This is a genomic window from Rhodoferax sp. LB1P47, assembly GCF_056521445.1.
Genome location: NZ_JBWMAU010000008.1, coordinates 1 through 56,774, shown reverse-complemented (window position 1 = coordinate 56,774; position 56,774 = coordinate 1). Strand labels below are relative to the sequence as shown.

The window sequence follows — 56,774 nt, the reverse complement described above, 5'->3', positions numbered from 1 at the left end:
CGCTGAAAAACATCAGCATCGCCGAAGCTGCCATGCTCGCAGGCCTGCCCAAAGCCCCCTCGGCCTACAACCCGATCAGCAACCCGGCCCGCGCCAAGATACGGCAGCAATACATCATCAGCCGCATGGAGGAGAACGGGTTCATCACCGAAGACCAAGCCACGGCTGCGCGGCAGGAAGAACTCCACATTCGCTCGGGCCCCGGCACCGGCCGTATCCATGCCGAATATGTGACGGAAACCGTGCGCCAGTTGATGTTTGCCCAGTACGGCGAAGAAACCTACACCCGGGGCCTGAACGTCTACACCACGCTCAAAGCCAGCGACCAGGACGCGGCCTACAAATCGCTGCGCCGGGGTCTGATGGACTTTGAACGCCGCCAGATCTACCGGGGGCCTGAAAAGTTTGCCACCCTGCCCACCGCTGCGGCCGACCTGGACGAAGCGATTGACGATGCATTGGCCGACCACCCGGACAACGGCGATGTGATGTCGGCCATGGTGCTGGAGGCCAACCCCAAGAAAATCACCGCCGTGCGCCAAAACGGCGATGCGGTAGACATCACTGGCGACGGCCTGAAACCCGCCCAGTCGGGCCTGGCCGACAAGGCCCCACCCAACATCAAGATCCGGCGCGGGGCCGTCATCCGGGTAATGAAAACTGCCAAAGGCAGCTGGGAAATCACCCAATTGCCCGAGGTGGAAGGCGCATTTGTGGCACTGGATCCGCGCGATGGGGCTATCCGGGCGCTGGTCGGAGGTTTCGACTTCCAGAAAAACAAATTCAACCATGTGACCCAGGCATGGCGGCAACCGGGCTCCAGTTTCAAGCCCTTTATTTATTCAGCGGCACTGGAAAACGGCTTTACCCCGGCCACCATCGTCAACGATGCCCCGCTGTTTTTTGACGCTGGTGTGACCGGCGGCCAACCCTGGGAGCCGAAGAACTACGACGGCAAATTTGAAGGCCCCATGACCATGCGCACCGCGCTGGCCAAGTCGAAAAACATGGTCTCCATCCGCCTGCTGCAAGCCATTGGCCCCAAAAAAGAACAGGAGTGGATCACGCACTTCGGCTTTGACCCGGAAAAACACCCCGCCTATCTGACGATGGCACTGGGTGCAGGCTCGGTCACGCCCATGCAAATGGCTTCGGCTTACGCTGTGTTTGCCAACGGCGGCTACCGCGTCAACCCCTGGTTGGTGGCCAAGGTCACCGACCAAAAAGGCCGGGTGCTGGTCTCCACCAAAGCCCCCGTGCTAGACGAATCGGTACGCACCATCAGCCCGCGCAATGCCTTCATGATGACCAATTTGTTGGGCGAAGTCACCCTGCGCGGCACCGCCGCATCGGCCCAGCGCATCCTCAAACGCCCCGACGTGTACGGCAAAACCGGCACTACCAACGACTCCATTGATGCCTGGTTTGCGGGCTACCAGCCCACACTTGCGGCCATTACCTGGATCGGCTTTGATACCCCGCGCAACCTGGGCGCACGCGAAACGGGTGGCGGCCTGGCCCTGCCGGTGTGGATCAATTTCATGGAAACCGCCTTGAATGGTGTGCCGGTAGTGGTGCCCGTGCCCCCGGAAGGTGTTACCAACGCAGGCGGCGACTGGTTCTACACCGAATATGGCCGCAGCACCGGCGTGACCAGCCTGGGCGTGGACGACAAGCCCGGAGCCCCCGGCACCGAATCCACCACACCCGCCCCCCCTGCCGCCGAGGAGCGCAACCGCATCATTGACCTGTTTAAAAACTGATCAGGGCTTGAACTCCAGCGGCTCGCCCGCCTGGGCCGTGGCATCGCGGGTCAAACTGGCAAAAAATTCGCCCTGGCCCTTGGTATCCATCCACTGGGTGCTATCAAACCTGTAGTGATACCCACCGGACTTGGCGGCCAGCCACACCTCTTGCAGTGGTTTTTGCAGATTGATGATGATCTGGCTGCGGTTGGGGAAGGTCAAAGTCACCATGCCGCCGGTGCGCTGGTTATCGATATCGGCATCGGTGCTGTCGTTAAGCCGGTCGCAGCTGGCCTCCACGGCTTGGAGCAAAATTTCCGCGCGGTCCATGAATTCAGGGTCGGTCATACAATTTCGCCATGTTGAAAAACCATCAAATTTTAGTCAGCCGCGCGCTGCTCGCCGCTACCGTGGTAATTCTGGGCGGTTGTGGCCAAAAGGGCGACCTCTACCACCCCACCGAAGCCGCCGCCCAACGCCGCGCCACCCTGCCCCAAACCCTGACCCCCGATGTACTGGGCACTCCAGCGCCTGCGGGCCCAGCCTCGGCCCCCTGAATCTGTTCCACGCCCCAGGCCTCGGCCTGTATTGCCACCCTTTTTCTGGTTTCATCCGCCCATGACATCCCCCCTGCCCGGCCATCCGCACATCGCCTACCAACATAACGCCCTGTGCATCGAAGGCCAATCCCTTGCCGCCCTGGCCCAGATCCACGGCACGCCCCTGTTCGTCTACTCCAAAGCCTCCATGCTGGACGCCCTGGCCGCCTACCAGCGCGGCTTTGCGGGCCGCAAGGCACAAATTTGCTACGCCATGAAGGCCAACTCGTCGCTCGGCGTGCTGCAAGTGTTTGCGCAAGCGGGCTGCGGCTTTGACATCGTCTCCAGTGGTGAACTGGCACGCGTGCTGGCGGCGGGCGCTATCCCCTCCAAAGTGATTTTTTCCGGCGTGGGCAAAACCCGCGCTGAGATGCACCACGCGCTGGAAGTCGGCATTGGCTGCTTCAACGTGGAGAGCACGGCCGAACTGGAGGTGCTGAACGAGGTTGCCCTGGCGATGGGCCTGCGCGCACCCATCAGCATCCGCGTCAACCCGAACGTCGATCCCAAAACCCACCCCTACATCTCCACCGGGCTCAAGGGCAACAAGTTTGGCATCGCCCATGAAGAAACCCTGGCCACTTACCAGCGCGCCGCCAGCCTGCCCGGCCTGCGCGTGATGGGCATCGACTGCCACATCGGCTCGCAAATCACCGAGGAAACCCCCTACCTGGACGCGATGGACCGCGTACTGGACCTGGTGGACGCGATCGAGGCCGCAGGCATCACCCTGCACCACATCGACTTCGGTGGCGGCCTGGGCATCAACTACCAGGATGACACGCCCCCCGAAGCCGACGTGCTGTGGCAAAAGCTGCTGGCCAAGCTGGACGCGCGCGGCTACGGCCAGCGCCAGTTGATGATCGAGCCCGGCCGCTCGCTGGTCGGCAATGCAGGCGTGTGCGTCACCGAAGTGCTGTACCTCAAGCCCGGTGAACAAAAAAACTTCGCCATCATCGACGCGGCCATGAACGACCTGCCCCGCCCCGCCATGTACCAGGCCTACCACCACATCGCCCCACTCAGCCCCCGTGCCGATGCAACGGTGGTGTATGACGTGGTCGGCCCGGTATGTGAAAGCGGCGACTGGATTGGCCGCGACCGCGACCTGGCGGTGCAGCCCGGCGACCTGCTGGCGGTGCTGTCGGCCGGGGCCTACTGTATGAGCATGGCCAGCAACTACAACAGCCGGGGCCGCGCCGCCGAAGTGCTGGTCGATGGCACAGCAGCCCACCTCATCCGTGTGCGGGAGACGATTGCGGAGCAGTTACGTGGCGAATCGCTCGTCAATTAAGAACGGGTTCCGGGCGCACCTGCTGCGCCCTGTTTCAAAAAGTTTTTTCGAGTGCCACGGCGGCCGACCAAGGGGTTTTTTGCTCCACCGTATCGCGCTGTGTAGTGCCATTGGCATCGGTGACCAGGTGGGCCACGCTGGCATTGCGGCCACCGCCCAGCCGGGCCGCACTCAGGCGCAGGCGGGTTTTCGGGTCGAACGCCCATTGGGCATACAAATCAAGCGACCGCGTGGCGCGGATGTCCAGCGTTTGTTGCTCACTCACCCGCACGCTGTAGCCCGGTGACGCATTGAAGTTGCCGCCCCAGGTGAGCGGCCAGCGGCTGCTGCGCACATCAAAACCCAGGTTCAGTACGGCGCGGGGCTGGCCCACCAGGCCGTTGGGGGACTCCACGCCCACCAATCGGGATTTGTACAGGCCCAGGTTGCTGCGCAGCGTCAGCGGCAGGGCCACGGCCGTGTGGGCCAGCTCCCAGCGGCCATCCAGTTCCATGCCCTGCATCCGCGCATCCCCCATATTCACTGGCGCCAGCAGCCAGCGCCCGTTGGCAAGCGCCAACTGGTACTGGATGTGCTGTTGGATGCGGCGTTGCAGCACCGTGATGCCGACCGCACCCGCTGCGCCGTCTGCGCCCAGCGTCTGCTCCAGCCCCAGCTCGATGCCGGTGGCGCGCTCGGGCTGCAATAGCGGATTGCCACGGGTATCCGGGTTGTCGGCCGCGTTCTGATTGGTCAAGACGGTGGTTGGCGACACATCTTTCAGGCGCGGCGAGCGGTAGGTACGGCCCGCGTTCAGGCGCAGTCGGCGTTGCTCGGTCATATCCCACAGCAGGGTTGCGGAGGGGAGCCAGATGCCGCTATCGGTATGGCGGTTGGTGGCATCGTCGGCCACATCCAGCTGGGTGCGTTCGTGGCGCAGACCCGCCTCCAGCCGCCAGTCGGTAGCGAGTGCCGCCTTGGCCTGCACGAAAGCGGCGCTTTGGCTACGCTGCACGCGGCTGTGGGCTATTTCTGCACCACCTGCTCCCCATGTCATGCTGGCTTCCCGCTGGGTTTCGGTTTCTACGCGGGCCCCCAGCACCCAGCGCAAACTGGGGTTGGCGGCAACATCCCAGCGCAGATCCAGATGGTGGCCACTGTTGCGGGTATCCCATTGCTGCGCATAGGCCGCCACCTCGTAGCCGTCGGCATTTTGGTATTGCCGGGCATAGCTGCCCTGCTCATGGTCTCGGATGCCGCCTACGCCAAGCACCAAACGGTCGCCGTTGTCCCAGCGGTGCTTCCATTGCAATTGGGGCCGCACCCCCCAGAACTGGACCCGCGTTTGCTGGTCGATGGTGCCATACCAGGCGGGCCAGGGCGCTTGCTGGTCAAAGCGTTCTGCCGTATTCAGGTGGACGCTATTGGTCTCCACCATGCTGCCCAGGGTAAAGCTGTCGTGCGGACTGGCGTGCCAGACGATTTGCGGCACCAGTGCCGTGCCACCGGTCTGGTTATTGCGCCGAGTCGCCGTCTGGCTGGTGGCATAGCGATAGCCGTCCACGCGGGTGCTCTCCCCGGTGGCCTGGCTCGAAGGCGAAGCGCGGCGCTGGCTGCCGCCGACGCTGAGCTGGTAATCCACCGCCCCCGTCTTGCCGCTCCACTCCAGCCCGATGGCCGCACTGGGGTGGCCCGCATCGCTGCCCAACTGGGCCTTGAGGCGCAGCAACTCTTGCCCGCTGGCGCGGCGGGTGGTGATGCGCAGAATACCCGCCACTGCTTCGCCACTGCTGCTGGCCGAGACACCGCGCACAATTTCCACGCTCTCCACCGTGTCTACGTTGAAGCCCTCCAGCGTGGCCCCGGCACCCAGGCCGCCCACGGCCACACCGTTGATTTCGATCCGGGTATAGCCATTGCCCATGCCGCGCAATTGCACCCGGCCCTCCGCGTTGATCTGCACACCGGGCAGGCGGCGCAGCGCATCGCGGATGTCGCCACTATCGCCGAACTGCTCCAGCGCGGCACGGTCATACCACTGGCTATTGGCATCCTGCTCCAGCGGGGCATGGACAGTCACGGCAGGTAGCTCGGCCGCTGTAGCGGCGGTACAGGCACCCCACAGTGCGGCGGCAACGGTGCGGCGCATTAGGCCGAAATTTTCAGGATATACATACCTGAAAATTTTACATACATATAGTTACAACCGTAACTATAAACCAACAGAAATATTTATTTCTATAGCTACTAACGTACTATTCGTGGGCGTTACAGGCATTTTTTCTAAATTTCAGCGTGGCTTATAGGCAGTTACATCCATCTCCACCTTCGCGTCGATCATCAGGCGCGACTCCACGGTGGAGCGGGCCGGGCGGTGCGCGCCAAAGCACTCCATATAGACCCGGTTAAAGCTGCCGAAATCACGCGCATCCTCCAGCCACACGCTGACCTTGGCCACATCGGCCAGGGTGCATCCGGCCAAGGCCAAGGCCTCCTCCAGCCGCTGGAACACCCGGCGGGTTTGCGCCTCGATGCCGCCCACGATGACCTGGCCCTGCTCGTCGGTGGGCACCTGGCCCGAGACAAACACAAAGTCACCACAGCGGGTCGCCGGGGACAGCGGGCGCACCTGGCGGTCCGACGCAAGCAAGGGTTGACCCAACATTTCTACCTGAGACATAGCAACTCCAAAAATGTAATTAATTTACAAAAAAGAAAGAATAATACCGTTTGACTTTTAAAAAGTCTTACTTTACGATCAAAAAATGTAATGTTATTACTTATGGAGCCACTATGCAACCTACGACCCTTGCGCCCTTCTCCTCCGTCCCATCGGCCCCATCGTCCTCCTCGGTCGCTGCCCCCTCGCGCCGCCGCTGGCTTGGCGCATTGGCCGTCACCGGTTCACTGGTTGGCCTAGGCGGCTTGCCCATGGGGGAGGCCCTGGCAGCCCCCGCCAAGGGCGGCGCGGCCAACCTGGCCATGGTGGGCGAACCGCAGGGGCTGGACCCGATGACCAGCACCGCCGATTTGGTGGGCACCATCATGCAGCACGTGTACGAGCCGCTCTTCACCTTTGATGCCAACTGGGCCATCGCACCCATGCTGGCCGAGAGCCTGCCCAGCGTGTCCAAAGACGGGCTGACCTACACCATCGCGCTGCGCAAGGGTGTCAAGTTCCACAACGGGCGCGACATGGCCGCCGACGATGTGGTCGCCTCGCTGGAACGCTGGATGGCCGTGTCGCCACGCGGCAAGGCAGTGGGCAAAGAAGTCGCAACGCTTGTGGCCAAAGGCCCCAATAGCATTGAGCTGAAGCTGAAAAACCCCTACGCCCCGCTGCTGGCCCAGCTGGCCCTGCCCAGCGGCATGGCCGCCATCATGGCCAAGGAAAGCATTGCACCGCAAATCAAAGATTTCATCGGCACCGGCCCTTACCAGTTCAAAGAGCGCCGCCCCGACCAGTTCACCGTGCTGACACGCTTTGATGGCTACGCCGCCCGCAAAGAAGCCCCCAGCGGCTACGCTGGCCGCCGCGAGGCCCTGCTGGACGAGCTGCGTTTTGTGCCCGTGCCCAACGCCAACACCCGCGTCGAAGGGGCCTTGTCTGGCCAGTTCCAGTACGCCGATTTGCTGCCCGTAGAAGCCATCAGCCGGGTAGAGAAAGCCGGTGCCACCGTGGTGGTGCCCATCGTCACCAAAAACTTTGGCTTCCCCTACATCGTGTTCAACACCAAGGAAGGCGTTTTGTCCGCACAGCCCCTGCGTCGTGCCGTGCAAACCGCCGTGGGCGAAGGCGAAATGCTGGCCGCAGGCTTTGGCGACAACCGCTTCTTCGTGGTCGAACCCAACTTCTTCCCCAAGGGCACGCCCTACTTTTCCACGGCAGGCGACAAGCTCTACAACGAGCGCAATCCCCAGGCCGCCAAAGACCAGGCCGCCAAGGCGGGCTACAACGGCCAGCCGATCCGCATCATGGCCAGCCGCCAGTACGAATTCCACTACAACATGGCGCTGGTGATGTCCGAGCAGCTGAAAAAAGCCGGTTTCAAAACCGACCTGCAGGTGGTGGACTGGGCCACGCTGGTGCAGCGCCGCAGCGACAGCAAGCTGTGGGACGTGTACTTCACCCACTCCGGCCTGTTCCCCGAACCCATGCTGTCGCCACCCCAACTGGGTGACGGTGCGCCCGGCTGGTGGGACAGCGCGGCCAAAAAGTCCACGCTCGCCGCCTTCAACCAGGAAAACAACCCCGCCAAGCGCGGCCCGCTGTGGGGCGCGGTACAGCAAACCGTGTACGACGAAGTGCCGTTCATCGAGGTGGGCAAATTCAACGCGCTGTCGGTTCGGTCGGCCAAGCTGGAGGGCTACACGCCTGCGGTGTGGCCGTTCTTTTGGAATACGAGCCTAGCCAAGTAGCCGGGTTTTCCTCCCTCCCCCGCCGGGGGAGGGTCGGGGTGGGGGCTCTGCGGGTTAGACCCAGGCCCCCATCCCGGCCTTCCCCCGGAGGGGGAAGGAGCGAAGCCCGTCGCGCCACCACATCCGTCCATCCTTTTCAAAACCCATGCGCTTTTTACTCAACCGTCTTGCCGGTGCCGCCGTGGTGCTGGCCATCGTCGCCGTACTGGTGTTCCTGCTGACCCGGCTGGCCTCGGGCGACCCAGTGGCACTGCTGCTGGGCGACCAAGCCACGGCGGAAGACATCGCCCTGGCACGGGTCCAGTACGGGCTGGACAAGCCCCTGCCCACGCAGTTTGTGCTGTGGGTGGGCGAGCTGCTACACGGCAACCTGGGGCAGTCGCTGTTTTTGCAGCGCCCCGTGGCGCAGGCGCTGCTGGAGCGGGCCGAGCCCACGCTGTTTTTGGCCCTGTTTGCCGTGGCGATTGCGGCGCTGATCGGCGTGCCCTGCGGCATGGCGGCAGCGATCTGGCGCGGTAGCTGGGCCGACCAGGGTTTGAGCGGTATCGCCATGCTGGGGGCCAGTGTGCCCAGCTTCTGGATGGGGTTGATCCTGATCCAGTTTTTTGCTGTGCATTTGGGTTGGTTTCCGGCCTCGGGCTATGGCGACCCCGGCATGCCGCTAGGCCAACGGCTGGTCCACCTGGTGCTGCCCGCGATGGTGCTGGGGCTGCTGAATTCGGCGCTCATCATCCGCTTCACCCGCGCATCGATGCTCGACATCTTGGGTGAAGACTTTGTGCGCACCGCCCGCGCCAAGGGCCTGCCCGAGCGGGTCATCATGGTCAAGCACGTACTGCGCAACGCGTTGGTGCCCATCATCACCGTGCTGGGGCTGACGGTGGCGCTGATGATTGGCGGCACGGTCGTGACTGAGACCGTCTTCAACCTGCCCGGCGTGGGCAACTTGGTGGTGCGCGCGGTGCTGCGGCGCGACTACCCCGTCATCCAGGGCACGTTGCTGGTGATTGCGGGGATCTACGTTTTTATCAATTTGGCGGTGGACTTGCTGTACACGCTGGTCGATCCGCGCATCCGCCTACAAAAACCATGATGCTATTCTTTTCAGAGCTACTCGCGCAGATAGCACCTGCGCTACAACGTCTTTTTGCTCGAAAAATTGTGCTAGTGGCGGCGGTGGTGCTGGTGGCCATTGTGCTGATCGCCACCGTCTTCCCCTGGCTGTCGGATGCCGACCCCAACGCGATTGCGGTGACCGAGCGCCTGCTGGCCCCCAGCGGCGTGCACTGGGCGGGCACCGACGAGCTGGGCCGCGACGTGCTGCTGCGCATCGTCCACGGCGCACGCTACTCGCTGCTGATTGGCGGTGTCACCGCCTTTTGCGCCGTGGTGCTGGGCACGCTGCTGGGCATTTTGGCGGGCTTCTTCCAGCGGCTGGACGCACCGCTGATGCGCCTGGTGGACGCGATGATGTCCTTCCCCGACATCCTGCTGGGCATTGCCCTGGTGGCCATCCTGGGCGGCTCGCTGTGGAACGTGGTGCTGGCGCTGTCCATCGTCTACACCCCGCGTGTGGCCCGTGTGGTGCGCGCCGCCACCCTGGTGCTGCGCGAGCTGTTGTTTGTGGATGCCGCCCGCGCCCTGGGCGTGCGCACGCCGCGCATTCTGTGGTCGCACATCTTGCCGAACCTGATGTCGCCGATCCTGGTGCAGGTCACCTTCATCTTTGCCTATGCCATTTTGGCGGAGGCCGGTTTGTCCTTCTTGGGCGTGGGCGTGCCGCCCGACATCCCCACCTGGGGCACCATGATTGCGGGCAGCCTGGAGCATGCCGACCGCGCCTTCTGGACGATTTTGTGCCCCGGCCTGGCGATTGTGTTGACGGCCTTGTCGCTGCAAATGCTGGGCGATGGCGTGCGTGATTTGCTCGACCCGAAACTGAAGAAAACAACATGATGAATATTGCCCCCACGCTTGTCACTGCCCCGGGATCGGCGGTAGCCGATAACGCAGGTACTGCGCTGCCCCCCGAGGGGGCCGTGCCTTGCTTGGGGCGGCCCGGCGCGGCGGCGCTTCGACTCGAAGTCAAAGGTTTATCCACCTCGTTCGCCACCGATGCCGGGCGCATCCAGAGCGTGGCCGACGTGTCCTTCAGCATCGCCCCCGGCGAAACCCTGGCGCTGGTGGGCGAATCCGGCTCGGGCAAGTCGGTCACCAGCCTGTCGCTGATGGGCTTGCACGCCAAAACCTCGCAAGCCCGCATGCAGGGCGAAGCCTGGTTTGTGCAACGCAACGGCCAACGCGTCAACCTGCTGGCGCTGGACGAGGCGGGCAAACGGGCCCTGCGCGGTAATGAGATGGCGATGGTGTTCCAGGAACCCATGACCAGCCTGAACCCGGTGCTCACCGTGGGCGAGCAGATTGCCGAATCCGCCCGCCTGCACCTGCGGCTAGACCACCGCGCGGCCCTGGCCCACGCCCTGCGCATGCTGGAGCTGGTAGAGATACCCGCCGCTGCCCGCCGCCTGCATGAATACCCGCACCAACTCTCGGGCGGCATGCGCCAGCGCGTGATGATCGCCCTGGCCATGGCCTGTAGCCCCACGCTGCTGATCGCCGACGAGCCCACCACCGCACTCGACGTGACCATCCAGGCGCAAATTCTGGCGCTGATGGGGCGGCTGCAAAAAGAAACCGGTATGAGCATTTTGTTCATCACCCACAACCTGGGCGTGGTGGCGCAGTACGCCGACACCGTGGCCGTGATGTACGCGGGCCGCATCGTCGAAGCCGCGCCGGTACACAGCCTATTCGCGGACCCCGAGCACCCCTACACACGCGGCCTGCTGGCCTGCCTACCCGGTGTGGCACGGCAGCGGGCCGGGGGCATGGTGGCTGGGCAGCAGCGCCCCAAGCTGGTCGCCATTCCGGGCCAGGTATCCAGCCCCTTATCGCCCCCGCCCGGCTGCGCATTTGCGCCCCGCTGCGCCCAGCGCATGGCCGGGTGCGACAGCCGCATGCCCCCATTGCTAGACCACGGTGAGCGTCGCCGCGTGCGCTGCATTGCCGTCACGGGCACGCTCCAGGAGGCCGCATGACCGCCGCCAACAACCTGGTTGAAATCCAAGGTCTCAGCAAATATTTCGGCAACGGCAGCCACCCGGTCAAGGCCGTGGACAGCGTGAGCTTTGCCATCCGCCGAGGCGAAACCTTGGGGCTAGTGGGCGAGTCCGGCTCGGGCAAAAGCACCATTGGCCGCCTGCTGACGCGCCTGGTCGAGCCCACGGCGGGCCAGATGCTGTACAGCGGCCATGAAAAAACAGGCACTGCGCCCATCGACCTGGCCCGCCTGTCGCAAGCCCAGTACCGCCCACTGCGCTCGCAGATCCAGATCATCTTCCAGGACCCCTACGCCAGCCTGAACCCGCGCATGCGCATCCGCCAGGTGCTGGCCGAGGCACTGGACACGCATGGCCTGGCCAGAGGCGCCGCCCGCCTGCCGCGCATCCACGCCCTGCTGGAGCAAGTAGGGCTGCGGCCCGAGCACGCCGAGCGCTTTCCGCACGAATTCTCTGGCGGCCAGCGCCAGCGCATCGGCATTGCCCGCGCCCTGGCGGTGGAGCCGAACTTCATCGTCGCCGACGAGCCGCTGTCGGCGCTGGACGTGTCCATCCAGGCCCAGGTGGTGAACCTGCTGGGCGAACTGAAAGAGCAACTCGGCCTGACCCTGCTGTTCATCTCACACGACCTGGACGTGGTGGAATATTTGTGCGACCGCGTGGTGGTGCTGTACCTGGGCCGGGTGATGGAAATCGCCCCCACCCACGCGCTGTACGCCCACGCCCAGCACCCCTACACCCAGGCGCTGCTGGCAGCGGCCCCGATTCCCGACCCGGCCCAGCGGCGTAGCATTCCGCTGCTCACCGGCGACCTGCCCAGTCCGACGAATCCGCCCTCGGGCTGCGTGTTCCGCACCCGCTGCCCGCAAGCGATAGAGGCCTGTGCGAGCCATGAAACACCGCTGCGAGAGGTGGGTGTGGACCACTTCACGGCCTGCTGGCGCACCTAATATGCACGCCGTGGATGTACGCCCGCCCCCACCCCAACCCTCCCCCGAGGGGGGAGGGAGCCATACCTGGCCCCGCATGACTCCCTCCCCTCCGGGGGAGGGTTGGGGTGGGGGCCGGATGTCCTGCCTTAATTTTGCAATCCCCTATGACCTTCACCCTAGACCCCCGCTTTAAAAGCTTCCCGCCCACCGCCGCCCCGCTGCAAAGCGACGCCCTGGCCCTCCAAGGCTGGAACCTGTTCGCCAACGACCTGGCATTCCCGCTGGCCGTCATCAACCGTACCGCCCTGGCCCACAACATCGCCTGGATGCAGGCCTACGCCGAGCGCAAAGGCGTGGCGCTGGCGCCACACGGCAAGACCAGCATGTCGCCCGAGCTGTTTGCCCAGCAACTGGCGGCCGGGGCCTGGGGCCTGAGCTTTGCCACGGTGTACCAGGCCCGCGTGGGCATTGCCGCTGGCGCGCGCCGCATCATCATCTGCAACCAGGTGGTGTGCGATGCCGACTTTGATGCGCTGGCCGCCGTGCTGGCTCAGCACGCGGATCTGAAAGTGTGGTTTCTGGTGGACTCGCTGGCGCAACTGGGTTTGATTGAAAGCTGGGCCCACAAACGCCAAGCCACCCAAGCCTTCGACGTGCTGCTGGAAATGGGCATTCTGGGCCAGCGCACCGGTTGCCGCACACATGACGAGGCGATGGCGCTGGCCCGGGCACTCGCCGCGTCCCCCGCCGTGCGGCTAGGCGGCATCGAGTGCTACGAAGGCGGCTTGGCCCAGTGCAACAGTGCGCACGACACCACGGAGGTGACCGCCTTCATACGCCGGGTCACAGAGATGGTGCGCGACTGCGATGCCCGCAACATCTTTGAAACCGAGGAAGTACTGGTCACCGCAGGCGGCTCGGCCGTGTTCGACCTGGTGCTGCCGCTGCTGCGCACACAGGGTTTGTCACGGCCCTTGGTCGGCGTGCTGCGCTCGGGCTGCTACATCACCCACGACCACGGCAACTACGCCCGGTTTTTACGCCTGCTGGAGCAGCGCGAAGGGCTCACCAGCTCCCTGCGCGCCGCCTTGTCGGTGTGGACGATGGTGCAGTCGGTGCCCGAGCCCGGCCTGGCCCTGCTGACCTGTGGCCGCCGCGACATATCTTATGACCTGGAAATGCCGCTACCGCAGATGTACGCTGCACAAGCAGCTACTGAAACCATAGCAACCCCCACCGACTGGAAGATCAGCGCCCTGAACGACCAGCACGCCTACCTGCGCTTTGACCCGGCCGGCCTGGTGCCCCAGGTGGGCGACCGCGTGGTGCTGGGCATTTCGCACCCCTGCACCACCTTCGACAAATGGCGCTGGCTGGCCGTGGTGGAAGACGATGGGGCCGTCACGGGCGCAATTCACACCCAGTTTTGACATCCAATTTTGAGACCCTGCCCATGAACGAATCCACCTCCACCAACGCCCTCTCCCAAGGCCTGCTGCTGCAACTGCGCGAGCGCCTGCCCGGCTTGGCCACCGCCCAGCGCAAGGTGGTCGAATGCATGCTGCAAGACCCGCGCGCCGCCGCCGGGGCCACGGTCGAGCTGCTGGCGCAGACCGCGCAGGTGTCCATGCCCACGGTGGTGCGCACCTGCCGCAGCTTTGGTTTTGAGACAGTGCGCGAATTCATGCTGGCGCTGGCGCAAGACCTGGCCATATCCGGTTCGCCCCTGCACCGCAGCGTGCTGACCGACGATACCGCCCAGCAGGTGTCGGCCAAGATCATCCAGGCCGCCGTGGCATCCCTCACCGACCTGGGCCGCCGCATGGACACCGACATGGTGGAGCGCGTGGCCACCCGGCTGGCCCAGGCACGGCGCATCGACTGCTATGCCGTGGGGGCCGCGTCCAGCTTCATGGCCAGCGAGCTGCAAAGCCGCTTGTTCCGCCTGGGCCGCACGGCGAACGCCATCTTTGATGCCCACCAGCAGCTGGTGTCCGCCAGCACGCTGGGGCCGGACGGCGTGGCCTTCGTCATCTCGCACGTGGGCCGCATGCCCTACACGCTGGAGGCCGCCAAGTTCGCCCGTGCGCAAGGCGCGACGGTGGTGGCGCTGACCCAGCCAGACACCCCGCTGGCCAAAATCGCCGACCTGGTACTGGCCGTATCCGTGCCGCCCGACGCGGTGATGCGCGTCGGCACCGAAGCCTATCTGGCGCACCTGCTCATGATTGAAATCGTGATGGTGCGGCTGGCCCAGCAGCTCGGGCCGCAGGTGGCCCACGGCCTGCAACAGTTCAAACAATTGCTGCACAAACATGGCTTTGACAGCGACGAATACGCGGGCTTCACCGAATCAGCCGAATCCACCGACTCTGCCGACCCGGAGCAAGACCTCTGATATGCACCCCACCACTCTGCTGACAAACGGCCTGGTCGTCGATGGCCGCAACACCCCCGGCTGGCATGGCGACGTGCTGCTGGCGGACGACCGCATCATCGCCATCGGCCAACCCGGCACGCTGAGCGCCATGGCCCTGGGCGCGGTGGTGTTCGATTGCAGCGGCAAAGTCATTGCCCCCGGTTTTATCGACGTGCACACCCACGACGACGCCGCCGCGCTCGACCACCCGGCCATGTTGCCGAAGCTGTCGCAAGGCATCACCACCGTGGTCACCGGCAACTGCGGCATCTCGCTGGTGCCCATCGTGTCCCGCACGCCTGACGCGCCTTTGTCGCTGCTGGGCCAGCACCAGTTTCGCTTCGGCAGCATGGCCGCCTACGCCGCCGCCATAGATGCCACCCCGCCCGCTGTCAACGTGGCGGCGCTGCTGGGCCACACCGCCCTGCGTATGCGCCACATGGCCCAACTCGACCGCCCGGCCCTGCCGCACGAGCTGGCCGCGATGGCGCACGACATGCAAGAGGCGATGGACGCGGGCGGCCTGGGCCTGTCCAGCGGGGTGTTCTACCGCGAGGCTTTTGCGGCCGATACCGCCGAGCTGATCGCCCTGGCCAGCGTGGCGGCGCGCGCGGGTGGCATCTACGCCACCCACATCCGCGACGAGCTGGCCGGCATCCTGCCCGCCCTGCAAGAGGCCGCGCTCACAGCCCGCCAGGCCGGGTTGCCGCTGGTGCTGTCTCACCACAAATGCGCCGGCCCGGCCAACTGGGGCCGCACGCAAGAGACCCTGCCGCTGATCGAAAAACTGGCCGAGTCGCAAGAGATTGCAATGGACGTGTACCCCTACACCGCAGGCTCTACCGTGCTGCGCGAAGACCTGGTAGACGGCGTGATCGACATCCTCATCACCGGCAGCCAGCCCCACCCCGAAATGGCCGGGCGCTACCTGGCCGCCATCGCCCAACACTGGGGCGTGACGCAGCAAGAAGCCTGTATCCGCCTGAAGCCGGGCGGGGCCTGCTACTTTCAAATGCGCGAAGACGATGTGGAGCGCGTCATTGCCCACCCGCTGTCCATGATCGGCTCTGACGGCCTGCCGCACGACGAGCGCCCGCATCCCCGGCTGTGGGGCGCGTTTCCCCGCGTATTGGCCCGCTACTGGCGCGAAAAAGGCGTGCTGGAGTTGGAGCAAGCCATCCACAAAATGACCGGCTTGTCGGCCCGGCAGTTCCGCCTGGCCGAGCGCGGCACGCTGCAGGTGGGTAATTTCGCCGATGTGGTGGTGTTCGACCCGCAGACCGTACGCGACCTGGCCACCTTTGAAAACCCCATGCAGTGCAGCGCCGGGATTGAGCAGGTGTGGGTGAACGGTGTCCTCAGCTACACCGCCCAGGGTCGCGCTACCGGGATGCGGGCGGGGCGGTTTGTGCGGCGTGGTTCGCTATAATTTTTATAGCATTTTGTGCAGGCAGCACATGCGCTAGAGCCACTTTTCCTTTAAAAGTTGAGGGGTTTACATCCCTGCCAACTTGGCGCCACAGCTCTCGCAAAACCCGGCATCGTCTGGGTTGTGCACGCCGCACGCGCTGCAAAACCGGCGTAACCGAGGTGCAGCCACCTCGGCACGGGACGGCACAGCGGGTCCGCTGGCCTGGATCAATGCCTCGGCCAACACACCTTGGGGCAACGCCGCCTGCGCGCCACCAGCGGCACCCAACTGGTTAAGAGCCCCCAGCGTCGCCATGCGCCGCACGTCCTCGGTGGAGCCGGGGGCCACCACAATGCTTTGCTCGCTGGCAAATTGCGTGACCAGGTTTTTGAGGTACTGGGCTTCTTGCGGGTGGCCTTGCATACCGGTGATGACGCGCCGGGTGGCGCTGCCGTTGCTCTGGTGGCCAAACACCACGCTGCGCAGGTGCGTGACCCACACCCGCAGCGTCATGTTCTCCACGTTGACAAGATCGCGCTCGGTGAACACCCGGTCTTGCAGGCGGTTGCCCAGGTCAATCTTGGAGCGGATGAAGCTGCCCTCCATCTCGATCCAGGTCAGGGTGGACTCAAAATCAAACCGGCCCCACAGGGTGTGGGCACTGCGAAACGCATAGCCGCCCACGGCCACCAGGGCCAACCCCAAAGTGGCCAGACCCATCACGGGCCGCCAGTCTTGCAGCGGGTCGAACTGCACCGCAAACACCACCAGGGCCAGAGTTCCCGCCAGCGTCAGAGCTACGCCCAGGGCATCAATTACCATCAGCCAAAAAAAGCGGGGATACGCCATTACCGTGGCCCAGTCCATCTTGGCAAAGGTGCCGGGAGCCATGGGTTGGGTTTCTTCGAGCACCAGGCCCTTGAAGTTGCCTGCGCGCTGGTTCAGCGCGATGTTGGGCAGCAATCGGGCATAACGGCGGTTGGGAATGCGCTGGGCCCAGTTGCGCTGCATTTCGCGGTCGATCTCTTGCATTAACAGGTTGGGGTCGCTGTTGAAGCTCACTGTGCCCAGGGTGTCCACCTTGCTCACGGGCGGCGGTGGGTCGATGTTCTTTTGCACCGCCACAAAAAATACAGCCTCGATGGCGGCCAGCGCCAGCAAGATCACAAAGGCCTGCGCGCCAAAGTGGGCCCACGACACATCGGGCAACCGGCTTTGCAGAAAGCTCAAGGCCACCGGCCCCAGCACGGCGGCCAGCACCAGCAGCACGATTTGCGTCAGGTTGAAACTGACCTTGGCATCGGCCCCGCCGCCCGACACCGGCTTCACCGCCATGAACACCACCAGTACCAAAAAGAAGCCGCCCACCCAGCCTTGCACCGGCGAGCCCCACACAAACAGCATGGCCACGCCCATGATGAGCATCAAAAACCCATACGAGGCCAGGTTGGAAAAGCGCATTTGCAGCACGTTTTGTACATAGGCGGGCGCAGTAATGAGATGCTTGACCAGCGAATACAGTACGCCGTTCAGCGGGCCACTGGGCAGCGCAAATTCCAGCGTACCCTGGCGGATGGTTTGCATCAGCGCATTGGCATCGTCGCTGCTGCCGACCGCATCAGAGCCCAGCTCAATGGCCAAACCAGCAGGCTGACCCCGGCCAAAAAATACCCGCAACTGCGCTCCAATGCGCATCAGATTCCAGGCCCCTAGCACCAACAACACCACCCCCAGCGCCACCGGCACAATGAAACTGCCGATTGCCTGGGCGGCCAGGTGCTTGCGGGCCAAAAATAGCAGGGCCACCGCACACACCAGCAAAATGCCAGCGCGTGCCGCCCACAGCATGTTCTCCACACGGTAGGGGTTGGGGAAGTCGAGCTGGGCCTGGTCAGAGCTGTATTCGTAGGACATAGGGTGAGCCTATTTCACGCGTTTGTATTGAACGGACATCAGACCCATGTCCACTTTGGCGGTGTCGCTGTCTATCATCACAAAAATCAGCCCGCCGGGCTGGCCCTCGGGCATCACCTTGACCCGCTTGCCATCCACCTCAAATGTGGCCTTTATGCTTTGCCCGCCGACGTCCATGCTGGTGCTGGTGAAGGTCATGTCCATCTGGTTGCCCAGCATGCCGCCCATGCCTTTGCCTACACCCATCGACTCGCCCATAGCCTCGGCATCCATGCGCCAGGTGCCCTTGAGCGGGTGGCCGCCAAAGCTGAACAGGTTCGATAGCGATGCACCGATGCCCGAAAACAGGCCAGGGCTAGCAGCGGCGGTGCTGCCGTCGGCTTTTTGGCCACGCCGGGCAGCCTTCACCTGCTGCTCCAGCTCGGCGACATAGGCCATGCCGGTGGCCCATTTGCCCTCGCGCAGGCCAAACGAGTTGGGTTCCACGCGCTGCAAATGGGCATCTTGGTAGGTCCAACCCTGCAACTGCGGCAGCACGGCATCGCGCACTTCGGCGGTGGACATCCACGGCGCGGTGTCAGTGGTTTGCAGTACAAAAGACGCTTTGACGGCCAGTACCTTGGGCGAATCTGCGCCGCCGGTGATGGACTCTTCGGCGGGCTTTTGGATGTCGCTCACCTCGGCAATGCCGACGTGGTGGGCCGCGCACAGGCTGCGGCCCTTGCGCCATTTGGCCAACTCGGGGGTAGGCTGGTATTGGGCCAATGCCTGCTGAAAATCAGCCGCAGGAATCTCTACCGCCGGGCTGTACAGACCGGCCTTGACCAGCGCGTCCAGCCAGGTGCGGGTGCTGGTGTCGCCTTGCGCTGCATTGAACGGGCTGGCGGCATAGTCCATATTGCCAATGCACAGCGTGGACTGGTACTTTTTGTCGAACGCATCGCCAAAGCCCGCCTTGGCCGCTGCCAGCAGAGCGCTGGGAGTGGCGGCAGGCGGCTGGTTGACGAAATACACCACGCCGCCCGCCACGGCCAGCACCGCACACAAGGCGGCCCCGGCGATCAGGGCTTTCTTGGGTGAAATGGAGGGAATGGACACAGCAGGAGCGGGTGCAGACGCCACCACCACGGGCTTACGCAGCGCGCCCCCGCAGTTGTCGCAAAAGGCTGCGCCGTCTTCGTTATGGGTGCCGCATTTTGTGCAAAAAATAGCCATGGATATCCCTTGGACCAGCCCTAGGGACTGGTGGTTGAAAGTTGGGGGGGGGGGGGTGCGGCAGTTGGCCGCACAGGGATGTCAGGCCAGCTTATGCCCGCAGCCGCCACAAAACACGTCGTCGGCCACGCAGGCAGTGCCGCACACCGGGCACTGGGGCTGGGCCGTAGTGACGACAGCGGCTACAGGGATGGCAGCCGTTGCTTCAAAGCGGTGAGCCTGCTGGGCGGCCATCGCCTCACCCTTGGCCTTGACCTCTTCGGCCTTGCGTTTGGCGGCATCCATCGCCCCACGCATTTGCTGCTCCATGCCCTCCACATCCACACCCTGGATGCTGGACAAATACACCTGGCAGCAACCCCGGAAGTACACCAGCGTGGGCAGGGTGAAAGCAATCGCCCACACAATACCGCCGCCAAATGCGCCCGCCGCCATGTAGCTGCCACCGCTGCCGCCCGATTGGTTAACGAGGGAGGTGATGCTGTTCATAGACATGCTGCCCACGTTCAGAATTCCGGCAGACAAACCGCCCGACACCAGGGTTCCGGTAAGCATGATGCCCACCAGAATGCCGCCCACCACCATCACGATCAGCAGCAGCACCAGCATCGACAAAATCACCACTACGATGCGCTGGCGCGCAATCGCCGCCAGGCGCGACATGGCCTGCATGGCCGTGGCCCCGCTCCAGATGGCGGGAGCCGCCAACGGGGTAATCACGGCATACAGCGCAAACACCGCCATGCCCGAAACCACCACGCACAACGGAAACACCAAGGCAAACAGCAGCGGCCCCAGCCCTGGCAGCTTGCAGACAAATAACAGTACCACCAAGGCTAGCAGGCCCAGCAGGTAGACAGCCCCCACCATCAGCATCACCAAAATCAACCGGTGCCCGGTGCCCACCGAGGTCAGCACGGCAGCCAAGATGGGGCGCGATGTACCGCCCCGGGCCTCGTCCATCAGCATGATGCCGACCGCATTGGCCCCGTAAAACGCCACCGCCAGCCCGAGCAAAAAGAACACAGCGCCCACCAGCGCATGCACGTGCACCGCCACCACCCCGCCCAGGGCAAACACCGCCCCGGCGGCCACCATGCTGGCCAGCAAGAGCACGGCGGCACGCCAGTTGCGAATGGCATCTGCCGCTGATATGAGGCCCGCCGACTGGCTTAACTGTTGTTGAAATGACATTTTTTAGACTCTCTGTGGATGGCTGTTGCGCTTAGACGGTGGTGTGCTGGAGTTTTCCGGCCCGCACCGTCACCCGCTGCATGCCCTTGGGCACGGTGTTGTCGGCCACCTTGGCCACGGTGACGGTGCTGCCCTTGGCGGTTTTGGCGCTGGCGGTTTCCAGCGCAACCTTGCTGGCGCGGGCATCGGCGGTCGTCATGGCCAGCTCGATGGTGGACGAGCCACGCTCGTCGGCCACGCGTTCGGCCAGGGTTTTGAGCTTGCCAATGGCCGCGTCGTACTCGGGCGTGCCCTTGGTGGACAGGGGCAGGTCCACACTGACCGAGTCAAACGCTTGGTACTTCTTGGTCTCGTTACTGGCCTTGTCGGTGGCGGTTACTTCCACGGTTTTGATCTCACCCACCCGGGCCTGCTGGCCCGCAGGCAGATTGGCCAGTGCCGCAACAGCCTCTTGCTGCGCCTTGGCTGCGGCATCCATTTCGTCTTGGCGGGCTTTTTGGAAGCCGATCAAGCCCCCGGCCACCGCGCCCACCACGCAACCCGCCAGCGGGTTTTTGCCCATCAGCTTGGCGCCAATGGCACCCACCGCACAGCCCGCAGCAGCCCCCACGCCTGCGCCCACGGACTTGCTGTCCATGCCGGTTTTTTCTTGGATCTGAGCGCAGCCCGAAAGAGCCACGGCCAGGGCAACTGCCGACAAACGAAGTAATTTCATAGTGTGTGTCCGGTTCATTTCAAGAGGTCATCCAGAGTGCGGTTGGCATCTTTCAATGCCGCCTTATCTCGCACGCGCTGCTGGGCCTGGACATCGCGCTCGGCGCGCTTTTTCTGGGCCGCTTCGTCAGTTTTGGCCTTGTCCGGCACCACACGGAGCTCGGCCTGGGGCTTGGCGGGCGGGGTTTCGGGTTTTTCAGGTGCGGGTGCAGCCACCACGGCAGGGGCTGGCGCGGGGGCCACGGCGGGCGCTGGCGGCGGCGCTTCGACGGCAGGCGGTGCGGGTGCAGGCTCGGCCGTGGGCACAGGGGCCGGGGCTGGCGCGACCACAGGCGCAGCAGGCACGGCCTCCACCACAGCGGGCGTTGGTTCAGGCGAGCTGCGGCCAAATGCGAAGTAGCCACCCATTACCGCCGCCAACAACGCTGCGCCGATGCAGGCGGGTACCACATAGGAGGGGCGGCCTGTCGTGGGCAGCGGTGCAGGTGCAGGGCTGGGCGTTGGCTTTGGGGGCGGCGGAACCGGCACGGGTGCCGGGGCGGGAACAGGCTCTGGCTTTGGCACAACCACGGGCGTAGGTTCTGGTTCAGCGACAGGGAGAAAAACGGGTTCGTCAAGAGGCGCAGGCTGGGGTGCAACGGGTGGCGGTGGCACTGGAGCCGGCACGGCAACGGGCTCTGCCTGCGCGGTCGGTGTTCCGCAGGATTTGCAGAACTTCGCCGTAGGGGCATTCACCGCCTGGCATTGGCCGCAGGCTTTGCCAACGGGGGCTTCCGGCACGGGTGCCGGAGCCACCACGGCGCGCAAATCACAGCCACAGGATTTGCAAAATTTCGCGGTGTCCGCGTTGGCAGTTGCACACTTCGGACAATTCGTAGCCATTGGTTTCCTTGCGACAAGCGCGGGATAAAAAATGAACTGACAACCCAATTTGAAAGTTCTTGTAACCATTCTAGATGCTAAAAATGAAGGCAATTTTCAGTACCGTGCCCCGAAATTCTTTCTTAACCCAGCGCACCAACTGCTATTTTTATAATAGCTACTAGCGCATATTAAATATGGGCTGGTAGCCCATATTTAATAAGACTTTGTCTACTGCTGCGACCACAGTCCCAAAAAGCCCCGCGTCAAACCCGTGGTGCTGGGCGAGCCATGCTCCAGCACGGCATAGGCGGTGCTGCCGTCGCCTTTTTTATAGCTGTAGGCCGCCAAAGCGATGGAGCCGCCACTGATGGGGTGCAGGCTACCCGCCAGCACCTGCGTGAAGTCCGCCGCCGCCAGGGTGTAGATCCCACTAGAGTCTGTGATGTTGGCATTGCCTGCACCGTCCACGGCAAAGCTGAAGCCGCTGGTGATGGCACAGTCTTCCCGGAACACGCTAAAGCTCTGCCCTGCTAGGTCGGCGGCCTTCAGCAAACGCGTGGCGCTGGCGGCCACCAAGATGTCTGTTCCTTTTTGGGCCATGCTGGCGGCGTTTTGGCACAACAGGGCGATGGCGGGCAGCTGGGTATCCGCCGTGTTGCTGCCCACCGCCACGCCCGCCGTGACGGGGCCTCCATAGCCAATGCCGCCATCGCTGGCCGGAGTCATGGTGATACTGCTGCCGCGCAGGCTGAGCACACCCGCCACGCCGACCCCTTTGTCGGTGTAGGTGGCGGTGGTAGTGGCCGTCGCAAGGTCTTGCAGGTAATAGGTGCCCAGGTAGTTAACGTTGACGGGGTTGGTGGCCGTGCCGGCAGTACCGCCGGTTGCACTGCCGATACCGGTTCCGCCGCTCGCAGCGGTGGTGTCATCGCTTCCGCCACCGCAGGCGGTCAGCACAAGGGCAGTAGTCAGGGCTAGGGCGAATGCGGAAATATTTTTCATGGCGAATCCTTTGATTGATAGGGGATAAAAATGGCGAGCGCAGCGCTCAGTCAGCGATGCCAAGCGTGCCCGCGTACCAGGCGGGGCTGGCAGCTTGTGCCGTGCTGGCCGCCTTGTCAGGAGGGGCGGAGGCGCAAGCACCCAGGATGGACAGGAGTGCCACGATGGCGGCAATGCGGGCGGCGGTTTGGGTCATGGGGTTGGCTTTGCGGTTGGGAGGGGTTGAAAAAATCGGCTCCTCTGTTATTCGCAAGCCCACCCACCCCGGTTCAAACTATTTGTGTAACAACCAAAGTTATGATCCCCGCCTATCCATGCAAGCTCCCCCCACCCCCGCCGAACTCCTGGCATCCGTACGCGCTGGCGACACCCGCGCTCTCGACAGCCTGTACCGCAGCTGGTCGCCCAAGGTGCGGCTATTTGTGCGCTACCGGGTGCTGCCCAGCGGGCTGGATGTGGATGCGCTGGCCGAGGAGGTGGTCATCGACGTGTTCCACGACCTGTGGCGCTACCCCGAGCGCTTTGACGGGCGGGTGGCCTTCAGCACCTGGCTGCTCACCCTGGCGCGCAACAAGGCGATTGACCAGTTGCGTAAATTGCAGCGCCACCCGCCCGGCGATGAACTGGACGGCACAGACGACCTCCCAGCCGACCCTCAGAACGAGCCCCCCGCCCAATTGGCCCGGCAGCAGCGCCAGCACGGCGTGATGGACTGCCTGCGCCGACTGCGCAATCCGCAACAGCGCGAAAGCCTGATGCTGTGGGCACTGGAAGACATGCCCCTGGCTGATATTGCCCGGCTACAAGGCAGCCCTGAAAACACCGTTAAAACCCGCCTCTACCATGGCCGCCTGAACCTGCGTGCCTGCCTGGAGCGCTGGCTGGCCCGCGAAGGAGAACCCGATGGCCGTGCCTGAATCCCACCCCGACAACGACCTTGGTCTGCGCGCCGCGCTGCGCGAAGGCTTGCAGGCCGAACTGGCCCAGATCGACCCCGAAGCCGGGCTAGACCGCCTGCATGCCCGACTGCGCGCCGATGCGGCCCATGCCCCGGTGCGCGTCGCAGCCGATTGGCGCAGCGCCCTGCGCGGCTGGTTTACCCGCTGGCCCACGGCTTTGGCCAGCTTGGTGATCGTGCTGCAAGCCGGGCTGCTGGGCTGGCAGACGGTGCACCCGGTGGATGAAACGGCATGGCGCGGCATAGTCACGCCCGGTGACAACAAAGTGCCCCACACTGTGCTGGCCGTGCGCTTTGCGCCTCAAGCCACGGTGCAGTCGCTGGGGGGTTTGTTGGTGCAGCTACAAGCCACCGTGCTGAGCGGCCCCGATGAAGACGGCATCTGGCGCTTTAGCGTGCCCACCGTGCAACACAAGGCCGCGTTATCGGCGCTGCGCGCCCATCCGACGGTGCTGGATGCGACGGCTCGTTAACAGGTGACTGAGGGCGGGCGCTCAGTGGAGGGCTTGCAGCACCTGTTCCTGCCACTGAATCTCAAAGTCATCGAACACAGGAACCTGGTAGTTGGCCACATCGCAATACGCCTTGATGTCTGCCAGGTTCTGGCCGCTGAGCCCGCCCGCCCCAGGTAACGAGCTGTTTTTGAGCTTGAACATCAGCGCCTCACTGCCCGCAGTCGCGTAATCGAAACACGGTAGAGGACCGCAACCTTGTTGGTTGCCCAGCGACTCATACGAGTGCGCCAGACGGAGCACGCGCTGCCCGTTGTCTGCCGTCAAATCGCGCTGACATTCAGCGCTGGTACGTAGCGTCCCTGGTGCAGTGCGTATGGCGATGGACCCGTTGGCGTGCTTATTGAGTTGAGATTGGTAAGTTTCCTTGTCACTTTGCAGGCGTTCTTGAAGGCTCGCTTCATCACCGGGCTTGTTACAGAACAGTTGAAGCAAGCGCAGGTCCACGGCGGTGAGGGCGGGTACCTTCTGCGGGCGGTAAGTGAGCTGCTTGCGCAGTGTTGAAACAGGGCTGACCTGCATGGAGCGAATGCTTTCCATGCAAGCGTCTTCAGACTGGAGCAACTGCGGGTACTCCAAAAACACCTGCACCATGGTCTGATTTCCACTTTCGAGCGGCCGCTTGATGGTTCGTTGCGACCACGGCATTCCTCCGGCCAAGAACAAACTGACCACAGCCGTGTCTCCGCTTTCAACCGCATTGGCCCGGTCACTCGTCGTCCACAAAATCCCCTGATTGGCCAGCTCGCGCCGGGGATTGGAGGTGCGCCCTTCTCGAATGTCTTCGAGCACGGCGGTTTGCACGCGCTGCTCTTTTTGGACGCCTTGCAGCAGGCCCAGCTGCATCTGCGCATTGCGCGCCGCATCAAAATGGCTGGCAACCACGCCCCCTTTGGCTGCCGTGGCATGCGACCACGCCGCGCCAGACACCATGAGCAGCGACAAAACCCCTGTACCCACCAGCAACGGGGAGCGGTGCAAGGCAAGGTTCGGGGTCAGCAACAGACGCAGTGGGTTGGCATTGGGCAGGTTGGGGGCCACAAACCGGCGCAAGCCCACCAGGGTCAGTAGACAGGCGAGCACCACCGCTGCGGCGGAGGGCAACAGCGCGATGCGCGGCGACACAAAGTCGAGCACGCCCACCATGGTGGTACCAAACAGCAAGGAGGCGTTGAACGGCATGACCCAGCTGCTGATCCACTTGCGGGCCTGGTCTATCGGTGGCCCGGCCTCAGCGGGAAAACTGTGACCGCAGTGTTCGCAAAACTTGGCATCAGCTGGGGCGGCTTGGCCACAGTCGGTACAAAAACCCATAAAAGACCTTTTAGCTAACGTTTAACGGTGCGCAGTGTGCCGCATAGCTGCTGGTAGAAGGCCCAGCGGGGTTGCAGCAGGGTGTTGAGCGTTTCACGGTGAAAAAGAATGCGGGTGCCGTCCAGTGCAGGCGAGTCATAGCCGCGCTGGAGCAGATCGGGCAGTTGATTGAACCGCCGGGCCATCGTGGGTACGTCGCACATCTCGGCGGCGAAAGGCAGGGTGTGGGCCTGGTGCACGATGGACTGCATGATCTTGCTCGGCCAGTCCCACCGGTTCTCGCGCGGGTCGATGATCTTGACGATATCCTGCACTTCCACCCGCCAGCCCGAGGCCATCAGCACATCAAACACCTGCACATCGTCGTTGTCGATGGCCTCCTGCCAGCTTTGCTTGTTGAAGCCTACCCCCAGCTGCGCCAATTGGCGGCGCGCACTGGTGGTGTCGGGTGGCGGCATCCGGGGATCGACTGACCGGCTCGCAGCCAATGGGCTGGAGTTGGGCTGCACAGGGGCCTGTGCGGCGGAGGGGGTATTGGGGCCGCCCCCCGCCAAATACATATCGGCCCCGGTCAGCAGGCTGTACTCCGTGGGGATTTGCGTGCCGCCCGTCTCGGCTTGCACGGCGGCGCGCGTGCGTTTGAACACCTGCTCCAGGGTGAGATTGGGCTCTTTTAGCCAGCGGGCCAGATGGCGGGTATAGGGGCCGTTGCCCGCATCCCGTCCATCCGATGCCAGCATGCCCGGCTCTGTGGAAAACGCCACAAGCGCCCCCTCGGGAGGATGCATGGCCGCCAAACCGGGCTTGGTCGCAGGGCCACTACCCGCACTGCGACTAGGGTTGGTCGCCAGCAGCGGGTTGTTGCGGCAGGCATCCAGCACCACGATATTGAGCGGGTTACCGGTGTCGCGCAGTCCCTGCAACAGCGCATCGGCATCAATGGCGTACTTTTGCGCATCTTTCTCCCGCACCAGGTATGCGCCAATCGGCACGATGTAATTGCGCCCCGTCACCTGCACGCCATGACCGGCGAAGTACACAAAACCAATCCCTTTGGTCTGGCGCAGCGTGCTCTCTAGCGCGCGAAGCGCCTGCTGCATGCCGGGCAGGTCGGCGTTCTCCCGCAGGCGTACATCAAAGCCCAGCTCTTTGAGCGTGCGCGCCATCAAACGGGCATCGCTTACCGGGTTTTTCAGCGGCGCATCAGGGGCGGAATACGCGGCATTTCCGAAGACCAACGCGGTGCGCGGTACCGCCCCCACAGCTTGTGCCAATGCCGGGCAGCCCCACATCCATAGGCAAGTGGTAAATAAGGCCCCAAAAATTACTACGCGTCGCAACATTCATAGAATATTACTACATTATTTATAGCTGCTTTCGCATATAGGACGTGCGCTGGAGGCCTTTTTTCTTTAAATAATGCACCACACGCCAGCCCAGCAGCACCGCGATGATGGCGGCGTACACGCCCACCTCGGCAAAGTTATTTTTACCCGCCCGCATCCAGAAAAAGTGCAGCAAGCCCAAGGCCGCGATGGCGTAGACCAATTTGTGCAGGGTCTGCCAGCGCTTGGCCCCCATCGCCTTGATGGCGCGGTTGAACGAGGTGGCGGCCAGGGGGGTGAGCAGCACAAAGGCAGAAAATCCGACCAGGATGAACGGCCGCTTGGCGATGTCTTTGGCGATGTCCGGCACGTCAAAGCCCATGTCGAACCAGCTGTAGCTCAGCAGGTGAATGACCACGTAAAAGTACACAAACAGCCCCAGCATGCGGCGAAAGCGCGCAAGGCCCGGCGTGTTGGTGAGGGTGCGCAAGGGCGTGACGGCCAGCACGATGCAGAGGAAGCGCAGCGTCCAGGAACCGGTGGCGCGGATCAGGTGCTCAGCGGGGTTAGCGCCCAGGCCGTCGGTGAACGCACCCACCACCAGCCACAGAAAAGGCAGCAGGCAGAGCAAGAAGACACCCGGCTTGGCAGCGGGGTGGAGCAAGAGCTTTTTCACGGGGGAAATCAGAAGTTTTTGTTCAGGTCCAGCCCGGCATACAACTGGCCCACCTGGGCTTCGTAGCCGTTGAACATCAGGGTTTTACGCTTCTTGGCGAACAGGCCGTCTTCGCCGATGCGGCGCTCGGTGGCCTGGCTCCAGCGCGGGTGGTCCACATTCGGGTTGACGTTGGAATAAAAGCCGTATTCGTTGGCGGCGGCCTTGTTCCAGGCGGTAGCGGGCTGCTTGTCGGTGAAGCGGATTTTGACGATGCTCTTGCCGCTTTTGAAGCCGTATTTCCACGGCAACACCATGCGCACCGGCGCGCCGCTCTGGTTGGGCAGCACTTCGCCGTACATGCCAAAGGTCAGCAGCGCCAGCGGGTGCATGGCTTCGTCCATGCGCAGCCCTTCCACGTAGGGCCATTGCAGCACGCGGGAGCCGACGAAGGGCATGGTCTTGGGGTCGGCCAGGGTAACGAATTCGACAAACTTGGCGCCGCTGGTGGGTTCCACCGCTTTGATGAGCGCGCTGAGCGAATAGCCCACCCACGGAATCACCATAGACCAGCCCTCCACGCAGCGCAGGCGGTAGATGCGCTCTTCCATCGGGCTGAGCTTGAGCAGGTCTTCGAGCGTGTACTTGGCGGGCTTTTTGACCAAGCCCTCGATCTCGACGGTCCAGGGCGTGGTTTTCAGGGTGTGGGCGTTTTGCGCCGGGTCGGCTTTGTCGGTGCCGAATTCGTAGAAGTTGTTGTAGGTGGAGGCATCTTTGTACGGGGTGATTTTTTCCATCACCGCAGCCCCTGCCACCGCCGATTTGCCTCCCACCAGCGGGGCCAGCTTGCCCCCACCTTGGGCAGCCACCTCAGCCATTGCCTCACGCCCGGCCCAGGTGGCCAACGCCGCCCCGGCGACGCCGCTGGCCATCAGCTTGACCATGTCGCGCCGCCCGGCGTAGACGCTGTGCGGCGTGATCTCGCTAGAGGCTGGGTGGAGAAAGCCGTCGGAGTGGGTCTTGATCAACATGGGGCAAATCCTGGTGGTTTAGCTATCAGTCGTCCGAGGCGCAAAAGTCTTACAGAGTTCCGTAGCTATGGAGTCCACTCAAGAACATATTCACGCCCAAGAACGCAAAACTGGTCACGCCCAGCCCAGCCAGCGCCCACCAGGCGGCTACCGTGCCGCGCAGACCCTTCATCAGGCGCATGTGCAGCCAGGCGGCGTAGTTCAACCAGACGATCAACGCCCAGGTTTCCTTGGGGTCCCAGCTCCAGTAGCCGCCCCAGGCTTCGGCCGCCCACAGAGCACCCAGCACGGTGGCGATGGTGAAGAAGGCAAAGCCCACGGCGATGGATTTGTACATCACGTCGTCCAGCACTTCCAGGCTGGGCAGGCGCGCGGCAATGCGTTGGCGGCCCCACAAAATGCCCCCCATGATGGCCGCTGAAATCAGCAAATACACCGCCCAGTAGCTGCCGCCCGCCTCAGTGGTGGTTTTGCGAAACACCAGCGGCATGAAGCACAGCACGATGCCCAGGAGCCACAGCGGGGTGAGCTTGTGCCAGCGCGTCTCTAGCGCTTGCTGCTTGATCAAATAGCCAAACGCCAACATGGCGGCCATCGCAAAGGTGCCGTAGCCAATGAAGTTGGCAGGCACGTGCAGCTTCATCCACCAGCTTTTCAGCGCGGGCACCAAGGGCTGGATTTCATGCGCCTCGCGCACCACGGTGTACCAGAGCAAAAAGCCCACCGCCGCGCTGACCACCAGCATCACCATGGCACCCATAGCGCGGGTGTTGTACTGGGCTTCAAAGTACAAATAAAAGGTGGCGGTGAGCCAGCAAAACAGCACAAACACTTCGTACAAATTGCTGACCGGGATATGGCCTACATCGGCCCCGATCAGGTAGCTTTCGTACCAACGGACCATCGTGCCCACCAGCGCCATCGTCACTGCCGTCCAGGTGATGCGCGAGCCAAGGGACTCCATGCTGGCGCTGTTGCCGCCCGATGTGGCCACACCCAACCAGTAAAAAATAGTGGCCATGAAGAACAGCACGCTCATCCACAAAATGGCCGACTGGCTGGACAAAAAGTATTTCAGCCAGAACACGGTTTCCGAGCGCGGCAGGCTGCCCTGCCCGTCTACCTGGTAGGACCATATCGCCAACAGCGACAACGCCGCCACCGTGAGCATCAGCACCCGCAAAGGCCGCCAGAACCAGCCGATCCAGATGGCGGCGGGCAGGGTGCCCAGCAAGATGCCCTTCTCGTACACGTCCATAAAGTCGATATAACGGCTGAAGGCAAACAGGCCACCGGCCACCACCAAGGCGGCAAACAGCCAGTCAAAGGGGCTGCGGCGGCCAAAGTAGGCTTCGTTGAGCTGGATGGTGACAGGTGAGGTAGTGGTGGTCATATCAGTCTTTCGCCTCGGTCGGGGAGCCTATCAGTTTGCTTTTGAGGTGGTCAAATTCGCGGTCGCCGTCCATCGTCTTGCGGTTGGTGGACAAGGCCATGCTGGCTTCCGTAATACCCTCGCCCTGGCTCAGCCACACCCAGACGCGGCGTTCGCGGATGTACAGCATGGCAAACACGCCGAGGATCAAAAACGCGCAGCCAAGGTACACCACTTTTTTGCCCGGTGCGCGGGCCACCTGGAATACGCTGGCCTGCACCTGGGTGAAGTTGGTCAGCCCAAAGGCCATCGGCGCGGGGTAGAACTGCACGTCGCTCAGGGCCAGCACGGCCTGGGTCATGTAGCCCTGGGTTGTGTCTGATGCCTCCAGGGGCGGCAGTCCGGCTTGGGCTTGCGTGGCTTGCAGCAGCTCGAACAGCACGCCGTTCAGGATGCGCACCAACACCGCACCGGCTTTTTCACGCTCGGCCTCGGGCACATTGGTTTCGATGAAGTCGGCGATGGCTTGCAGGCCGCCCTTGGCGTTCTTGCCGCCAGGCTCAGTCCCGGCAAACAGGGCCAGGGCGCGGTTGGCCGACAGGCTGAGTTGCTGCGCCAGCTCGGGCCGCGCCGGGTCTACTGCCTTGGCGGCGTAGCGCTGCACCGCTTGGGCGCGCAGGGCCGGGTCGAGCAGGGCCGCACGCAGGCGGGTGAAGCTGTCCATGCTGCCCTCGCCATCCACCGGGATGCGCAGGTAGCGGAAGGCATCCACCGGGTTCTCGCGCATACCCAGCAGGTACACCGGCACGCCGTCGCCGGTGTCCACTGGCAGCATGTAGTTGTGGAATTCGCGGGCCTGGCCGGCGGCATCGCGCAGTTTGTAGGTGATGCTGGGGCCGACGTTGCGCAGCACTTTTTGGGTTTGCGTCTTGTTGGCCGCACCCAGACGCGAGTCGATGGCGTGGCGCAGATCCACCTTACGCACATCCGCGCCCGAAGAAGAGGCATCGGCCCCAAAGTTTTCCACGTTGATGACGCGCAGCGCGGTGTATTCCAGCGTGAGCTTTTCACCGCCGGTGCCCTGGCTCAGCTGCGAGGTGCCGCCGATCACGCCTTCAATCTCGAACGGCTTGGTGGCCGCCCCCATTGGCACGGCCCGCAGCGACACCTGGGAGCCACCGTCGTCAAAGCTGGACTGGTAAATCTCCACGCCCTTGTAGTGGGCGGGGTGGTTGACCTCGACCCGCGCCGGAATGGCGGCTCCGGTTTCCTTGTCGTGGATGACGATCTCGCTGGCAAACAGTTTGGGCATGCCGGTGGAGTAGTACTCGACGATGAATTTCTTCAGCTCGATGGCAAACGGCAGGTCTTGCAGCACCACGCCATCAGCCCGGTTCAGCAGCGCCGTGCTGCTTTGCCCGCCCTCGGCCACCAGGATGTTGCCGCGAAAGGTCGGGTTGCTGGCATCCAGGCGGTGTTGCACGGGCACATCGGCAATCAACCCGCCGCCGGTGTAGACCGACTTGCCATTTAGCAGCATCTGCGCCTTGACCACCAAATCGCCATCCAGCAAGCCGCCGATGCAAATCAGCACGATGGCGCTGTGCGCGGCGATGTAGCCCAGCTTGTTGGCGGCACCGGCTTTGGCGGCCACCATCCAGCCATTGTCACGCTGCTGTAGCTTGACCTTCCAGCCACCGCTGGCCAGGGTTTGGCCGATACGCCGGGCCGCCGCCTCGGGCGTTTCAGCCAGGGTGGCCTGGGCGTGGTGGGCAAAGGCTTTCAGGCTTTGGGCGCGGATGTTTTCTTTGTATATTTTGAAGTCGGCCAAAATTTTGGGCGTGCTGCGCGCAATGCACAGCGAGGTGCTGAGCACCAAAAACCCCAGGATCAGCATGAACCACCAAGCGCTGTACACCGTGGTCAGGCTGGCCGCCGCAAACACCTGGGCCCAGAACGGCCCGAACTGGTTGACGTAATTGACCAGCGGCTCCTGCTGCTTGAGCACTGTGCCGATGACCGAGGCAATGCAGATCACGGTCAGCAGCGAGATCGAGAACCGCATGGACGACAACAGCTCTACCGCAGCGCGCAGCGCGTGGGAGCCGGTTTTGACGCGAACGCCGTGGGTGCTAACGGACATGGAAAAAAGTGCAGAAACTAAAAATTAAAAGGGCGGGCCATCTGGGATGGCCCGCCCTATGGAGCGCAAATGGGAGAACTTGGTTCCCCCACGTCACATCAATGCAGGCCCGCGATGTAATCGGCCACAGCCTTGATTTCACGGTCGTTCATCTTGGCGGCCACCATCGTCATTTGGGCACTGTTCTTGCGGCCACCGTCGCGGAAGGTGGTCAACTGCGCAGCCACATAGTCGGCGTGCTGGCCACCCAAGCGCGGGTACTGGGCCGGAATGCCCGCACCGTTGGGGCTGTGGCAACCGGCGCAGGCGGCCACTTGGCGGTCGGCAATGCCCCCCCGATAGATGCGCTCACCCAGAGCCACCAGCTCTTTGTCTTTGGCAAAACCGGCTTTCACCTTTTTAGAGGCCGCCCAGTAAGCGATGTTGCGCATATCGTCATCGCTCAGGGTGGTGGCAAAGCCCTTCATCACCGCGTTATTGCGCTTGCCGGACTTGAATTCCTGCAATTGCTTGAGCAGGTACTCAGGGTGTTGCTGCGACAGCTTGGGGTTGGCGGCGATGGCCGAATTGCCGTCAGCACCGTGGCAGGCGGCGCACACAGCGGTAAAACTGGCCTCGCCTTTGACCAAATCGGGCTTGGCGGCCATAGGTGCGGCAGCTTTTTCTTCATTGGCCGAAGCCGACAAAAAGGGGCTCGCCAGCGCGGCGGCGGTCAACAGGGAGACAAGGAGCTTCATATTCGTGGGCCTATCGATTTGTCTTTTTTCTGGGTCGTATTAGCCGATGATTCTACAATGCAGGCCCGGTTCTCTTTACGCGAACCCCATGAACACGACGGGCGCAACACCTGCACCTTGTCCTTCGAAGACTCCATGATTCCTACCTCTCCCCCGGCAGCCGACGGCGCGCCCTTGCCCAAATTGCCGCCCGCCAAAAGCCAAGCGGTCATCGCTTCGGGCTGGATGCACACCGCCAAGTTCCTGACCACCGCGCCGCAACTGCACCACTTGCCGCCGCTGACCGTACCGGAGATCGCCTTTGTGGGCCGCTCCAACGCGGGCAAATCCACCTGCATCAACACCTTGACGCAGCAAAAGCAGCTAGCCTACGCCTCCAAAAAACCCGGCCGCACGCAAAACATTAACCTGTTCAGCCTAGGCAAACAGGGCATCACCGATGCAGTACTAGCCGACTTGCCCGGCTACGGCTACGCAGCCGTGCCCAAGGCCGACAAAATCCGCTGGCAGCGCGTCATGGCCAATTATTTGGTGACGCGTGAGAACCTGATCGGCATCGTGATGATGTGCGACCCGCGCCACGGCCTGACCGAGCTGGACGAAATCTTGCTGGACATCGTGCGCCCCCGCGTTGCCGAAGGTCTAAAGTTCTTGATTTTGCTGACCAAGTCCGACAAGCTAAACCGCGAAGAGGCCACCAAGGCCTTGTCCATCGCGCGGCTGCAAGCCGGTGGCGGCGAGGTGAAGTTGTTCTCGGCGTTAAAGAAGCAGGGCATCGACGAAGCCAGCCAGTTGCTGTGGCAGTGGGCGCACCCCGAAGGCTCGGATGCACCTGCGCCCAAGCCCGCCGCACCGGTGATCGACGAACCTGAGAACCTCGACGAACCCGAGAATCTGGACGAAGATCAATAGTCTTTTAGGCCTCTAGCGCATATCTCACCTGCGCCAGATGCTACTAAAAACATAGCGACCCTCAATACACCTCTGGCTGGCCCGGAGGTCGGGTTTTGAAACGCTTGTGGACCCAGAAGTACTGCGCGGGCATGGTGGCGATGTAGTCTTGCAGGCGGCGGTTCATCAGAGCGGTGTCGGCTTCAGCATCATTGCTGGGGAAGTCTTCCCAGGCGGGCAGCACCTCCACCTCGTAACCCCAGGCTGTCATGCGGGTCAGCACCGGCACCACCTTGGCGCGGCCCAGCCGGGCGAAGCGCGACAAAGACGGCACGGTGGCCGCAGCCACCCCGTAAAACAGCACAAAAAACGCGTCCTTGGCCCCAAAGTCCATGTCGGGCAGCAGGTACAGCGGCTGGCCCTGGCGCAGCGAGGCGACGACTTCTTTCACCCCCTGGCGGCGGTCAAACAGGCGGGCGTTGCCAAAGCGTTGGCGGCCCTGGGCGATCCACGCGTCCATCACCTGGTTGCTTTGGGGGGTGAAGATGGTGTTGAAACTGCGCGGAATCTGCTGCGACAGGGCGGTAGCCCCTGCGTCCAGCCCCACAAAGTGCGGCACAAACAGCACGGTCGGTGCATCGCCGTTCAGCTGCGCCACGTCGCCCACAATTTTGAGCCGCTGCAAGGTGCGCTCGGGCGCGCCGTGCCACAGCCAGCCCCGGTCCAGCCAAGCCTGGGTGAAATACACAAAGATTTGCCGCACTAGCGCCCGCCGTTCCTGCGCAGACTGCTCTGGAAAGCATAGTGTGAGGTTGGTGGTGGCGATGGCCCGCCGACCGCCCAGCAGACCGTACAGCAGCATCCCCAAGACCCAGCCCACACCACGTAACCAGGCTAACGGCAGGCGCGCCAGCAGGCGCATGAACACAATCAATCCTTGGGACAGCATCAAAAATCCAAATCAGAAACGGGCAGAAAAACGAAAATCAGGGGCGGGCTTCTGGGCGCGGCTGCTTGTAGCGCGCATAGCTCCAGAGGTACATGCCGGGGCGTTGGCGGATCAGGTCTTCCATGGCTGCGTTCAGCGCCGTAGCCGCCACCACATCGCCCTGGTCCAGCGGCAAATCCAGGGGGTGCACATGGATGACGTAGCCCCGCCCCCAGGGCAAACGGTCGCCCAAGGCTACCAGCATCGGCGCGCCACTTTGCCGGGCCAAACGTAAAGCCAGGGTCATGGTGTAGGCCGGGCGGCCAAAAAACGGCGCCCACACGCCCTGCCCTTCTCCGGGCACTTGGTCGGGCAGCATACCGACCACCCGGCCCTGTTTGAGCGACTTGAGGACCATGCGCACGCCGCCGGTGGTGGTGGGCGCGGCCTCCAGCCCGGGGGCGGAGCGGGCGGCCTTGAGCAGCGCGTCCAGCCAGGCGAATTTGGACGGCTTGTAGAGGATGGTCATGGCACCATACTGCTCGCTGAAACGGGCGGCGTGGGCCTGGGGCACCACCTCAAAACTACCCACGTGCGGGGTCATAAACACGACGCCCTTGCCCAGGGCCAGTGCGGTCTCCAGATGCTCCACGCCTTGCCACTGGATTTTGGGTAACTTCTGGGCGCGTGGGCGCAGCCACAGCCAGGGCAGCTCGGTGACCAGCTTGCCCGCTTCGGCAATGGCACGGCGGGCTTGGCGCGGGGCAATCCCGGCCTGGGCCACGTTCTCGTTGAAGCGTTTGCGGTAGGTGGGCGATGCCCAATACGCCAGCCAACCCAGCAGCGCGCCCAGCATGTGCAGCACCGCCAGCGGCAGGTGGGCGGACCATCGGAACAACAGGGACATAATTTGTGACGGTAAAATGAAAAGGTCGCTGAGTTAACTGAACTACTTGCAGGGCGACGTTAAACACATCTGCTAAAGCGTTCGCCAAAGCTCCAAAGGCTGGCAACGCGCCATCCACCACTACAGGAGTTTACAAAATGGCGAACGACTTTCTCTTCACCTCCGAATCCGTCTCCGAAGGCCACCCCGACAAGGTTGCCGACCAAATCTCGGATGCGATTCTGGATGCCATCTTCAAGCAAGATCCCTTGAGCCGCGTGGCCGCCGAGACGCTGACCAACACCGGTTTGGTCGTGCTGGCCGGTGAAATCACCACCAACGCGCATGTGGACTACATCCAGGTGGCGCGCGACACCATCAAGCGCATTGGCTACGACAACACCGAATACGGCATCGACTACAAGGGTTGTGCGGTCATGGTCTGCTATGACAAGCAGAGCAACGACATCGCCCAGGGCGTAGACCACGCCAGCGACGACCACCTGAACACCGGCGCAGGCGACCAGGGCCTGATGTTCGGCTACGCCTGTAATGAAACGCCCGAGCTGATGCCCGCGCCGATCTACTACGCGCACCGTCTGGTCGAGCGCCAGGCCCAGTTGCGCAAAGACGGCCGCCTGCCGTTCCTGCGCCCGGATGCCAAGAGCCAGGTAACCATGCGCTATGTGGACGGCAAGCCGCACAGCATCGACACCGTGGTCTTGTCCACCCAGCACCACCCCGACCAGTCGGAAACGCCCACCAAGATGAAGGCATCCTTCATCGAGGCGGTGATCGAAGAAATCATCAAACCGGTGCTGCCCAAAGAGTGGCTGCAAAACACCAAGTATTTGATCAACCCCACCGGCCGCTTCGTCATCGGCGGCCCGCAAGGCGACTGCGGTTTGACTGGCCGCAAGATCATTGTGGACACCTACGGCGGTGCCTGCCCGCACGGCGGCGGCGCGTTCAGCGGCAAAGACCCGACAAAAGTGGACCGCTCGGCCGCCTACGCTGCCCGCTACGTGGCCAAGAACATCGTGGCCGCCGGTTTGGCGCGCCAGTGCCAGATCCAGGTGGCCTACGCGATTGGCGTGGCGCACCCGATGAACGTGACCATCTACACCGAAGGCACGGGCGTAATCCCCGACGAACAAATCGCCGAGCTGGTCAAAGCGCATTTCGACCTGCGCCCCAAAGGCATCATCCAGATGCTGGACCTGCTGCGCCCGATCTACGAGAAGACTGCGGCTTATGGCCACTTTGGTCGCGAAGAGCCTGAGTTCACCTGGGAACGCACGGACAAAGCGCAATTGCTTCGGGCAGCGGCGGGCCTGAAGGGTTAACCGCACTTTACGGTTCGCGGGGATACTGGTGGGCTCACCACCCTGCCCCCTGATATGAACCCTAATGCCGCCCAGTTGTGGCCCGCACCACGCTGGGCACTGGCAATTTTGTTGGCCCTGCTCGGCATGCTCGGGCCGTTCTCCATCGACACCTTCATCCCGGCGTTCTCTGGGATTGCGGCATCACTGGGCGCGACCCCGGCGCAGATGCAGCAAACGCTGTCGGCCTACCTGTTTGGCTTTGCGTTCATGAACCTGTTCCACGGGGCACTGTCAGACAGTTTTGGCCGCCGCCCGGTGGTGCTCACAGGTCTGGCCATCTTCACCCTAGCCAGCGCGGGCTGCGCACTGTCACAAAGCATTGAGCAACTGGTGTTCTTCCGCGCCATGCAGGGTTTGTCTACCGGCGCGGGCATTGTGGTGTCGCGGGCGGTAGTGCGCGATATGTTCGCCCCGGCGGATGCGCAAAAAGTGATGAGCCAAATCACCATCTACTTCGGCGTGGCCCCGGCGGTGGCGCCCATCATTGGCGGCTGGCTGTTTGTGCACCTCAACTGGCACAGCATCTTCTGGTTTTTGACCGGCATCGGCGTACTGCTGTGGGCCGCCAACTTCCGGTTTTTACCCGAAACCCTGCACCTGGACCAACGCCAGCCGCTGAATGCTAGGCACCTGCTGCGCGGCTACCGGCAGCTGTGCTCGAACCCGCGCTTTGTGCTGCTGGCGCTGGCCAGCGGTGTGCCCTTCAACGGCATGTTCCTCTATGTGCTGTCGGCCCCGGAATTTCTGGGCCACCTGCTGGGGCTGGGCCCGACGCAGTTTTTCTGGTTCTTTCTGCTGACCATAGCCGGCATCATGTCCGGGGCCTGGTGCAGCGGGCGCATGGCGGGCAAGGTGCCCGCAAAAACGCAAATCCGCCACGGCTTTGTCATCATGGTGGTGGTCTCTGTGGTGAATGTGCTGGCTAACCTGCTGTTCACAGCGCATGTGGGCTGGGCGCTGTTTCCGGTGGCCATCTTCGCATTTGGCTGGGCCATGATGGTGCCCGCCGTGACCCTGCTGGTGCTGGACCTGTATCCAGAACGGCGCGGCATGGCCTCCAGCCTGCAAGCCTGTTTGGGCTCCACCGCCAATGGACTGGTGGCCGGGGTGCTGGCCCCTCTGGTGATGCATTCGGCCATCGCGCTGGCCCTGGCATCAATGGGCATGCTCAGTGTCGGCTTGCTGGCCTGGATATGGCTGCACCGCCGTTGGCCTGACATTGGCCGCACGACATAAAGACTATGCGCTGAAGCCCTTGGGATTGGCACTCTGCCAACGCCAGGCATCGGCACACATCGCCTCCAGCCCCCGCTCGGCCCGCCAGCCCAGCAGCTCTAACGCCGCAGTGGGTTCGGCGTAGCAGGCGGCAATATCACCGGGCCGCCGGGGGCCTACTTGGTAGGGCACGGGCTTGCCGCTGGCTTTTTCAAACGCCCGCACCATGTCCAGCACGCTGTAGCCAATACCGGTGCCTAGGTTGACGGTCAAAAATTCGGGCACGGCCTGCAGCCGCTCCAGCGCCTTCAAATGGCCCACGGCCAGATCGACCACATGGATGTAGTCGCGCACGCCGGTGCCGTCGGCGGTGGCGTAGTCGTCGCCCCACACATTCAAAAATGCCCGCTGGCCCACGGCCACCTGGGCCACAAAGGGCAGCAGGTTATTGGGAATGCCGCGTGGGTCTTCGCCAATCAGGCCACTTTCGTGCGCTCCCACCGGATTGAAGTAGCGCAAGATGCCGATGCGCCACGACGCGTCGCTACGGTGCAGATCGCGCAACAAGTCTTCCACCATCAGCTTGCTGCGGCCATAGGGGTTGGTGGCGGAGAGCGGATGGTCTTCGGTCAGCGGCAGACGCTGCGGGTCGCCGTACACCGTGGCCGACGAGCTGAACACCAGCGTCTTCACACCACACGCGCCCATCGCTTCGAGCAGGCGCAGCGTGCCCACCACGTTGTTGTCGTAATAGCGCAGCGGCTGCGCCACGGACTCGCCCACCGCCTTCAGCCCCGCGCAATGGATCACCGCCGTGGCCCCGCTGGATTGCAGTGCCGCCGTCAAAGCCGCCACATCACGGATGTCGCCCTCAATCAAGCGCGGCTTTTTGCCCGTGATGCGCTCCACCCGCGCCAGCGACTCGGGTTGGCTGTTGCAAAAGTTGTCGAACACTGTCACGTCCAGACCGGCATTGAGCAGTTCAACGCAGGTGTGGGAGCCAATGTAGCCAGCGCCACCGGTTACGAGAATCATGGGTGCCCTTTTCATGCCTCCGAAATGAAGGCAAAAACGAAAACGCCCCAGAGTCCATGTGAACTCTGGGGCGCATGCATTGAAATGGTAGGGCGTGAGTGACTTGAACACTCGACCAAAGGATTATGAGTCCTCTGCTCTAACCAACTGAGCTAACGCCCCACACAACCCGGCATTCTACTGTGCCCGAATCAGGTTACTTTTGGTGGCTCAGCGCGTTACTGACCAGCTTGGAGGTGATGTCCACGATCTGGATCATGCGGTCGTAGGCCATGCGGGTGGGGCCGATCACGCCCAGGGTGCCGACGACTTGGCCGTCCACCTCGTAGGGGGCGCTGACGATGGAGAGTTCTTCAAACGGCACGACCTGGCTTTCGCCGCCGATATAGATGCGCACGCCCTCGGCTTGGCTGGAGATATCCAGCAGCCGCATGATCTGGGTTTTTTGCTCGAACAGATCGAAAGCGCGGCGCAGATGGCCCATGTCGCCCGAAAAATCGCTCACCGACAGCAGATTGCGCTCGCCCGAGATCACCACATCGCCTTGCTCGCGGGTCAGGGCTTCGGAACTGGCATTGACGGCGGCCTGCATCAGGCTGGCGATCTCGCCGCGCAGGGTTTCGACCTCGTTTTTGAGGCGTTCGCGCACCTGCTCGATAGACAGGCCTGCGTAGTGGCCGTTCAGGTAATTGGCGGCTTCGACCAGTTGCGAGGAGGTGTAGTCCACCTCGGTGAAGATGACGCGGTTTTGCACATCGCCTTCGGGCGAGACGATGATGACCAGGAAGCGCTTGTCCGACAGGCGCAAAAATTCAATGTGGCGAAACACCGAGGTGCGCCGGGGGGCCATCACCACGCCGACAAACTGCGACAGGCTGGACAGCAGGTTGGCGGCGTTGACGATGACTTTCTGCGGTTGCTCGGCCACCAGCTTGGGCGGGGCCAGCGGGCCGGTCTGCACGGTAAGCATGGTGTCCACAAACAGCCGGTAGCCGCGTGCCGTGGGAATACGCCCGGCAGAGGTGTGCGGGCTGACGATCAGACCCAGCTCTTCCAGGTCGGACATCACGTTGCGGATGGTGGCGGGCGACAGGTCCAGGCCCGAGGCTTTGGAGAGCGTGCGCGAGCCAATGGGCTGGCCATCGGCGATATAGCGCTCGACCAGCGCTTTCATTAACAACTTGGCGCGGTCATCTAGCATAGCCATATTTTAGTGATGTAATTTGTGCATGAAATCACAATTCCGCCACGTAGCGCTCTTCGGCAAATACGCCGCACCGGGCACTTACGCAGCCAACGCATCGTCGCGCCAGATACTGGAAGAGATTGCCCAGTTTTTAACCAGCCAGGGCTGCGAGGTGGTGGTAGATGCGGAAACCGTCGCCAACACCGGCCTGACCGGCTACCCCGCGCTGGATATCGCCACGATTGGCCGCCAGTGCGACCTGGGGCTGGTGGTCGGTGGCGACGGCACCATGCTCGGGATTGGCCGCCAACTGGCCTGCTACGGGGTGGCGCTGATGGGCATCAACCAGGGGCGACTGGGGTTTATTACCGACATTCCGATCGAGTCCTACGCCGCCACCTTGCTGCCTATGCTGCACGGCAAGTTCGAGGAAGACCACCGCAGCCTGATGCACGCCCGCGTGATGCGCGCCGGTGTCTGCGTGTTTGACGCGCTGGCGCTGAACGATGTGGTGGTTAACCGGGGGGCCACCTCGGGCATGCTGGAGCTGCGCGTGGAAGTGGATGGCCGCCTGGTGGCCAACCAGCGGGCGGACGGCCTGATCATCGCCACACCCACCGGCTCCACCGCCTACGCTCTGTCGGCGGGTGGACCGCTGATGCACCCGTCCATCCCCGGCTGGGTGATGGTGCCGATTGCCCCACATACATTAACAAATAGGCCGATCGTGCTGGCGGATGCTGCGGAAGTAGCTATTGAATTAGTAGCAGGTCGCGATGCCAGTGCGAATTTCGACATGCAGTCCTTGGCCTCGCTACAGCACGGCGACCGCATCATCGTGCGCCGCTCCGAACACCGGGCACGCTTTCTGCACCCCCAGGGCTGGAGCTACTTCGACACCCTGCGCCGCAAACTCCACTGGAACGAAGGAACCTAAAGTTATGGCGCTGAAACGTATCACCCTGCGCGACTTCGTGATCGTGCGCGAACTGGAGCTAGACCTGCACAGCGGCTTCAGCGTGCTCACCGGCGAAACCGGTGCGGGCAAATCCATCCTGATCGACGCACTGCAACTGGCCCTGGGCAGCCGTGCCGATGCGGGCACCGTGCGCGAAGGCGCGGCCCGGGCCGACATCAGCGCCGAATTCGACAGCCCCCCCGCCACCAGCGCCTGGCTGGAGCAGGCCGGGTTCGACCAAGCCGACAACCTGCTGCTGCGCCGCACGGTAGACGCGCAGGGAAAAAGCCGCTCCTGGATCAACGGCAGCCCGGCCACCGCCACCCAGTTGCGCGAGATCGGCGACCAGCTGCTCGACATCCACGGCCAGCACGCCTGGCAAAGCCTGACCCGCCCCGACACCGTGCGCCGCCTGCTGGATGCCTACGCCGGCAGCAGCACCCGCACGCTGGAAGGGCTGTGGACCCAGTGGCGCAGCACCCAGAAAGCCCTGGCCGATGCCCAGGCCGCACGCGATTCGCTGCAACAAGAGCAGGAGCGGCTGGCCTGGCAGATTGGCGAGGTGGGCAAGCTCAACCCCGGCGCCGACGAGTGGACCGGGCTGAACGCCGAGCACACCCGCCTGTCCCACGCCCAAACCCTGCTGGATGCCGTGCAAACCGCCATCGACGCGCTAGAGGGCGAAGAATCTGGCGCGCTCAGCGGCCTGTCCCGCGCCCACACTGCGCTACACAATCAAGAGCACATTGCGCCCGAGTACGCTGCGCTAGCAGAGGTTTTGGCATCCAGTTTGGCGCAGGCCGAAGATGCCGCCCATTCGCTGCACGCCACCCTGCGTAAAACCGAACTCGACCCCACCCGGCTGGATGCACTGGACGAACGCCTGTCCCAATGGGTGTCGCTGGCCCGCCGCTACAAGCGCACGCCTGCTGAGCTGCCCGGTCTGCTGGCAACCTGGAAAACCGAGCTGGCCCGGCTGGACGCTGCCGCCGACGCACGCGCCCTGGAGGCCGCCGAACGCAAAGCCCAAGCCGCCTACCGCGCCGAGGCCTCCGCGCTCAGCAAAGCCCGCACGCAGGCCGCCCCCAAATTGGCCAAAGCCATCACCCTGGCCATGCAGGGCTTAGGGATGCAGGGCGGCCAGTTCCAGGTGGCGTTGCAAACCACCGAGCCCAGCGCCAGCGGGCTGGAAGAAGTGCAGTTTCTGGTCGCCGGGCATGCGGGCAGCACACCGCGCCCGGTGGGCAAAGTGGCCTCTGGCGGCGAACTGTCGCGCATCGCTTTGGCGATTGCCGTCACCACCAGCGAGCTGGGCACAGCACAGACCCTGATCTTTGACGAGGTGGATTCCGGCGTCGGCGGGGCCGTGGCCGAAACCGTGGGCCGCCTGATGAAGCAACTGGGCCGCGACCGCCAAGTGCTGGCCGTGACCCACCTGCCACAAGTCGCCGCCTGCGCCGACCACCACCTGGTGGTGGCCAAGCAGCGCGACGGCAAAAGCACCGTCAGCAGCGTGGCCTTGGTACTGGGTGAACAGCGCGTGGCCGAGGTAGCGCGCATGCTGGGGGGCGAAAAACTATCCAACACCACGCTGGCCCACGCCAAAGAAATGCTAGGGATCGCGCTATGAAACTTGAAATTGTTTTGATCACCGGCATGTCCGGCTCCGGCAAGTCGGTGGCCTTGCACGCGCTGGAAGACGCGGGCTACTACTGCGTGGACAACCTGCCGCCCGAGCTGCTGCTGAGCTTTGTGAAACTGGAGCAAACCCAGGGTGCGCAGAAAGTGGCCATCGCGATGGACGTGCGTAGCGCCACCGCCCTACCCTTGGTGCCGCAGCACCTGGAAACGCTGCGCAAGCAGGGGGTGCACACCAAATCGCTGTTTCTGGATTCGGCCACCGACACCCTGGTGCGCCGCTACTCCGAGACGCGTCGCAAGCACCCACTGTCACGCTCCGAGCGCACCGACCAGCAGCATGCACTGGTCGAGGCCATCGAGCTGGAGCGCGAGCTGCTGGCCGATCTGCGCGAAGAGGCCCATGTGATCGACACCAGCTTCATCCGTGCCTCGCAGTTGCAGGGCTACATCAAGTCGCTGATCGCCGCGCCCGAGGCGCAGCTGACGCTGGTGTTCGAGTCCTTCGCCTTCAAGCGCGGCATTCCGGTGGATGCCGACTTTGTGTTCGACGTGCGCATGCTGCCCAACCCGCACTACGAGGCCGATCTACGCCCGCTGACCGGACGCGACGACCCGGTGGCCGCGTTTTTGCGCCAAAGCTCGGATGTAGCGCAGATGTTTACCCATATCGAGACGTTTTTAAGCCACTGGCTCGGCCCCCTGGCGCGCGACCACCGCAGCTACGTCACCGTGGGCATTGGCTGCACCGGCGGGCAGCACCGCTCGGTGTACTTGGTGGAGCAACTGGCAGCGGCGTTCAGCAAGCGCTGGGTCACACTGAAGCGGCACCGCGAGCTGGATGGCCGGGGCGATGTGCCGCTGCTGTCCGGCGGCTCCACCGTCTTTTAATCGTCTAAAGCTTTTTAGGCATCTAGCGCATATAGTACCTGCGCAAGCAGCTATCTATTCAATAGCACTCAAGAGTTTGCGGATGGGTGCGGGCAAACCCATCTCCGGCCAGCGCAGGGCCTCGACCCAGTCGCCGTGCGGGCCGGGCCGGGCATCCTGCGGCCACTGGGTCTGTACAGGGTGCAGGTACAAATCCTTGTGCGTCAGCACGTGCAAAAACACGGGCAAGTCGTCCAGCACAGCCGCCCCTAGCGATGCAGCCAAGGCCTCGCGGCTGTCGAACACCGGCAGGCAGTACAGCCCTGCCCACACACCGGCATCGGGCCGCCGTTGCAACCACACGCGGCCAGCAGTGTCTTGCGCCCACAGCAGCCACCAGGACTCGGTGCTGCGCTTGAGCTTGCGGGTTTTGAGCGGGTACTTTTCGGGCGCACCCTGGCGCTGGGCGGTGCACACCGGCTGCACCGGGCACAGCAGGCAGGTCGGCTGGCGCGGCGCGCAGACGGTAGCCCCCAAGTCCATCAGGCCCTGGGTGTAACGCGGCATGGTGTCCAGCCCGGCTTGGGCGGGCAGCAAGGCGGTGGCCTGGTCCCATAGCGCGCGCTCGTTGGCGGCCACGGCCAGATCGGCCCCGAAACCCAGCACCCGGGTCAGCACGCGCTTGACGTTGGCATCCAGAATCGCGGCGCGTTCGCCATAGCAAAACGAGGCGATGGCGGCGGCGGTGGACCGGCCGATGCCCGGCAGGGTTTGCAGCAGCTCGGCGGTAGGGGGAAACCGCCCGCCGTGCACCTCCATCACCTGCTGGGCGCAGCGGTACAGGTTGCGGGCACGGCTGTAGTAGCCCAGGCCACTCCACAGGGCCAGCACGTCGTCCAGGCTGGCGGCGGCCAGACTTTTGACATCGGGGAAGCGGGCCAGAAAGCGCGGGAAGTACACCAGCACCGAGCTGACCTGGGTTTGTTGCAGCATGATTTCAGACAGCCAGACGCGGTACGGGTCGTGGGTGTTTTGCCAAGGCAGGCTGTTGCGGCCGTGGGTCTTTTGCCAGGCAATCACCTGGGATGCAAAAGCGGTGGCCACCGCCTGGGGGGCCGCATATGCCGCCTCTAAAACTGCCGTCATGCCGAAATTATTCCGAAGTGGGCCGGGGGCCGGCGGTGGTCAAAAAATACGAGGTCAGCAGTTGCAGGCGGGTTTCAAACTGGCCCAGCACCGCCTCTTGCCCTTCGATCTCGGCCACCTGCACGTCTAGCCCCCCGGCGGCAGTCTGCATGCGGTCGATGCCTTCGATGCGCCGGGTAAAGCTTTTGCGCCGTTCTTTGAGCTGGTCTTCGAGCTGGGCGGCCGCAGATTTGCTCCACAGTTCCACATCGTCAAAGGCCGACTGGGTGACGCCCCGCAGCCGCGAGCGCAGTGCCCGCACCAGCCGCTCGGCAAATTCGGGCTGGGCCAGTTTCAGGACATTGCGCAGGCTCAGGTACTGCACGTGGCTGGCTTCGATCTCGGCCAGTTCGGCCTGGTAACGCTGTAGATCGGGCACGCCCGCCAGCAGCAGCGAGAAACCGAACTCGGCATTCAGCTGGCCAAAGGTGGCCGCCAGCATGCTGTGGATTTCCTCGCCAAAGGTCTGCGCCTTGGCCAAGTTGGCGTACAGCCGGGCAAAGGTGTCGGAGTACACGCCTTTCACGCCACGCTTCCAGCCGGGTTGGCGCAAGGCCTCGCCCAGCAAGGCCATTTCGGATTTCAGGGTGCGGCCACCTAGCAAGACGTAGACCTCGCCCAGCAGCTTGTGCTGGATGGCGCGCACGGCATGGATCTTGGCGTTGCCCATGTCGAACTCGCGCTTTTCCTGCTCAATGCGCTGGCGCATGGCTTTCACCACGGTCAAATTTTTGCCGCCCAGGCTTTGCAGCTCCATTTTTTGCTCGGCCAGGTCGCGGCGGCGCACATGCAGCACACGGCCCGTCTCCATCCGCAGATCGGTAATGCCGCGCGACACAGCGCCCCGCAGAATCTCTTGCCGCTGGCCCAGAATGCCCTGGCCCAAGGCCACCTCCAGACCGGGCAGGCCACTGGCTTGCAGCAGCTGCGCGTCATTGGTGATCTTGGCCACCAGGCCTTTTTGCGCCGATACCGCCAACACCCGCGCCGCAGGCACGCCCAGCAGCGCCGCCGAGGCCATGCACTGGCGGTCCACTTGCGCCTGCACCTGCTCGGGCGTGCTCAGGGCATCCCACAGGGTATCGACCTTGTTGAGCACCACCAGCCGCGCTTCCATGCTCTCGGCATCCGGGCGCAGGTGGTCGCGCCACACGGTGAGATCGGACTTGGTAACCCCGGTATCCGCGCCCAGGATAAACACCACGGCATGGGCCTGGGGGATGAGGTTAACGGTCAGTTCCGGCTCGGCACCGATGGCGTTGAGCCCCGGGGTATCCAGAATCACCAGCCCCTGCACCAGCAGCGGGTGGGCCATATTGACCAGCGCATGCCGCCAGCGGGGCACTTCGACCTGGCCATCGGCATCCATCGGCGGGTTGTCGTCGGGCTCTTGGTCGTGCCAAAAACCCAGGGCACGGGCTTCGTCCTGGGTGACGCGGCGGACTTCAGTCACCTTCTCCAGCGTCTGGGCCAGCTGGTTCGCGTCATTGACGTCCAGGTCGATATGGGTCCATTGCTCCGGGGCCTGCCGCCACTCGACCAACGACTGGGGGTGCAGGCGCGATTCAATGGGCAACAGCCGCAAGCTGGGCGACACATCCGCGTCATAGCCCAGTTCGGTCGGGCACATGGTGGTGCGGCCTGCGCTAGCGGGCATGATGCGCCGACCATACCCGGCAAAAAACACCGCATTAATCAGCTCTGACTTGCCGCGCGAGAACTCGGCCACAAAGGCGACCATCACCTTGTCGCTGCGCATCTGGTCTTCCAGGCGCCGCAGCCGGGCCTCGACCCCTGCATCCATCAGCGCATGCTCTTTCATCCATGCGGACAGCAGCTTCAGACGCAGCGCCAGCTCACGCCGCCATGCGCCATGCTGGCCTAGTTGTTCGTTGAAAGATGTCGCCACAGGAGGATAGGAATTGGAAATTAGAAAAAACTCAAAGAAATCAATCGGACTGGGCGCACAGAAGAGCTTGCGTAAGTCTGGATCAATATAGCAGGACTACCGCTTTTGACAGACCGGGCAAAAATAAGTCGATCGTTGGCCTTGGCGGATCTGCTGGATGGATGTACCACAGACCCGGCACGGCAAACCCTGGCGATCGTAGACCATCGCTTCCAACTGAAAGTAGCCGCTCTCGCCATACGCATTGGAAAAATCTCGCAGCGTGCTACCCCCCTTCAATACCGCCCGGGCCAGCACGCTGCGCACTGCGGCGTGCAGTTTGGCGGCGCGTGGCTTGCTGATGCTATTGGCCCGCAGCGTAGGGCGGATACCGGCCATGAACAGCGCCTCGGACGCATAGATATTGCCCACGCCCACTACCACCTCGCCCGCCAGCAGCACCTGCTTGATGGCGGTTTTACGCACATGTAGTCCCGCGTAAAAAGCCGGTAAAGAAAAACCGTCGTCCAGCGGCTCCATGCCCAAATGGCCCAACAGCTTGACGGCCTCGGGCGCGTCCTGGCTGTCGGCATATACCACCGCCCCAAACCGGCGCGGGTCATGCAGACGCAAGGTGCCCAGATGGGTGACCACATCGCAATGGTCATGCACACCCGGCGCAAGCGGGTGGTGGGCGAAATGCAGGCTACCCGACATGCCCAGATGCAGCAGCAGCAGGCCCGCATCCAGGTCCAGCAGCAAATACTTGCCCCGGCGGCGCACCTGTAGCACGGTACGGCCCGCCAGTTGCGCCGGGTCGCACCCCAGCGGCCAGCGCAGCGGCTTGCCCATGCGCACGCTGTGGATCCGCGCACCCTGGATGCGGTCGGCAAAACTCAAACGGGTGACTTCAACCTCGGGCAACTCGGGCATGGCAAGCAGTTTATGAAGAGGGAAATCGGCACCGGCCAGGGAGCTTTACCCCCCGAACACGGCATGTGAATAGGCTTAGATTATTATGAGCCGATGAAGCGATATCTAAGACTGGCTACCCACGGTTTGGCAACTTTGGCCTTGGCCACAGGCGGCCTGCATGCATTGGCACAAACGCCCCCCCAGGAGGCTGCGCCAGCCCAGTCCGCCATGAATGGCGAGCTTTTCTATATTGTGTTGCTGGGCGAGCTCAACACCGTGGGCGGCGAACCCGGCATTGCCTACCAGCTGTACCTGGAAGGGGCCCGCAAAGCCGGAAACGATCCCAGCCTGTACCGCCGCGCAGTTGAAATCGCCTTGCAGGCCCGTGCCGGTGGCGATGCATTGCAAGCCGCCCGGATCTGGAGCAAGGCCGAACCCGCATCGCGAGATGCCAACCGCTACGTGCTCCAAATTTTGCTGGCCCTGAACCGCGTCGCAGACACCGCCGAACCGCTCAAAATCGAGCTAACGCTGGCCGCAGCATCCGACCGCGCCGCAGCCATCACGGCCATTCCACCCACCTACGCGCAGATTTCCGACAAAAAACAGGCTGCAACGGTGATCGAACAGGTGCTGTCAGGCTACCTGGCCGACCCCGCCATCGGCCCCTCCGCCTGGACCACCGTGGGCCGCATGCGCTTGGCAGCAGGAGACACCTCTGCCGCACTGGAGGCCGCCCGCAGCGCCCAGGCCTTGTCCATCAGCGCCCCCGGCCCGGTGCAACTGGCGCTGGAAATGATGGGCCCCAAAGCACCTCTGGCCGAACCACTGGTGCTGCACTATTTGGCAGGCCAGCCCTTGCCCGAGTTGCGCATGGCCTATGTCCGCGTACTTCTGGATGCCCAGCGTTATGCCGAAGCAACGCAGCAGCTCACCCTGTTGACCCGCAACCACCCCGACTTCCCCGATGCCTGGCTGGTGCAAGGCAGCCTGCAAGCACAAGAAAAGCAACTTGACGCGGCAGAGGTGTCCCTTAAACAATTCACCGCGCTGGCCGCCCCCCTCCCCCCCAGTGAAGGCCGCACCCGAGGTTTGTCGGCGGCATACATGGCCCTGTCGCAGGTTGCCGAAAACCGCCAAGATTACGTGGCGGCTGCTGCGTGGCTACAAAAAATCGACAACGCAGAAGAACTGCTGGCCGTACAAAGCCGCCGCGCATCATTGCTTGCCAGACAAGGCAAGCTGGCCGAGGGCCGCGCACTGCTGCAAGCACTGCCCGACCGCACCCCGGCAGAAAACCGCCAAAAACTATCCGCCGAAGTGCAGTTACTGCGCGACAACAAGCAATACCAAACCGCCTACGAGCTGATGGCCACCGCTGTCGCCCAGCAGCCCGGCGATGCAGACCTGCTGTACGACCAGGCCATGCTGGCCGAAAAGCTCGACAAGATGGACGAGATGGAGCGCCTGCTGCGCCAATTGATCGCCACCCAACCCGACTACCACCACGCCTACAACGCCCTGGGCTACTCGTTGGCCGAACGCAATCTGCGCCTGCCCGAAGCCCGCGAGCTGATCCGCAAGGCCCTGGAATTTGTACCCAATGACCCGTTCATCGCCGACAGCCTGGGCTGGGTCGAGTTCCGCATGGGCAACAACGACGAAGCCCTGCGCGTGCTCGATGGGGCCTATAAAGCAAAGCCCGATGCCGAAATCGCAGCTCACCTGGGTGAGGTGCTCTGGACCCTGGGCCAACGCGACCGCGCCACCAGCATCTGGAAAGAAGGCCTGCAAATCAACCGCGACAACGAAACCCTGCTGGCCACACTCAAACGCCTGCAAGTCAAGCTGTGACCACCATCGCCCGCCGGTGGGCCCTCATGGCATGCGCCGTGCTACTAACCGGGTGCGCGCATGTGCGCAGCAGCCGCCAAACCGCAGACCCTTCTCCGTTCTGGAGTGGCCGCCTGGCCTTGCAGATAGAGGGCTCGGCTGCGCAATCTTTTTCGGCCGGCTTTGAGCTCAAGGGCTCAGCAGAAGCCGGTGAACTCATACTCTTCAACCCACTCGGCGGCACGGTTGCGCGCATGCTGTGGCAGCCCGGATCGGCAACCCTGTACACCAACGGCGAAGTAAGACCCTTTGATTCGCCGGAGGCCTTGGTGGCACAAGCCACCGGAACCCCGCTACCCCTGGCCGCGCTGTTCGACTGGCTGCACGGCAACAACACTCCGGTGCAGGGCTGGCAAACGGACCTGTCCCGCCTGGACGATGGCCGGTTGACGGCAGTGCGCAACCACCCCCTGCCCATCTCCACCTTGCGCGTAGTTCTCGACCAATAAGCATGCAAGCCCTGTACGACGTAGCCGCCCCGGCCAAACTAAATCTTTTCTTACACATCACCGGTCGCCGGGCTGACGGCTACCACCTGCTGCAATCGGTCTTCATGCTGATCGACTGGTGCGACACCCTGCACTTTGAACTGCGCCGCGACAGCCAACTCAGCCGTGAAGACCTCAGCACGCCACTGCCACCCGATGACCTTGTGCTACGCGCCGCCCGCGCACTACAAACCGCCACCGGCACCACCTTGGGTGCACACATCGGTGTACTGAAAAATATCCCAGCGCAGGCTGGCATGGGCGGTGGATCTTCCGATGCCGCATCCTGCCTGCTGGCGCTGAACCGGTTATGGAAATTGAATGTGCCGCTGGCGCAACTGCAAAAAATAGGCCTGCAATTGGGTGCCGACGTGCCATTTTTTCTCGGTGGCAACAACGCCTGGGTGGAAGGCATCGGAGAAGACATCACCCCGATCAGCCTGCCGCCAAGCCGCTTTGTGGTGGTCAAACCACCCGAGGGACTCGACACTAAATTGATTTTTTCATCGCCAGACCTAAAACGCGATTCAGCCAGTGCTATACTCGCAGGCTTTGCTGCACAGCCTTATTACTTCGGTACTAATGACTTGCAGCCAGTCGCAAAAAACCTCTGCCCTGCTGTAAATCAAGTCCTTGAGTGGCTTGAAAGCAAAGGTTTAAATGCTAGAATGACTGGCTCAGGTAGCGCAGTGTTTGCTGAAATGCTGAGCGATGTAGATTTGCAAAATGTACCGAGTACATGGCAAGTTCGAAAATGCAGCAATATGGACGTTCACCCTCTCAAAGGTTGGGCCTCCAGCGATGGTTAATCGGTTTGCAGCTTCATGCTGCGGACCCGTGTAGGGGAGTCGCCAAGTTGGTTAAGGCACTGGATTTTGATTCCAGCATGCGAAGGTTCGAGTCCTTCTTCCCCTGCCAAATATTCTGAATACGCAGATATTCGGAATATGCACACACAGTTACTTCATCGCAAAGACGCTCATGCAGCCCCACCACACTGATTTCATGATTTTCACAGGCAATGCCAATCCTGGCATGGCCGCTGACATTGCCAAGCACCTTGGCATCTCATTGGGCGCGGCCCGCGTCGGCCGCTTCTCAGATGGTGAAGTCACCGTCGAGATCAACCAAAACGTCCGTGCCCGCGACGTTTTTGTGGTGCAAAGCACCTGCGCCCCCACCAACGAAAACCTGATGGAGCTGCTGATCATGGTGGACGCGCTCAAGCGTGCTTCTGCCGAACGTATCAGCGCCGTGATTCCTTATTTTGGCTACGCCCGCCAAGACCGCCGCCCGCGTTCGGCCCGCGTGCCGATCACCGCCAAGGTCGTCGCCAACATGCTGCAAGCTGTGGGTGTTGACCGCGTATTGACGATGGATCTGCATGCCGACCAGATCCAGGGCTTCTTTGACATCCCGGTGGACAATATTTACGCCTCACCTGTTTTGCTGGGTGACCTGCGCCAAAAGAACTACGAAGACCTGATCGTGGTGTCGCCCGATGTGGGTGGCGTGGTGCGTGCCCGTGCGCTGGCAAAGCAGCTAGGTTGCGACATGGCCATCATTGACAAGCGCCGCCCCAGGGCCAATGTCAGCGAAGTAATGCACGTGATCGGTGAAATCGATGGCCGCAACTGCGTCATCATGGACGACATGATCGACACCGCCGGCACACTGGTTAAAGCCGCCGAAGTCTTGAAAGAGCGCGGCGCCAAAAAAGTCTACGCTTACTGCACCCACCCCATCTTCTCCGGCCCGGCCATCGAACGCATTGCGAACGGCTCGGCCCTGGACGAAGTGGTGGTCACCAACACGATTCCACTCAGCGCTGCTGCGATGGCATGCCCCAAAATTCGCCAACTCACCGTAGCCCCCCTGATCGCAGAAACGATCCAGCGGATTGCCAACGGTGAGTCGGTCATGAGTTTGTTCTCGGACCAGGAAAACCTTTTCTAGGCCAGAGCAAAAAAGCAGGCCCGTGCGCGTATTGCGCGCGGGCCTTTTTAAATCGGAGTGACACTGGTCGCGGTGCACTCTCACAGGAGTTAATTATGAAATTCGTCGCTTTTGAGCGCGCACTGCAGGGCACGGGTGCGAGCCGCCGTCTCCGCATTACCGGCCGCACCCCCGGCATCGTCTACGGTGGAGAAACACCCGCGACCCAAATCGAAATCGACCACAACTCTCTGTGGCACGCTCTGAAAAAAGAAACCTTCCACTCCACCATTCTGGACATGGAACTGGATGGCAAAGAAAGCAAAGTGCTGTTGCGCAATGTGCAAATGCACCCCTTCCGCCAACTGATTCTGCACGCTGACTTCCAGCGCGTCGAAGCAGGCACCACGGTAACCATGAAGGTGCCTCTGCACTTCAGCGGCCAAGACCTGTGCCCCGCCGTCAAGACGGAAAACTGCATGGTCACCCCCGTGGCGAAAGATGTGCAAATTTCCTGCCTGCCTGCCGACCTGCCAGAGTTCATTGCGGTGGACCTGAGCGGCCTGACCAAAGGTTCGTCTTTGCACGCCAAAGATCTGGTTATGCCCAAGGGCGTGTCGGTTGTCACCCGTGGCAAAGAAAACCCCGCGTTGGTGTCCGTGATTGCGCTGGCCGCAGAAGTGGCTGTTGATCCAGCAGCCGCTCCCGCCAAGGGCAAAGCCGGTGCCAAGCCTACAGCTAAGCCAGCAGCCAAGAAGTAATTCTTTTCAGCTCAAAAAGGCCCACTTCGGTGGGCTTTTTTGTTTTTGGATAATCACCACCATGATCAAACTGTTTGTCGGCCTGGGCAACCCCGGCCCGGAATACGAAGCTACCCGCCACAACGCCGGTTTCTGGTGGATCGACGCACTGGCGCGCGAGCTCAAAACCAGCCTGCAACCTGAAAAAAGCTACTACGGCCTGGTGGCACGCACCGTGGTGGACGGCGAGCCGCGCTGGCTGCTCAAACCCCAAACCTTCATGAATGCCTCAGGCAAATCGGTGGCGGCGCTGGCCCGGTTTTTCAAAATCCAGCCGGGTGAGATTCTGGTGGTGCACGACGAGTTGGACATCGTCCCCGGCCAGGCCAAGCTCAAGCTGGGCGGCAGCCACGCCGGGCACAATGGCCTGCGCGATATCCACGGGCAACTCGGCAGCCCCGATTACTGGCGGTTGCGCATCGGCATCGGCCATCCGGGCGCGCGCGATGAGGTTCTGAACTGGGTGCTGAAAAAACCGTCTGCCGACCACCGCACAGCCATTGAAGACAGCATGACCCGTGCGATTCTGGCCGCGCCCGCACTGCTGGCAGGTGATATGGACAAGGCCACGATGGCCATCCACACCACTAAGCCGCCCCGGCCCAAACCGGTGCGGCCGCCTGAACCGGTTTAAACCACGGGTTTGACGATCTCGGCTTGCAGCCGCCGGTACTTGGCCCACAAACTTTCGTTGTCTTCCACGTGCTCCGGGTTCACCGGAATGCACGACACCGGGCAGACCTGCACGCACTGCGGCTCGTCGAAATGGCCCACGCACTCGGTGCATTTGTGCGGGTCGATCTCGTAGATCTGTACACCCAGGTAGATCGCGTCGTTCGGGCACTCCGGCTCGCACACATCGCAGTTGATGCACTCGTCGGTGATGATCAATGCCATAGCGCGCTCCCGTCGTTCATGGAGGAATAGTAGGTCACGCAGTGGCCAAAGCCACACGCATCGCGTCGATCACCGCCTTGTAATCAGGGTTGCCGAAGATGGCGCTGCCCGCCACAAAGGTATCGGCACCAGCCGAAGCCACGCGGGCGATGTTGTCGGTCTTGATGCCGCCGTCCACTTCCAGGCGGATATCCTTGCCCGACGCCTCGATGCGGCGGCGCGCCTGCTCCACCTTGCGCAGGGCCGAGTCGATAAAGCTCTGGCCGCCAAAACCGGGGTTGACGCTCATGATCAGAATCAGGTCGATGTCGTCGATCACCCAGTCCAGCACGTCCAGCGGCGTGGCGGGGTTGAACACCAGCCCGGCCTTGCAGCCTTTGGACTGGATGGCCTGCACGCTGCGATGTACGTGCCCGGTGCCTTCGGGGTGGAAGCTGATCAACGACGCGCCCGCATCGGCAAACGCGGCCGCCAGCGCATCCACCGGCTGCACCATCAAATGCACGTCAATCGGCACGGGCGTGCCATCGGGCTTTTTGGCATAGGGACGCAGCGCACTACAGACCATCGGGCCGAAGGTCAGATTCGGCACGTAGTGGTTGTCCATCACGTCAAAGTGGATCCAGTCGGCGCCGGCTTCAATGACATTTTTCACCTCTTCGCCCAGGCGGGCAAAGTCGGCAGCGAGGATCGAGGGGGCAATGCGGTAATTTTTCATGGGCCGTATTTTCGCAGACCGTATGTGCACGCACGGTACGATGCCGCCCATGCCCAAATACCAATTCACCGTCGAGGTGCTGCCGCAGTACCTGCCCGACCAGTCCGACCCCGCGCAAGCCGTGTTCAGCTTTGCCTACACCGTCACCATCCACAACACCGGCGAGGTGCCCGCCCAGCTGATTGCCCGCCACTGGACCATCAGCGACGGAAACGGCCACATCGAAGAAGTAAAGGGACTGGGCGTGGTGGGCCACCAGCCGCTGCTGCAACCCGGCGAATCCTTCCAGTACAGCAGCGGCTGCCGCCTACGCACCGGCACCGGGGCCATGCGCGGCAGCTATTTTTGCGTGGCCGAAGACGGCGAGCGCTTTGACGCCACTGTGCCGACCTTTGTGCTGGATGCCACTGGCAACAACCTGCCTTTGTCCAGCCACACACTGCATTGAGATGGGCGAATTCGACCTCATCCGCCGCTACTTCACCCGCCCCACGCCGCGCGCCGTGCTGGGCGTGGGCGACGACTGCGCCCTGCTGCAACCCCGCCCCGGCATGCAACTGGCCATCTCCAGCGACATGCTGGTCGAGGGCCGCCACTTTCTGAGCACCGTCTCTCCCGCCGCGCTGGGCCACAAGGCGCTGGCGGTGAACCTGAGCGACCTAGCCGCCTGCGGGGCGCAGCCGCTGGCCTTCACACTGGCCCTGGCCCTGCCGCGCGCCGATGCCGCCTGGCTGGAGCCGTTCTCGCAGGGTTTGCTGGCGCTGGCCGATGCCCACGGCTGCGAACTGGTGGGCGGCGACACCACCCAGGGCCCGTTGAACATCTGCATCACCGTGTTCGGCGAAGTGCCGCCCGGCCAGGCGCTGCTGCGCTCGGGCGCGCAGGTGGGCGACGACCTGTATGTCAGCGGCACGCTGGGCGATGCCCGGCTGGCGCTGGAGGTGTTTCGCGGCACGCTATCGCTGCCCGAAGCTGCCTTTGCCCAGGCCCGCGCCCGGCTGGAGCGGCCCACGCCCCGTGTCGCCCTGGGGCTGGCGCTGCGCGGCGTGGCCACGGCGGCGGCCGATATCAGCGACGGGCTACTGGGCGATCTGGGGCACATCCTGCGGGCCTCGGGGGTGGGGGCCGTGGTGGATACGTCGATTGCTATTAAATTAATAGCTACTAGCGCAGATAAAATATGCGCCAGAGGCCTATTTGATTCAAAAATCATTCTGGCATACGCATTGTCCGGCGGCGATGACTACGAGCTGGTATTTACCGCCCCGCCCTCGGCACGCACGGCCGTGGCCGCCGCCGCCACGCAGGCCCAGACCCCCGTGGCACGTATCGGCCAGATCGAAGCCCGCACGGCGGATGCGGCCGTCCGCCTGGTCGATGGCGAGGGAGCCCCCGTGGCCCAGGCGTTCGCCGGGTTCGACCACTTTGCCTGATACAAATGCACGCAAACGGACTGGCTTGCGTACACTCAATCCCACTATGAGTGAATCTGACGCCATCCGCCAAATCCTGACGCACGCGCGCACCATCGCGGTGGTGGGCCTGTCCGACGACACCGGCCGCCCCAGTTTTGATGTGGCCCGCACGCTGCAAGCGCGGGGTTACCGCATCATCCCGATCAACCCGAACATCACCGAAATTTTGGGTGAAACCGCCTACCCCAACCTGACCGAAGCCGCCCGGCACCACACCATCGAAGTGGTCAACTGCTTCCGCCGCAGCAAAGACATTCCGCCCATCGTGGAAGAAGCCATCGCCATCAAGGCTAAGGCGGTATGGATGCAGCTGGGTATCTCGCACACGGCAGCCGCCCTCAAAGCCCAGACCGCCGGGCTGCGGGTGGTGCAAAACAAATGCATCAAGACCGAGCACGCAGTGCTGTCAGCCCGTGGAGTCATCTAAGGCATACCCCCAGGCTACAGCGCAAGCGCTTTCCGCCACCCCCCTTGCAGGGGGCAACAGCAGCGGCCTGGCGGAGCCAGTTCCACGCTGTTTTTGGAAGGGATGCCTATGAGATTGTTGTATGCTTTTTAGGCCGCTAGCGCTTATGTCGTATGCACAATAAGCTATTTAATAGAGCCACTTGCACAACCACTCAAAGATGTAATTTCCTGTCGATTGGGAGTCGAATTTTTGAGGGTGAAGGTGTAGGCGCAGCCACTGGGAAGTGACATCATCTGGTTTACCAAGACA

The 56,774-nt window shown here is 63.0% G+C and carries 54 protein-coding genes, 2 tRNA genes and 1 pseudogene (1 of these 57 running past the window's edge); 29 read left to right on the top strand and 28 right to left on the bottom strand.

Annotated elements, in window-relative coordinates:
- On the top strand, positions 1–1,763 hold the 3' portion of the coding sequence (locus AC0969_RS11000) for a penicillin-binding protein 1A (protein ID WP_479624183.1). It extends 622 nt beyond the left edge of the window; only the last 1,763 of its 2,385 coding nucleotides appear in the window; its start codon lies off the left edge, out of view; the stop codon is at positions 1,761–1,763.
- Here AC0969_RS11000 and cyaY read toward each other — a convergent pair whose 3' ends face one another.
- Positions 1,764–2,093 (bottom strand): iron donor protein CyaY, encoded by a 330-nt coding sequence (gene cyaY, locus AC0969_RS10995; protein WP_479624182.1) that lies wholly within the window; start codon positions 2,091–2,093, stop codon positions 1,764–1,766.
- An 11-nt stretch (positions 2,094–2,104) separates the two neighbouring features.
- On the opposite strand from cyaY, the gene lptM reads away from it, so the two are divergent.
- Both lptM and lysA read left to right on the top strand, forming a co-directional pair.
- Positions 2,105–2,302: an LPS translocon maturation chaperone LptM gene (lptM, locus tag AC0969_RS10990; RefSeq protein WP_479624181.1), complete on the top strand. Its 198-nt coding sequence runs from the start codon at positions 2,105–2,107 to the stop codon at positions 2,300–2,302.
- Between the two features lie 61 nt (positions 2,303–2,363).
- Positions 2,364–3,638 (top strand): diaminopimelate decarboxylase, encoded by a 1,275-nt coding sequence (gene lysA, locus AC0969_RS10985; protein WP_479624180.1) that lies wholly within the window; start codon positions 2,364–2,366, stop codon positions 3,636–3,638.
- Positions 3,639–3,672: 34 nt separating this feature from the next.
- On the opposite strand, the gene AC0969_RS10980 is transcribed toward lysA, so the two are convergent.
- Positions 3,673–5,766: a TonB-dependent receptor plug domain-containing protein gene (locus AC0969_RS10980; protein WP_479624179.1), complete on the bottom strand. Its 2,094-nt coding sequence runs from the start codon at positions 5,764–5,766 to the stop codon at positions 3,673–3,675.
- 141 nt (positions 5,767–5,907) lie between these two features.
- Entirely contained in the window at positions 5,908–6,297 is a 390-nt protein-coding gene (locus tag AC0969_RS10975) for a RidA family protein (RefSeq protein WP_479588533.1), read from the bottom strand.
- A gap of 113 nt (positions 6,298–6,410) precedes the next feature.
- Here AC0969_RS10975 and AC0969_RS10970 point away from each other — a divergent pair, with 113 nt between their 5' ends.
- The 8 genes from AC0969_RS10970 (at position 6,411) to AC0969_RS10935 (ending at position 15,935) form a co-directional block, all read left to right on the top strand.
- The gene (locus tag AC0969_RS10970) at positions 6,411–8,036 is read left to right on the top strand and encodes an ABC transporter substrate-binding protein (RefSeq protein ID WP_479624178.1); all 1,626 of its coding nucleotides are present in this window, start codon (positions 6,411–6,413) and stop codon (positions 8,034–8,036) included.
- Between the two features lie 145 nt (positions 8,037–8,181).
- Positions 8,182–9,129 (top strand): ABC transporter permease, encoded by a 948-nt coding sequence (locus AC0969_RS10965; protein ID WP_479624177.1) that lies wholly within the window; start codon positions 8,182–8,184, stop codon positions 9,127–9,129.
- Positions 9,129–9,992 carry an ABC transporter permease gene (locus tag AC0969_RS10960; protein ID WP_479624292.1) on the top strand — a complete coding sequence of 288 codons (864 nt, stop codon included), beginning with the start codon at positions 9,129–9,131 and terminating at the stop codon, positions 9,990–9,992. Before AC0969_RS10965 ends, AC0969_RS10960 begins: the two co-directional genes overlap by 1 nt.
- Entirely contained in the window at positions 9,992–11,134 is a 1,143-nt protein-coding gene (locus AC0969_RS10955) for an ABC transporter ATP-binding protein (protein WP_479624291.1), read from the top strand. The genes AC0969_RS10960 and AC0969_RS10955 overlap by 1 nt, the downstream gene beginning before the upstream one ends.
- Positions 11,131–12,105 carry an ABC transporter ATP-binding protein gene (locus tag AC0969_RS10950; protein ID WP_479624176.1) on the top strand — a complete coding sequence of 325 codons (975 nt, stop codon included), beginning with the start codon at positions 11,131–11,133 and terminating at the stop codon, positions 12,103–12,105. The genes AC0969_RS10955 and AC0969_RS10950 overlap by 4 nt, the downstream gene beginning before the upstream one ends.
- Positions 12,106–12,251: 146 nt before the next feature.
- Positions 12,252–13,517 carry an amino acid deaminase gene (locus AC0969_RS10945; RefSeq protein WP_479624175.1) on the top strand — a complete coding sequence of 422 codons (1,266 nt, stop codon included), beginning with the start codon at positions 12,252–12,254 and terminating at the stop codon, positions 13,515–13,517.
- 23 nt (positions 13,518–13,540) lie between these two features.
- A complete protein-coding gene (locus tag AC0969_RS10940) occupies positions 13,541–14,485 on the top strand; it encodes a MurR/RpiR family transcriptional regulator (RefSeq protein ID WP_479624174.1) in 945 nt (314 codons plus the stop codon).
- A gap of 1 nt (position 14,486) precedes the next feature.
- Positions 14,487–15,935 (top strand): N-acyl-D-amino-acid deacylase family protein, encoded by a 1,449-nt coding sequence (locus AC0969_RS10935; RefSeq protein WP_479624173.1) that lies wholly within the window; start codon positions 14,487–14,489, stop codon positions 15,933–15,935.
- A gap of 66 nt (positions 15,936–16,001) precedes the next feature.
- Here AC0969_RS10935 and AC0969_RS10930 read toward each other — a convergent pair whose 3' ends face one another.
- The 8 genes and pseudogenes from AC0969_RS10930 to AC0969_RS10895 all read right to left on the bottom strand — a co-directional run bounded on the left by AC0969_RS10930 (position 16,002) and on the right by AC0969_RS10895 (position 23,016).
- Positions 16,002–17,831, bottom strand: a complete 1,830-nt coding sequence (locus tag AC0969_RS10930) for a zinc ribbon domain-containing protein (protein ID WP_479624172.1) — start codon at positions 17,829–17,831, stop codon at positions 16,002–16,004.
- A gap of 9 nt (positions 17,832–17,840) precedes the next feature.
- On the bottom strand, positions 17,841–19,046 hold the full coding sequence (locus AC0969_RS10925) for a zinc ribbon domain-containing protein (RefSeq protein WP_479624171.1): 1,206 nt from the start codon (positions 19,044–19,046) through the stop codon (positions 17,841–17,843).
- Positions 19,047–19,127: 81 nt separating this feature from the next.
- Positions 19,128–20,240, bottom strand: coding sequence for a hypothetical protein (locus AC0969_RS10920; RefSeq protein WP_479624170.1), 1,113 nt, complete (start codon positions 20,238–20,240; stop codon positions 19,128–19,130).
- A gap of 31 nt (positions 20,241–20,271) precedes the next feature.
- The gene (locus AC0969_RS10915; RefSeq protein ID WP_479624169.1) at positions 20,272–20,955 is read right to left on the bottom strand and encodes a hypothetical protein; all 684 of its coding nucleotides are present in this window, start codon (positions 20,953–20,955) and stop codon (positions 20,272–20,274) included.
- Positions 20,956–20,969: 14 nt separating this feature from the next.
- On the bottom strand, positions 20,970–21,362 hold the full coding sequence (locus AC0969_RS10910) for a hypothetical protein (protein WP_479624296.1): 393 nt from the start codon (positions 21,360–21,362) through the stop codon (positions 20,970–20,972).
- A gap of 300 nt (positions 21,363–21,662) precedes the next feature.
- Positions 21,663–21,836 (bottom strand): annotated as a pseudogene (locus tag AC0969_RS10905) (double zinc ribbon domain-containing protein); the annotation flags it as partial.
- Between the two features lie 210 nt (positions 21,837–22,046).
- Positions 22,047–22,820, bottom strand: a complete 774-nt coding sequence (locus AC0969_RS10900; protein WP_479624168.1) for a hypothetical protein — start codon at positions 22,818–22,820, stop codon at positions 22,047–22,049.
- Between the two features lie 46 nt (positions 22,821–22,866).
- On the bottom strand, positions 22,867–23,016 hold the full coding sequence (locus AC0969_RS10895; protein ID WP_479624167.1) for a hypothetical protein: 150 nt from the start codon (positions 23,014–23,016) through the stop codon (positions 22,867–22,869).
- Positions 23,017–23,134: 118 nt separating this feature from the next.
- Here AC0969_RS10895 and AC0969_RS10890 point away from each other — a divergent pair, with 118 nt between their 5' ends.
- Positions 23,135–23,737, top strand: a complete 603-nt coding sequence (locus AC0969_RS10890; protein WP_479624166.1) for an RNA polymerase sigma factor — start codon at positions 23,135–23,137, stop codon at positions 23,735–23,737.
- Complete coding sequence (locus AC0969_RS10885; RefSeq protein ID WP_479624165.1) at positions 23,724–24,251, top strand: hypothetical protein; 528 nt, start codon at positions 23,724–23,726, stop codon at positions 24,249–24,251. Before AC0969_RS10890 ends, AC0969_RS10885 begins: the two co-directional genes overlap by 14 nt.
- A 21-nt stretch (positions 24,252–24,272) precedes the next feature.
- Here the strand turns inward: AC0969_RS10885 and AC0969_RS10880 are convergent, their stop codons facing one another.
- The 7 genes from AC0969_RS10880 to AC0969_RS10850 form a co-directional block, all read right to left on the bottom strand.
- Entirely contained in the window at positions 24,273–25,472 is a 1,200-nt protein-coding gene (locus tag AC0969_RS10880; RefSeq protein WP_479624164.1) for a hypothetical protein, read from the bottom strand.
- Positions 25,473–25,618: 146 nt separating this feature from the next.
- On the bottom strand, positions 25,619–26,842 hold the full coding sequence (locus AC0969_RS10875; protein ID WP_479624163.1) for a caspase family protein: 1,224 nt from the start codon (positions 26,840–26,842) through the stop codon (positions 25,619–25,621).
- A 127-nt stretch (positions 26,843–26,969) separates the two neighbouring features.
- Positions 26,970–27,605, bottom strand: a complete 636-nt coding sequence (locus AC0969_RS10870) for a protein-methionine-sulfoxide reductase heme-binding subunit MsrQ (RefSeq protein ID WP_479624162.1) — start codon at positions 27,603–27,605, stop codon at positions 26,970–26,972.
- An 8-nt stretch (positions 27,606–27,613) separates the two neighbouring features.
- Positions 27,614–28,615 carry a protein-methionine-sulfoxide reductase catalytic subunit MsrP gene (gene msrP, locus AC0969_RS10865; RefSeq protein ID WP_479624161.1) on the bottom strand — a complete coding sequence of 334 codons (1,002 nt, stop codon included), beginning with the start codon at positions 28,613–28,615 and terminating at the stop codon, positions 27,614–27,616.
- 49 nt (positions 28,616–28,664) lie between these two features.
- A complete protein-coding gene (gene ccsB, locus AC0969_RS10860; protein WP_479624160.1) occupies positions 28,665–30,008 on the bottom strand; it encodes a c-type cytochrome biogenesis protein CcsB in 1,344 nt (447 codons plus the stop codon).
- Position 30,009: 1 nt separating this feature from the next.
- The gene (locus AC0969_RS10855; RefSeq protein ID WP_479624159.1) at positions 30,010–32,130 is read right to left on the bottom strand and encodes a cytochrome c biogenesis protein ResB; all 2,121 of its coding nucleotides are present in this window, start codon (positions 32,128–32,130) and stop codon (positions 30,010–30,012) included.
- A 98-nt stretch (positions 32,131–32,228) separates the two neighbouring features.
- Positions 32,229–32,867: a c-type cytochrome gene (locus AC0969_RS10850; protein ID WP_479624158.1), complete on the bottom strand. Its 639-nt coding sequence runs from the start codon at positions 32,865–32,867 to the stop codon at positions 32,229–32,231.
- Between the two features lie 135 nt (positions 32,868–33,002).
- On the opposite strand from AC0969_RS10850, the gene yihA reads away from it, so the two are divergent.
- Positions 33,003–33,779 carry a ribosome biogenesis GTP-binding protein YihA/YsxC gene (gene yihA / locus AC0969_RS10845; protein ID WP_479624157.1) on the top strand — a complete coding sequence of 259 codons (777 nt, stop codon included), beginning with the start codon at positions 33,003–33,005 and terminating at the stop codon, positions 33,777–33,779.
- Between the two features lie 61 nt (positions 33,780–33,840).
- Here yihA and AC0969_RS10840 read toward each other — a convergent pair whose 3' ends face one another.
- Both AC0969_RS10840 and AC0969_RS10835 read right to left on the bottom strand, forming a co-directional pair.
- A complete protein-coding gene (locus AC0969_RS10840; protein ID WP_479624156.1) occupies positions 33,841–34,707 on the bottom strand; it encodes a lysophospholipid acyltransferase family protein in 867 nt (288 codons plus the stop codon).
- Between the two features lie 37 nt (positions 34,708–34,744).
- On the bottom strand, positions 34,745–35,593 hold the full coding sequence (locus AC0969_RS10835; protein ID WP_479624155.1) for a lysophospholipid acyltransferase family protein: 849 nt from the start codon (positions 35,591–35,593) through the stop codon (positions 34,745–34,747).
- Positions 35,594–35,730: 137 nt separating this feature from the next.
- Between AC0969_RS10835 and metK the strand changes: the two genes are divergently transcribed.
- A complete protein-coding gene (metK, locus tag AC0969_RS10830) occupies positions 35,731–36,918 on the top strand; it encodes a methionine adenosyltransferase (protein WP_479624154.1) in 1,188 nt (395 codons plus the stop codon).
- A 54-nt stretch (positions 36,919–36,972) separates the two neighbouring features.
- A complete protein-coding gene (locus AC0969_RS10825) occupies positions 36,973–38,196 on the top strand; it encodes a multidrug effflux MFS transporter (protein ID WP_479624153.1) in 1,224 nt (407 codons plus the stop codon).
- 3 nt (positions 38,197–38,199) lie between these two features.
- On the opposite strand, the gene galE is transcribed toward AC0969_RS10825, so the two are convergent.
- From galE to hrcA, 3 genes are all read right to left on the bottom strand, one after another.
- Entirely contained in the window at positions 38,200–39,210 is a 1,011-nt protein-coding gene (gene galE / locus AC0969_RS10820; protein ID WP_479624152.1) for a UDP-glucose 4-epimerase GalE, read from the bottom strand.
- 85 nt (positions 39,211–39,295) lie between these two features.
- A tRNA-Ile gene (locus AC0969_RS10815) sits at positions 39,296–39,372 on the bottom strand.
- 34 nt (positions 39,373–39,406) lie between these two features.
- Positions 39,407–40,411, bottom strand: a complete 1,005-nt coding sequence (gene hrcA / locus AC0969_RS10810) for a heat-inducible transcriptional repressor HrcA (protein ID WP_479624151.1) — start codon at positions 40,409–40,411, stop codon at positions 39,407–39,409.
- 28 nt (positions 40,412–40,439) lie between these two features.
- Here hrcA and AC0969_RS10805 point away from each other — a divergent pair, with 28 nt between their 5' ends.
- The 3 genes from AC0969_RS10805 to rapZ are packed head-to-tail and all read left to right on the top strand — an operon-like array spanning position 40,440 to position 43,883.
- Positions 40,440–41,333, top strand: a complete 894-nt coding sequence (locus tag AC0969_RS10805; protein WP_479624150.1) for an NAD kinase — start codon at positions 40,440–40,442, stop codon at positions 41,331–41,333.
- A gap of 4 nt (positions 41,334–41,337) precedes the next feature.
- Entirely contained in the window at positions 41,338–42,984 is a 1,647-nt protein-coding gene (recN, locus tag AC0969_RS10800) for a DNA repair protein RecN (protein WP_479624149.1), read from the top strand.
- Positions 42,981–43,883, top strand: coding sequence for an RNase adapter RapZ (gene rapZ / locus AC0969_RS10795; protein WP_479624148.1), 903 nt, complete (start codon positions 42,981–42,983; stop codon positions 43,881–43,883). Before recN ends, rapZ begins: the two co-directional genes overlap by 4 nt.
- 54 nt (positions 43,884–43,937) lie before the next feature.
- On the opposite strand, the gene mutY is transcribed toward rapZ, so the two are convergent.
- From mutY to mutM, 3 genes are all read right to left on the bottom strand, one after another.
- On the bottom strand, positions 43,938–45,008 hold the full coding sequence (gene mutY / locus AC0969_RS10790; protein WP_479624147.1) for an A/G-specific adenine glycosylase: 1,071 nt from the start codon (positions 45,006–45,008) through the stop codon (positions 43,938–43,940).
- A gap of 7 nt (positions 45,009–45,015) precedes the next feature.
- Positions 45,016–46,956 (bottom strand): dynamin family protein, encoded by a 1,941-nt coding sequence (locus tag AC0969_RS10785; RefSeq protein WP_479624146.1) that lies wholly within the window; start codon positions 46,954–46,956, stop codon positions 45,016–45,018.
- Between the two features lie 96 nt (positions 46,957–47,052).
- Positions 47,053–47,868: a bifunctional DNA-formamidopyrimidine glycosylase/DNA-(apurinic or apyrimidinic site) lyase gene (gene mutM, locus AC0969_RS10780; RefSeq protein WP_479624145.1), complete on the bottom strand. Its 816-nt coding sequence runs from the start codon at positions 47,866–47,868 to the stop codon at positions 47,053–47,055.
- Positions 47,869–47,961: 93 nt separating this feature from the next.
- Between mutM and AC0969_RS10775 the strand changes: the two genes are divergently transcribed.
- The 7 genes from AC0969_RS10775 to pth all read left to right on the top strand — a co-directional run bounded on the left by AC0969_RS10775 (position 47,962) and on the right by pth (position 53,600).
- Positions 47,962–49,704, top strand: coding sequence for a tetratricopeptide repeat protein (locus AC0969_RS10775; RefSeq protein ID WP_479624144.1), 1,743 nt, complete (start codon positions 47,962–47,964; stop codon positions 49,702–49,704).
- The gene (locus tag AC0969_RS10770; RefSeq protein ID WP_479624143.1) at positions 49,701–50,192 is read left to right on the top strand and encodes a lipoprotein insertase outer membrane protein LolB; all 492 of its coding nucleotides are present in this window, start codon (positions 49,701–49,703) and stop codon (positions 50,190–50,192) included. The genes AC0969_RS10775 and AC0969_RS10770 overlap by 4 nt, the downstream gene beginning before the upstream one ends.
- A 2-nt stretch (positions 50,193–50,194) precedes the next feature.
- Positions 50,195–51,040 carry a 4-(cytidine 5'-diphospho)-2-C-methyl-D-erythritol kinase gene (ispE, locus tag AC0969_RS10765; RefSeq protein ID WP_479624142.1) on the top strand — a complete coding sequence of 282 codons (846 nt, stop codon included), beginning with the start codon at positions 50,195–50,197 and terminating at the stop codon, positions 51,038–51,040.
- Between the two features lie 32 nt (positions 51,041–51,072).
- A tRNA-Gln gene (locus tag AC0969_RS10760) sits at positions 51,073–51,149 on the top strand.
- Between the two features lie 63 nt (positions 51,150–51,212).
- Positions 51,213–52,187, top strand: a complete 975-nt coding sequence (locus AC0969_RS10755; RefSeq protein WP_479624141.1) for a ribose-phosphate pyrophosphokinase — start codon at positions 51,213–51,215, stop codon at positions 52,185–52,187.
- Between the two features lie 95 nt (positions 52,188–52,282).
- Complete coding sequence (locus AC0969_RS10750) at positions 52,283–52,927, top strand: 50S ribosomal protein L25/general stress protein Ctc (RefSeq protein WP_479624140.1); 645 nt, start codon at positions 52,283–52,285, stop codon at positions 52,925–52,927.
- 61 nt (positions 52,928–52,988) lie between these two features.
- Complete coding sequence (pth, locus tag AC0969_RS10745) at positions 52,989–53,600, top strand: aminoacyl-tRNA hydrolase (protein ID WP_479624139.1); 612 nt, start codon at positions 52,989–52,991, stop codon at positions 53,598–53,600.
- Here pth and AC0969_RS10740 read toward each other — a convergent pair.
- Positions 53,597–53,863: a YfhL family 4Fe-4S dicluster ferredoxin gene (locus AC0969_RS10740; protein WP_479624138.1), complete on the bottom strand. Its 267-nt coding sequence runs from the start codon at positions 53,861–53,863 to the stop codon at positions 53,597–53,599. The genes pth and AC0969_RS10740 overlap by 4 nt on opposite strands.
- 34 nt (positions 53,864–53,897) lie before the next feature.
- Positions 53,898–54,581, bottom strand: a complete 684-nt coding sequence (rpe, locus tag AC0969_RS10735) for a ribulose-phosphate 3-epimerase (protein ID WP_479624137.1) — start codon at positions 54,579–54,581, stop codon at positions 53,898–53,900.
- A gap of 49 nt (positions 54,582–54,630) precedes the next feature.
- Between rpe and apaG the strand changes: the two genes are divergently transcribed.
- From apaG to AC0969_RS10720, 3 genes are read left to right on the top strand one after another with little or no spacing between them, the layout of a single operon-like run.
- Positions 54,631–55,029: a Co2+/Mg2+ efflux protein ApaG gene (gene apaG, locus AC0969_RS10730; protein ID WP_479624136.1), complete on the top strand. Its 399-nt coding sequence runs from the start codon at positions 54,631–54,633 to the stop codon at positions 55,027–55,029.
- A 1-nt stretch (position 55,030) separates the two neighbouring features.
- Positions 55,031–56,014, top strand: a complete 984-nt coding sequence (gene thiL / locus AC0969_RS10725; protein WP_479624135.1) for a thiamine-phosphate kinase — start codon at positions 55,031–55,033, stop codon at positions 56,012–56,014.
- Between the two features lie 46 nt (positions 56,015–56,060).
- Positions 56,061–56,483, top strand: a complete 423-nt coding sequence (locus tag AC0969_RS10720; protein WP_479624134.1) for a CoA-binding protein — start codon at positions 56,061–56,063, stop codon at positions 56,481–56,483.
- Positions 56,484–56,774 lie beyond the last annotated feature (291 nt).

Coding starts and splice junctions, on each gene's coding strand:
- AC0969_RS10900 (WP_479624168.1), bottom strand. CDS start 22,820: ATGAAAAATATTTCCGCATTCGCCCTAGCCCTGACTACTGCCCTTGTG.
- mutM (WP_479624145.1), bottom strand. CDS start 47,868: ATGCCCGAGTTGCCCGAGGTTGAAGTCACCCGTTTGAGTTTTGCCGAC.
- AC0969_RS10835 (WP_479624155.1), bottom strand. CDS start 35,593: ATGTCCCTGTTGTTCCGATGGTCCGCCCACCTGCCGCTGGCGGTGCTG.
- AC0969_RS10910 (WP_479624296.1), bottom strand. CDS start 21,362: ATGGGTGGCTACTTCGCATTTGGCCGCAGCTCGCCTGAACCAACGCCC.
- yihA (WP_479624157.1), top strand. CDS start 33,003: ATGATTCCTACCTCTCCCCCGGCAGCCGACGGCGCGCCCTTGCCCAAA.
- AC0969_RS10755 (WP_479624141.1), top strand. CDS start 51,213: ATGCAGCCCCACCACACTGATTTCATGATTTTCACAGGCAATGCCAAT.
- AC0969_RS10880 (WP_479624164.1), bottom strand. CDS start 25,472: ATGCCGTTCAACGCCTCCTTGCTGTTTGGTACCACCATGGTGGGCGTG.
- AC0969_RS10895 (WP_479624167.1), bottom strand. CDS start 23,016: ATGACCCAAACCGCCGCCCGCATTGCCGCCATCGTGGCACTCCTGTCC.
- AC0969_RS10960 (WP_479624292.1), top strand. CDS start 9,129: ATGCTATTCTTTTCAGAGCTACTCGCGCAGATAGCACCTGCGCTACAA.
- metK (WP_479624154.1), top strand. CDS start 35,731: ATGGCGAACGACTTTCTCTTCACCTCCGAATCCGTCTCCGAAGGCCAC.
- AC0969_RS10975 (WP_479588533.1), bottom strand. CDS start 6,297: ATGTCTCAGGTAGAAATGTTGGGTCAACCCTTGCTTGCGTCGGACCGC.
- AC0969_RS10940 (WP_479624174.1), top strand. CDS start 13,541: ATGAACGAATCCACCTCCACCAACGCCCTCTCCCAAGGCCTGCTGCTG.
- AC0969_RS10850 (WP_479624158.1), bottom strand. CDS start 32,867: ATGAAGCTCCTTGTCTCCCTGTTGACCGCCGCCGCGCTGGCGAGCCCC.
- AC0969_RS10890 (WP_479624166.1), top strand. CDS start 23,135: ATGCAAGCTCCCCCCACCCCCGCCGAACTCCTGGCATCCGTACGCGCT.
- AC0969_RS10980 (WP_479624179.1), bottom strand. CDS start 5,766: ATGCGCCGCACCGTTGCCGCCGCACTGTGGGGTGCCTGTACCGCCGCT.
- AC0969_RS10970 (WP_479624178.1), top strand. CDS start 6,411: ATGCAACCTACGACCCTTGCGCCCTTCTCCTCCGTCCCATCGGCCCCA.
- hrcA (WP_479624151.1), bottom strand. CDS start 40,411: ATGCTAGATGACCGCGCCAAGTTGTTAATGAAAGCGCTGGTCGAGCGC.
- AC0969_RS10930 (WP_479624172.1), bottom strand. CDS start 17,831: ATGTCCTACGAATACAGCTCTGACCAGGCCCAGCTCGACTTCCCCAAC.
- cyaY (WP_479624182.1), bottom strand. CDS start 2,093: ATGACCGACCCTGAATTCATGGACCGCGCGGAAATTTTGCTCCAAGCC.
- lysA (WP_479624180.1), top strand. CDS start 2,364: ATGACATCCCCCCTGCCCGGCCATCCGCACATCGCCTACCAACATAAC.
- recN (WP_479624149.1), top strand. CDS start 41,338: ATGGCGCTGAAACGTATCACCCTGCGCGACTTCGTGATCGTGCGCGAA.
- AC0969_RS10935 (WP_479624173.1), top strand. CDS start 14,487: ATGCACCCCACCACTCTGCTGACAAACGGCCTGGTCGTCGATGGCCGC.
- msrP (WP_479624161.1), bottom strand. CDS start 28,615: ATGTTGATCAAGACCCACTCCGACGGCTTTCTCCACCCAGCCTCTAGC.
- AC0969_RS10840 (WP_479624156.1), bottom strand. CDS start 34,707: ATGCTGTCCCAAGGATTGATTGTGTTCATGCGCCTGCTGGCGCGCCTG.
- pth (WP_479624139.1), top strand. CDS start 52,989: ATGATCAAACTGTTTGTCGGCCTGGGCAACCCCGGCCCGGAATACGAA.
- AC0969_RS10945 (WP_479624175.1), top strand. CDS start 12,252: ATGACCTTCACCCTAGACCCCCGCTTTAAAAGCTTCCCGCCCACCGCC.
- AC0969_RS10925 (WP_479624171.1), bottom strand. CDS start 19,046: ATGGCTATTTTTTGCACAAAATGCGGCACCCATAACGAAGACGGCGCA.
- apaG (WP_479624136.1), top strand. CDS start 54,631: ATGCCCAAATACCAATTCACCGTCGAGGTGCTGCCGCAGTACCTGCCC.
- AC0969_RS10915 (WP_479624169.1), bottom strand. CDS start 20,955: ATGAAATTACTTCGTTTGTCGGCAGTTGCCCTGGCCGTGGCTCTTTCG.
- mutY (WP_479624147.1), bottom strand. CDS start 45,008: ATGACGGCAGTTTTAGAGGCGGCATATGCGGCCCCCCAGGCGGTGGCC.
- rapZ (WP_479624148.1), top strand. CDS start 42,981: ATGAAACTTGAAATTGTTTTGATCACCGGCATGTCCGGCTCCGGCAAG.
- AC0969_RS10750 (WP_479624140.1), top strand. CDS start 52,283: ATGAAATTCGTCGCTTTTGAGCGCGCACTGCAGGGCACGGGTGCGAGC.
- AC0969_RS10965 (WP_479624177.1), top strand. CDS start 8,182: ATGCGCTTTTTACTCAACCGTCTTGCCGGTGCCGCCGTGGTGCTGGCC.
- AC0969_RS10720 (WP_479624134.1), top strand. CDS start 56,061: ATGAGTGAATCTGACGCCATCCGCCAAATCCTGACGCACGCGCGCACC.
- lptM (WP_479624181.1), top strand. CDS start 2,105: ATGTTGAAAAACCATCAAATTTTAGTCAGCCGCGCGCTGCTCGCCGCT.
- AC0969_RS10740 (WP_479624138.1), bottom strand. CDS start 53,863: ATGGCATTGATCATCACCGACGAGTGCATCAACTGCGATGTGTGCGAG.
- AC0969_RS10885 (WP_479624165.1), top strand. CDS start 23,724: ATGGCCGTGCCTGAATCCCACCCCGACAACGACCTTGGTCTGCGCGCC.
- AC0969_RS10805 (WP_479624150.1), top strand. CDS start 40,440: ATGAAATCACAATTCCGCCACGTAGCGCTCTTCGGCAAATACGCCGCA.
- rpe (WP_479624137.1), bottom strand. CDS start 54,581: ATGAAAAATTACCGCATTGCCCCCTCGATCCTCGCTGCCGACTTTGCC.
- thiL (WP_479624135.1), top strand. CDS start 55,031: ATGGGCGAATTCGACCTCATCCGCCGCTACTTCACCCGCCCCACGCCG.
- galE (WP_479624152.1), bottom strand. CDS start 39,210: ATGATTCTCGTAACCGGTGGCGCTGGCTACATTGGCTCCCACACCTGC.
- ccsB (WP_479624160.1), bottom strand. CDS start 30,008: ATGACCACCACTACCTCACCTGTCACCATCCAGCTCAACGAAGCCTAC.
- AC0969_RS10950 (WP_479624176.1), top strand. CDS start 11,131: ATGACCGCCGCCAACAACCTGGTTGAAATCCAAGGTCTCAGCAAATAT.
- AC0969_RS10955 (WP_479624291.1), top strand. CDS start 9,992: ATGAATATTGCCCCCACGCTTGTCACTGCCCCGGGATCGGCGGTAGCC.
- AC0969_RS10920 (WP_479624170.1), bottom strand. CDS start 20,240: ATGTCATTTCAACAACAGTTAAGCCAGTCGGCGGGCCTCATATCAGCG.
- AC0969_RS10855 (WP_479624159.1), bottom strand. CDS start 32,130: ATGTCCGTTAGCACCCACGGCGTTCGCGTCAAAACCGGCTCCCACGCG.
- AC0969_RS10825 (WP_479624153.1), top strand. CDS start 36,973: ATGAACCCTAATGCCGCCCAGTTGTGGCCCGCACCACGCTGGGCACTG.
- AC0969_RS10775 (WP_479624144.1), top strand. CDS start 47,962: ATGAAGCGATATCTAAGACTGGCTACCCACGGTTTGGCAACTTTGGCC.
- ispE (WP_479624142.1), top strand. CDS start 50,195: ATGCAAGCCCTGTACGACGTAGCCGCCCCGGCCAAACTAAATCTTTTC.